This is a genomic window from Rhizobium sp. rho-13.1, assembly GCF_007000305.1.
Classification (GTDB): domain Bacteria; phylum Pseudomonadota; class Alphaproteobacteria; order Rhizobiales; family Rhizobiaceae; genus Rhizobium; species Rhizobium rhododendri.
This window is the reverse complement of record NZ_SCFL01000006.1, coordinates 1-57,272: the sequence shown is the minus strand read 5'-3', so window position 1 is coordinate 57,272 and position 57,272 is coordinate 1. Positions and strand designations below refer to the sequence as shown.

Genomic DNA, 57,272 nt, shown 5'->3' with positions numbered 1-57,272 from the left:
CGCTCGATTGCGCGGACGACCGCATCCGATGCGAGGCCCAGCACGGCATAGATGACGAGGCCGAGCACGATGATGTCGGTCTGCCCGTAGTCGCGTGCCCGGCTCATCATGTAGCCGATGCCGTTCGTGGTATTGATCTGCTCGAGGACGATCAGAGTCGTCCAGCATGTAGTCACGGCAAGACGAAGCCCGGTGAAGAAGCTCGGCAACGCGCCTGGCAGGGCGACCCTGCGAACGAAAGTCTTTCGGTCGAGCCGTACCGTGCGCGCCAGCTCGACGAAGCGGAGATCGATCCCGCGCAGCCCCGCATGCGTGTTGAGATAGACCGGTATCATGACGCTGAGGCTGATGATGGCAATCTTCATCGTTTCGCCGATACCGAGCCAAAGAATTGCCAAGGGAATGAGTGCAAGCGTGGGGATGGCGCGCTTGATCTGCACAATGCCGTCGATAGACGCCTCTCCGGCGCGGGTCAGTCCGGAAAGAAGAGCGAGAACGACGCCAGCGGCGACACCAATGGCAAGGCCGGAATATGCCCGTAATGCCGATGCATAGAATGCTTTCCAGAGAGTGCCGTTGAGAGCAAGGTCCCAGCCAGACGCCAATGCGGTCGAGGGAGCTGCGAGGAGGCGCTGAGGAAGGATTCCTGTCCGTGAGGCGAGCTCCCATACCAGCAACAGGACCAGTGGCGCGACCAGAAGACCGCCCGGTCCAAGGACACGTGGCGTCAGCGCCGATCGCTTGGCGGCGTTCTTCGACGGCGACCCGCGCTGGATGCGAAGTGGACCTATTGCCGGTACTGAACCCATTCCAGATCTCCTAGTTGGACTTCTCGCCCTGAGCGATGACCTCGTCGAAACGAATGTCGAACTCCGCCTTGGCGTCGAGCCTTTTTGGCAGGTCGCCTGCATCATAGATGACGTTGATCAGGCTCTGCTGATAAGGAATGAGGCTTGTCAGCGAGGGAAGGGTGGCCTTGCCCTGGCTGGCGACGATGGCGTCGCCCTGCGTCTTCGTCAGGTGCTGGCCCTTGACGTAGTAGGCATCGACCCACTCGGCCGGATGGGTGTTCTGCCATTGAGTGGCGAGGACGAAATGCGCCACGAAATCGCGGATCGCGGCCGCCTTGGCCGGATTCTTCAAGGAGTCGCCGCCCGCGTAGAGATATGAGACGCCACGGGGCAAGCGGTCGTGCTGGGAGTGGGGAATGGCGCTGGCCTGCTGGTCTTTGTAATCTGAGAGGTAGCGGGAATAATGCGGTTCGTTGAGCGAAGCCACATCCACCTGTCCCGTCCGGATCGCATCAGGGAAGTCGGCCACACGGAGCGGGATAAGCTCGACGTCGTCGCGGGTCAGTCCAGCGGCCTTGAGCGCGTTAAGGACGAATGCCTGACGACCGCTTCCTTCGGCATAGGCAATCTTCTTGCCCTTGAGCTGCTCGAGGGTGTCGATCTTCAGACCGGGCCGCACCGCAAACTCGTAGTCAGTCTCGGCGATCTTGACGGCTGCGACGATGGGGACTTCCTGACCCGCGGCCTGCGCCTGGATCGGCGGCACGTTGCCGACCGTCGCAACGTCGAGCGCATCCGCCCGGAAAGCTTCAAGAATAGCCGGGCCGCCGAGGAAGTTCGCGTACGTGGCCTTTGAGGAGAGCCTGTCCTGTTCACCCGAAGCCGTCATCAGCGTCTGGAGCTGCTCGTTCTGGTCGCCGATCACAATGACGGTTCCATTGGGCACTTCGGTAGGTAGCGCATCTGCAAAGACCTGTCCGGCGGCGATCAAAGCAAGCGAGGAGGCAGCCACGGTGAGGTTCAGTTTCTGAAAAGTTGATGCCATGGTCGTCTCCTACCGATCGTCGGTTCAAACGATAGCCGCAAGTCGCGGGAGTACGAGGAAGCCCATGCCATTAAATGCTAAGCATGTAGAATATTATGCCAGCCTTAGGATCGAGGTTGGCTGTTCCGGACGTTCGCCATCCAAACGACTTACGTTCGGTCGCAAGTTGGCAAACGTAATGGCGCTTAAGGCACGGCTTGGTCCTGTTCGCTTGAGGGTCATGCGGGCAACCAACCACCATTCTAAGTGTTCCACCAGATCGCATTGGTCACGATGGCGCGACCGGAAGGTATTGCGTTCTTCCGATCCGCACGAATATCTGTGGTACGCTGCTCGTTAACGCCAATGGGAGGGCGTCGAATGCAAGCGACGGAAACTCTGTTCGAAATCCGCCGGCTGGGCTACCGCCACTTGCCGTCCTATCGAGACATCCGACAGGAAGCTGTTATGGAATGTCCGGAGGAGTTCGGGATCGCCGCGGAACAAGAATTCGCTCGATCCGACCAATGGTATCTCAATCGTCTGTCTACCAGCTTGGTTCTCGGAGGTTTCGATCACGGCGGCTGGCTCTCGGGAGCGGTGGCATTAGATTTGCGCCAAACCACAGCCGGCAACGAAGTCGCCGTCCTCTCGGGCATGTACCTGAGGACTCACGCTCGCCGATCTGGACGATCCAGACAGCTTCTTCAGGCTGCGATCTTTCATGCATTTGAGCGATCTCCAACCATCGTGCTGGCGGTCACGTTCTCGAACCGGCGAGCTAGGCTGCTCTACGTAGCCGCAGGGTTTCGCGAATGGAAAGCGGGTCCTCCAGAGGCAGGCGGCGACATCTCTGCCGGTGAGGTCCTGATGCGGTTAGATCAGGAAGATCACTCTTCCACGAACGGGTTTTGCCCATAGAACCATAAGGTCATTATCGAAATAATTCACAGCGTCAAAAGTAATTGACAGCTTCTCTTGCGTTGAAAACACCGCCGTCATGATCATGCTGATGTCGACTGGCCGTTCAGTTAGAACTGCAAGCGTCAGATGGGGCGGATACCCTAATTCCTGCATGGAGGCGGAAGGCTCGAAGATGCTCGCTTCCTCCCATAGGTTCCTGATTCAACCGCTGTAGCGTTGCAGCATTTCACACTGATCCCATAGGGCATTCGTTGCGTCCGGTGTGGGTTGTTGTCCGACCGTATAGCAAACGGATGCCCTGGGTCGAGTGGCCGCTTCGGGCCGACAGTAGTCGTTTTGCTCCTCATCGCTGCGCAGATCACTATATCGCTCCGTCGGTATCGTGCATCTGATCTGTATTGCGGTGCATAAGCTTTAATGGTCCGTCCGCCGACAATGTGGAAGTCTCCGAGACTTGCCTAACGTCTCTCCACTTCGAGGATCATTGGCATTGCCCACGAGGCATTGGGAAATGGCCAGCGCAGCAGGGTTACTTTGTCTTCATGCCACTGCGATTCCCACTTTGCATAGAACTTTCGCGCGAAGCCATTCAGTCTAACGCTCTGACAGGCGATAGGCCCCCCGTCGAAGTTCAGCGCGACCTTCAGGTCGAGCTGCGAAGACTTCAGGAATTTGGCAAGGGTCGCGAGCGGGAAAAAGGCTTCCTTTGTGGTGCCGACTATAATCCTGCCAGCGCCGTCCTTCCCAACGAAGGTTCGGTTCGCGAGCCATTTGCTTGTTGTCGGTACATGCGTCTGCCCGTCAGTTCCAATCAACAGGGGATACGAGACCATTGCGTTGGTCGACCCGGAAATGGCGGTCTGCCAAGGCTGGTCGGCAAGTTCCTTAATATCCGCCGTGCCGTCGCTCGCCACGAATGCTCCGGCCTTGGCATCGTATGTCGTTGGCCCCATCGCGACGCCTTCACTGATGATCGGAGTGTCTGGAAGCGCGTGGAGGTCGAAGTAGCTCCCGTTGACGATGAGCACGGCATTCGGCAGTGCTTTTTCCCATTCGTCTATGCCCTTGTCGCCAGCTGGAGCATTGCGGGCGATGAACTTGAACCGGGTGGGATCGATCCGGTTGAGAAGAACGCGGTCGGCTTCCTTCCCGTCTGCAATCACGGGCATCTCGGCGACCTCGTACCCAGGTTCTACCTCCCGCCACTCGTAAGCGCCAGCGATACCGATTGGGGGATTGTCCTGAAGAGCCAAACGCATCGACGGAGAAAGCCGAGGATCGTCTTTTTCGATGGTGATCCAGTAGGTTCCGCCTCGTCTCAGGATGGTATTGAACCCGTAGGCTCCGTTTCGATCCCAGATGTATCCGATACCTACGCCAAGAAAAACGATGGCAGACGCGGCAATGGCGAGTGGCAGTTTGTACTTCAAAGGGTATTCCTCAGCGGAGACTGGATATGGCGTCTGCAGTACACTGGTGGCCGATTTATGTTTAGAAAGCGGCAGTCGCAATAGTGCGTCATTTGCTCCTTCTCCGCGAATCGGATTCATCATCGAACGTGAAACTTTCAGCATCTGGAAAAGAACGGAAACCCCATTTTCAGGATCGAATATTTCAAGCGTATCGGGGTTCGCTACCGGCTCCAGCTATCTCTGGCGACATTGCTGGGATGGCTCGTGATAATGGGGGTCGCTGGGCATTTAAGCGCGGGCAGCGAACGTTCGGTGGTCAAATTTGTCGGCCAAGGCATCGCGTGGCCAATGGTCTTCGCAGTGGTTTTCCTGGCGATAGTAATCTCCACGTTCCGGTGGTGGGACCTGGGTTTTTCTGCATTCTCGGTGAGAACGGCGCTCAAGCTGAGTTGGCTACCCATGGTCTACATGGCCGCACTTGGGGTCCTAATGGCAATAGTCGGATTGCCGCCGCTGCGAAGCGCGATTTTCATAGGCATCAACACGGTTTTTGTCGGTATGTCTGAGGAAGTGATGTTCCGGGGAATATTGTTCAGCGGGCTGCGTTCGAAGCTCAGGCTATGGCCATCCCTCTGGGTGTGTTGTGGACTTTTCGGGTTCGTTCACGTCCTGAATGCTTTAGCGACTGCGCAATGGACAGTCGCAACCCTTCAGGCAGTGGCGGCGTTTCAGACTGGCTTCATGTTGATGGCGCTTCGTTTGAGAACTGGTTCGCTTTATCCGGTCATACTTCTGCATGCCGTGTGGGATTGTTTGCTGCTGCTGGTTGCGTGCCATACCGGTGGCGGGAGCCCAAATCAGCCACTGCCAGCATACGCCTTTGTAGCTCCGCTTTTCCTGCTACCCAATTTTTTATATGCATTGTATTTGTTGCGGCCAAAGGGACTGGCCAAAAATTAATCGGTCAGTTGCACTCTCCACTCCGATATAGATGATGCCCTGAGGAATGCTGTCACGCCGGATAGCGCCAACAGCGGTCTTCCCCAATTCGCCTCTGCGATCGCTTCAAAGCCGCTCGAAGCGGAAATTGCGAATACGGCCGCCGTTCATCAGCATGCCGGTGACCCGGCCTTCTCCATCGCGGGTGAAGGTGAACCGGTCGCCGTTACCGAGAAAATGGTCCGGAGCGACGGCTGTCAGTGCTACTTCTCGGGATTTCACGGATTTAAATACCAGCCCCGCCTCCTGAACTTTCACGCTGTAGGGCATGTCGTTTTCGACCGGACGATAGGTGCCATGCTGGCTGTAATAGCCTATCAGTAGCTTCCCCTTATGCGCCACAAGGCGGGCAACGCGGCCGGCCAGTTAGGGTTCGGTGTAATAGCCGGTAAGCAGTTCCAATGCATGGACCCCTAGCCGGGATAGAGCGTGACAAGCTGTCCGTCACCAGCGGGCAGGATGATATCAAGGTCATCGACGCCGAGGCGTGGCGCGACCAGAGGTGCGGTCGCTGCGGCTCATTTCTGTTCGCGGTCGTCCGCGATGGGACATTTGCCCATATCGCCATGGGAACCCTCGTAGACGATCCGTCCATTCGGCCCACAGCCCATATCTTCGTTGGTTCGAAAGCGCCGTGGTTCACCATCACCGATGATCTGCCGCAATATGACGAGCACATTGTTGCGGAAGAAAATCCGGCTCGCGGCACGGCGCAGGCCTGTTGATCGATCAGGACAGTGGTACCGCAAAGCGGCGAGGAGTGGGTATCCAGACGAAAACCATAGCGATCTATACCGTCAACGGTGTACTTCACGTCGATGTAAAGTTCGGCAGCTTCACCCCTCAGTTTGTGGTCGCTGCTGATGATCGTGCCTTTAATGGGGAGCCAGCCAATAACTTGACGCAGCTGGCGGATTCTGTTTGCAACGCTCACAACGAAAAATAGCAACACGAAAATATAGAATACTACCGGATAGAATTCATCCCTCTCTCCTTCCGGCCGTCGACTGGGTCTTAGCAATAAATTCCTTAAAAATTGCGACGTAACCTCCCAAAAATCATCTAGGGAATATCAAGAATTGCATTTTAAGCACAGGGCTGTGCGAGCGGCCTCGATGCACGACAACAGGGGGACACTCACTCACGGGTTAAATTACGCCTGCTACAAGAAGGCGACCTTGAGAAGTTCTCCAATGAGTTCGGCAACGCCTCGGAACGTAGCGCTTCCTAGTATCAGTCCTATTAATGCACCAAGCGGGGCAAATAGGATCATTGCGACTACACCCGCTAGATGAAAACCCAGCACTCCTGCGAGCAGAAGGCCAATGCTGCTCAGAATGATCAGAGATGCTCTACGAGCTTTGCTCATCTTGTCGATAGCTGGCCATGACGTCATCCGGTCGCCCAATCTCAAGCAGTAGCAAGGCGATCATGCATACGTCCGGCCCGACCGTCAAGAAATCATGATTAGGATCGCTCCGTCCCCTTACTGCAAGCACTGTGCAAGATAAAAGTGACCACCCATGTTTGTAATGTGAAGCTCCGTATAATCGTCAGTCGCTACACTCAGGCCTGTGCCCTCAGAATATGTTCCGTACAACCGACCACTGGCATTGGGTTTCGACATTTTTCTCCGGAATTCATCGGACCAGCTTTTCGACGGCTGGGATAGTTGGTCCATCTCATCATAGATCAAAAGCCATTCGTGCCCAAAATTGCCGAAGCCCCCGCCCTCCGATGCCCAGAACCAGTGAATAAGTACAGGATGCCCAGCCAGCGCGGCGCTCTCTTCCACGTCTTGCAGGAAATTATGTTTCTCTACCTTGAATCGAAACCAGTCGCTATCAAAGCCGAAGTGAACTAAAACTATGAACGGCATCCATGCCAGGAAGGGGGCTGCGAACAACGACAACGCCCGCCTCCAATCCCATTTGATTAAAATCCAGCAAGTGCAGGCTAGCCACACTACTACGGCGAGCAAACCGGGAAAGACAACTAAAACAATCAAGATGACGTCGTCATCAATTGCTCGGCTGAGACTTATGACAACGTAGCAATACAACACGACAAGCAATGCACCAATAAAATATGATGGGTGAAAGCGATTGCTTGCCGCTTGGCGTTCAATAGGCGCTGTGTGCATTGATTGGGTACCTATCGTGCGTCCCGCCAATCGCTGGCATTAAATGGCCGGAAATGAGCATATCTCGTTTGCATGCAGGAGCGACAGAGCGCACCCTTGGCATCATCCATTGGGGGGTCGTGCCGATAGCCCGTTCTGCCCCACGGCCCAGACGAGGTTAGCTGGGGTGTCTTTGAGTTGTTTTTCATACTCGGCGGAATACTTCGCGTGCTTTTCAACATCATCAAGGTCGAGAAAAAGAGAAATGAACCTCATTGATCTTGGGTTCCCTCTGGTTTTCTAGGGTAAATGGAGAGGGGATCGCCTTTGATGCGCGTGCCTCCAAATTAGGCCTTCAGTATTGCCTTGATCGCATTATCCACCGCATAGCTTCTCTTAATCATGCAGCGCTGCGGATATGCTGGGTCCACAAGGACAACGACGGACATTCCTTTGTCTAGGCTCATCCGTTCAGTACCGTATACATTTAAGTTTTCAGCGAAATACGCTTTTCCATCAAAGACATATGAGACTTCTACTAAGGTAGTGATATCCTCGCCATTCACAATCCTTCGCGACGACACAAGAGTAGCAATAGTCTCGACCCAGCCCGTAGACAAGATTATCTCTCGGCGCCTGGCGAATACCGAGGCAACAAGCAGGCCTACGATAAACACAAACACGAGAATATTCAGGATCATCTGCTCAAAGTCCGCGCCTGTTTGTAGTTATTAATCTCTAAGCGGCGAAGTGAATATACGCAAGTTCTAGTGAAAAATGCGGTTCCTTAGGCGTTCTGATCCCCCACGCCCCGACCGAGGGCGGTGATGTCCGGTTCGGGTCGATTCAGGACATGAAGCCCAAGCCGTCAATCAGGTCGGCTCTGCCGATATGAACCAGAGCCGCCATCAACTCATCCCTCTCGTTGGGTGATGCTTGCCGAAGCTCTGCGGCTATGGCTTCCACAGTCTCAATATCATCATCCTCACTAGCGGTCGAAGGACGTCGATCCAGGTAGGAGATGGCGATTGCGAGCGCGGCTGCGATATTGTGCATATGCATCTTTCGGGAATAGACCTGGCGGTCAACAAATGCAGGAGAAATTATCATACCTTCTCGGAAGTCTTTATTTATCCGAATAAAGAAGGCATTTGTGCAGTGATCAGAGGTCCACTTCGGGCCGAGAGGAGACGTTTAGCCCCGGAGCGTGTCGTCGGCGCGGATCGCGTTAACGACCAAACGTAATCTTTGTCTGGTGTCCGCCATTTCAGCGCCAAACGCCATATGATTTGTCTCAATATCGACTAGATATTCGATGACCTCTGCGTCAGAGAACCCCTGTCGCAGAAGGTCCGCCGTTTTAAATAGGTAGTGATCATACTCGTCAGAGAACGGTTGGCATTCGGCGTCTCTCCAAGTTTGACCTGGCTGGAGTAAACCAATGGGGTCCCACAGGCTCCAGCCGATATCACGAAGTCGAGTGAGTTTCGAACTGATCGTCATAGAACCGTATCCCTCAAAAGAAGCATGAAATTCTATATTAGGCAGTAGGGCTGGTTTCAACATGTCCGCTCTGGGCCGACAGCGGTCATGGGCGGATCGCCAGTAGGAGACATTCACCGGCCACATCGACTAAAATCGACCTTCTGCACCTAGCGGATGTGCGCCTTCCAATCATGATAGAACCGGAACAGCTCCACTGCTGTTTATCGCCGTAAGTCGTCATCGTGACGGGGATCACGTCCGTCGAGAAATCCTAAGTCCCGTTTCATGTAATTGGGCATCGTGTCAAGGTCGCGCGGTCTCCAGCTCCCAAACCGGCGCCATCGCTCGAATACGGCTTCGCGGCATGACTTCCAACCCTCAATCGCCCTGATCAATAGCGCTCGCTTGAAACGACAGCTCTCCATAATACCCCTCTATGCAAGCTTTAGTCGTTTGCACTCTGGCGCTGGAAATGCTCGAATTCCAATCGAACGATTGGAACAGGGCATCAAGAGAACTTATGCATGAAGCTGTCTAAGCAATTCCCGTTGAATGCCCTGCGCGTCTTCGATGCCGTGGCGCGGATGAACAGTTTCACGAAAGCGGGTGTTGAACTGGGTATGACGCAAACAGCCGTCAGCTATCAGATCAAACTGCTTGAGGAGAATGTCGGTGAACTGTTGTTTGTGCGTCAGCCGCGAGCGATCTCACTGACCGAGGCAGGCGAACGCTTGGCCCCGAAAGTTTCCGAGGCATTCGAGTTACTTCAACAGGCCATGGTCAGTGTCCGACAGGCAGCGGCGGAGACGCTGACTATCCATTCGACAGCGACCTTTGGGCAACAGTGGTTGTCCAGGCACATCGGTGCGTTTCAGCTACTCCATCCACATATCGCTGTTCGACCTGTCACAACCTCTATCCTTGCCGATTTCAACCGAGACTCCGCAGATGTGGCGATCCGGTGGGGAACAGGTGATTGGCCAGGACTTACGTGTCATAAGATAATGGCGATGGAGTTCACCCCGATGCTTAGCCGCGACGCGGCCGCTCGCGTCGGCGGAATTCATGCACCAATCGATCTTCTGAAGCTGCCGATCATCAGCGCCGGAGATGTTTGGTGGAAACAGTGGTTTGAAGCCGCTGGCGTCCACGATCCCGGGCTCGAACGCTATCCCAAGAACGAGTTTGGAACCCAGGTTCTGGAAGCAGGTCTCGCCATGACCGGGGAAGGCGTGGCTATGCTCAATCCTGCTCATTTCGAAGATGACGTCGCGGCGGGACGACTTTACCAGCCCTTTGCGTTGACCTGCATCGACGCACCGACTATTGGCTCGCGTATCCCGAGGGGCGACGGAACATTTCAAAGATTAAGGTCTTCCGAAGGTGGTTGCTGGAAAAATTCGATGTCGCCGCAGCCTGATGGCGCAGCCCCGTTGAGTTACTTTCGTTTTCGAGGGCTGTGCTTCCAAGCCGTGCAATGGCCGCTTTGGGCCGATAGCGGTCACGTAGTAGCCGGTCTCCACAATTGCCCGAGCGCCAAATTTACTTCGTGTAGCGGGAGGCATCGCAGGGGTAACTCGTATGGAAGACGTCTGGACAACTCTTGCGTCAAAAACGTTGGTGAAAGATCGATGGATTGACCTTCGCGCCGATCAATGTCGCACGCCGAGCGGGCAGGAAATCAGCCCATACTACGTGTTGACCTATTCAGACTGGATAAACGTCGTGGCCATAACGAGCGATGAGCACGTACTGCTGACGAAGCAATATAGACATGCGGCGGGTAGGGTGTTTTGGGAAATTCCGGGTGGTGGTATTGACGCCAATGACCCTGACCCATGCGCCGCCGCCGGTCGAGAACTTGAGGAAGAAACAGGCTATCGGGCAGGAAAGATTGAACTCATAGCAACCTTTTTCCCCAATCCAGCCTCTCACACCAACCGCCTACACACGTTCCTCGCGACTGAAGTGGAACCCGTCGGAACACAACTGCTCGACGCTGGTGAAGACGGTCTAACAGTTCACCGCATGCCGGTTGGAGAATTGATCAAAAAACTCCACCACGGCTTTCTAGAGCAAGCGCTCCATACCTCGTCTGTCCTCACTGCCTTGCTGGTCTCTGGACGCATTGGAGAAATTGCGCCCTGATCAAAGACCAAGTGGAGTTGGTCGAGACTTGACCGCGAATGATCCCGGGGCCTATGGCTCCGGAAACGCGGCCAGCGAAGGAGTGGGTTTAAGGTCTAGCGGCCACGGCCGCTTCGCTGGGACATGATTTAGACGTCGCTTCGTCAGGCTGGCAACTGGAGACGAAATGTTCGGTTGATGGTCGGTCACCAACCTCGCCCAATGCGTTCTCGGAAACAAAAAAGGCCGGGGCAAAATTGCACCGACCTTCCTCATCATCGTCTACTCGTCCTGCCAGTACATCCGTGGTCAGAAGTTGAAAGCGACAGCGGCTTCACGAACGCCGAAATCATTTCAGCGCTCCTAGCGAGCCGACATTCTTCAATTAGTTAGTCATTGTGTTCTAATTAGGGGTGCTAAAGCGCACCGCCCGTTACTGGATTTACGATTGGGCGCTCGCTCTCGTCTTTGGAGCCCGCTGGCTGCACAGTCGGCGGAGCCATAGACTCTTCATCCGCAAACTTCTCGTCATTCGCTCTCGGAGAAACATCGTTGGGCCGCTTTTGCTCGGGGGAGGCGTTCTGATCATTGGTCGACATGTCGGTCTCCTTTTAAAGAGAAACAGGTCTCAGCGTCCAAAGTTCCGGTATCTCGGTAGATAAGTGAAGGTGGACCGACCCGCTGTCGTTCCTCTAACCGGCTCGGCCTTGAGCGGCAAGCCTCGGTAAGTTCATAAGGCAAGGAGATTGACAGTCGCTTTGCATGGTCTCAATCTTCTAACGGCCATAATGGCGAAGTGCTGACTTCGGTTCGACCAACTGTCCGGTCTTGCTTGCAGGACGTGGGGCGCAGATATACGTATAGGGCCGGACTGAGCGCTGCTCGGCAACGCAACGGAGTGAACCGACCATGGTCGATGCCATCAGACCGATTACCGGTTCATCAGCAACGTCGCCCACCCAGGTTGGCCGCAGTCTTTCGATAACATCGGAACCTGACAACAAGTGGGTCGCCACACGTCAGTCGATCATCGATTCAGATCAAGTCGCACTGAAGCAGGCGAACGCGGAACTTCAGGCAGATATGGCCCGATACTCAGGTGTGGCCGATGATGAAATGGAGGTTTCTCCCGATCATCATTCCCATGGTGGAAGCGATACCGAACGTGAAGGGCTTGGAGTCGCTGACAAGGATGAGAAAGAAAAGCTTTCAGGGGAAAGCGATCTGATCGGAACTGTCGATTTCGACGATGATACCCCCTTCGGGCATCGCACAGCCATCGTTTAGGTCGCTCATGGCCATTTCTTTTCAGGCGCTCACTGGCTTAGTCACCGGAAGGATGGGGACCGATAATGAACGTGATCAGAGCCGCCTCTACGACCCCATTTTGTCTTTATCCAACGAGCTTTAGAAGCTTGGGTCTCTCTCGAACACGTCGTGGTTCTGCGCTGATCGAAATCCTCCTTTCTTTGTAGCCTTCCTACGGAAACTAACCCGAAAAGCTATTGCCAGCAGAACAATCCCACATCCAACTCCTAAAAGTACAGCAGCGAATGTTGGCACGACATTACTCTTTTCAGTTGGAGATGACAGATGCTTGGACGTCAGCAAGTAATTTGTCCGACGAGGCATCACCGCGCCGCCGAAAGCTTCTATCATCCTAAGTAGACGACTGCTCTAAAACGGCGTCGTCACGTTCTCCACTGAGGTGGGTTTGAAGCGACGACTGAAAACGCGAAACGTCCCCGTAAGTTACAGAAAAATCTGCGCTAACAGTATTCCGCTCTTGTTCAGTCGGCATGGTTTCCCGCACTGGTGTAGCCAAGAGGACCTTCACACTCAGCAATCCTCTCGGGCCAATCGGAACGATTTGGAGGCTGAGATGTGCCTGATCAATCGAGTCATCCTCGAAGAAGCCACCCATCAATAACGGTCGGGCGTTGCCTTGGCCTATTGGATATGCCCCAAGGGACATCTCGAATTTACGAAGTTCGGCAAGGCTAAACCATGCAGCGCTTTTTCCGGCAAAGTCTCCGCTTTGCACGACGGCGGTTAATTCACCATGATGATCGTCGTCTGGTTTGTATCGCAATGTGATTTTCTTCAAGGCACCCCCAAAAACGGTCCATGACCTCAACGATAGGCTTTTTACCATAAATAGCGAGCCCAGTATCTATGGCCGCTTCGGGCCGGTAGCGGACTTTAAAAGATCCCATGGGCTTGTCGTGACCGGTTTGGTCGAACCATGGGCCGACGCACTTCGCCAGCCATCTATCGCGGCATGTCTCTTACCGTCGCCGCAACGCGGCTCGAATTTCGGTCCGCTGCCGGCAGGGACGACACATCAGGTGTCCGGGCCGGCAGCTAAGGCAGGCTGCTGGCCGTAAGCGCGCAGAATGGCCAGGATGAGCCCCGGGAAACGGCCGTCCACTTCCTGACAGCGCGAATGATTGCTCATTTCGATGCCACGGCGCTCGGAGCGGATCAGGCCGGCCTCGCGCAGGACTTTGAAATGCTGGGAGAGCGACGACTTCGGAATGACGCGCTCACCAAGGCAGGCGAGCGCCGTACACGTTCCGCTGGAGCCGACGCCGGCGATCTGCGCAAAGATCGCGGCCCGTTCCGGATCGGAAAGCGCGTACAGGATGGCCTCAGGCCGGATGTCGTCTATAGCGGGGTGCACGAGCGGTCTCATAAACTTTATATAGGGGCACTTGAAAAGCAGATCAACAGTTCCGAAAGTCTGAACTACGGAACAGGCCGGAGAGAGCGATGGCGTCCGTGTCGAAAGGAACGATCATGTCTAAACTTACGGGAAAAGTGGCTCTGGTGACCGGTGCGTCCAAGGGGATCGGTGCGGCAATTGCCAAGGCATTCGCTGCCGAGGGCGCACAGGTCGTCGTCAACTACGCCTCGAGCCGGGAGGGCGCTGACGCCGTTGTTAATGCCATCGCTGCTGCCGGCGGCAAGGCCATTGCGGTACAGGGTGACGTGACGAAAGCCGATCAGGCAAAGGGGCTCGTCGACGCCGCCATCGAGGCGTTCGGTCGTCTCGACGTGCTGGTCAATAACTCGGGCGTCTATGAGTTCGGCGCGATCGAGGACATCACCGAGGCGCATTATCGTCGCATGTTCGACGTGAACGTTCTCGGCGTCCTGCTGACGACGCAGGCAGCGGTCAAGCACATCGGCGAAGGCGGCAGCATCATCAACATCTCGTCTGCGGTGACGAGCCTTGCTCCGCCGACCTCCGCCGTCTATTCGGGCACCAAGGGCGCCGTCGATGTCATCACCAGCGTCCTTGCCAACGAGCTGGGTCCGCGCAAGATCCGGGTCAACGCCATCCTGCCCGGCATCGTCGAAACCGAGGGCACGCATACGGCCGGCTTCGTCGGATCCGATTTCGAGGTTACCGCCGTCGCCCAGACCCCGCTCGGCCGCACCGGCCAGCCGGACGATATCGCCGATGTCGCGGTCTTCCTCGCTTCGAACGACGCGCGCTGGCTGACGGGCGAACGACTGACCGCGAGCGGCGGCTTTCGCTGACCTTTGATCACCCGCCCGGCCGATTGCCCTGCAGCGTCCCACGACGCTTGCTCGGAATCGGCCGGGCGTTCAGTGTCGGGGCCGGCTTGGCCCGCGCCTTCCCCCTCCTTTCGGGGGAGTATCCCACATGCAGGGTGACACGCATTCATCTAACCATTTGTTCCGCATCGCATAATGAAAGCAATTTCTTTCCGAGTAGAGACACCGGCCCCTCTCCGAGATCGGCAGGCAGGTCGATTGCTGGCTGTCCCGAAACGTTAAGTCTCTCCGTCGACGGCGTGAGCTGCACTCCTTAATCTCCGAGGGTAATCCCGGCTTGCCTCAACCAAGCGTCCGAATTCTCTGATTTCTCTTGTCCATTGTCTGCGCAAACTAACGGATACAGCGCGCGTTGCGGGGGCCACTCGACCTTGCCCTGCTTCGGTCCCGCGAAATCACAGAACACGGGACTGGTGCTAACGAACTCAGCCGGAAAGTTGTGGATGACTTCCTTCACACATGACAGCCGCTGATCGCTGTGTCCGGGGCACAATAACCAAACAAAGCCAGCAAGCACGATGTCATTGCGGTACCGAAATGACCCATCACTGTCGCGGCGTCTGTCGGCGAGCTCCATCTCTGTGCCTCGTGACACATATAGACTCAAGAAAGCTGCACGAGCGTCCTCCGCCTTCTCGACGCTACCACTTCCAACGATGCCTACGATGGCGCGCATAGTCGAACTGGGGCAGGAATCCGGTGGGCTCGACGATCTTCCATTTCTAAGCCCGCTGAAATAAACCAGCCAAGGCTTCACTTCATTTATGTCTTCCAGAGCAAAGGTCTGACGTTCACAGAGCGCTTTAGCCGCATCAAAATTCTCGGAGGTCGTTAAATTTTGCCCATTTGCCTCGGTCGATATCGTTAGTATCAATAGACCTAATACCGCGCATAAGGACTTTAATTGATGAGGTAGTTTAGACATATTTTATCACCTTTCGGCGTAATAGTGGTTCCCTTGATGGAGATCTCTCGACCTGAATTGCCGTTTGAATTTGCGGCCCTGAGTCATCGTGTCGCAGCTATTCGATTGTCTCGGGCGTCCTCGCCTTGACCGCATGAACCCGCCGCCAATCGAGGCCATCAAACAAGGCTTCGAACTGGGCGTGGGTCATCGTCATCAGGCCATCCTTGATGCCGCGCCAGGTAAAGGTTGCTCTTCCAGCCTCTTGTACCTTATCCCAGAATGCAGCCACGACCAGCGCAGATCAGCAGCTAGTGCTGGTTACGCATCAGTTTCATCCTCTTTTCGGACGGCAGCTGCGCTGCGTTGGCAAGCGAAGTAACTTGCAAGGCGACCGGCTGCTGCTGCAGACCGACGATGGCGCCATATGGCCGCGTCCCCCTCAATGGACTGATCTTGTGAGCATCGATCCAGAAGTTGTCGTGAGCAACGGGCGTGCGCTCTTGCTCGTTTCGAACTTGATGGATCTAGCGACCATGGTGGAACACCTTTGCGGCAGGCTGGCAACGCGGCCGCGCGCGGAGTGTAAGGATAATTATGCCGCACATGTAAAGGGGATTATGCCGCTTGGGGATCTAAAATGAGCAATTATAGCTGTTTTATCGGCCTAAATCCGCGTTACAAGTGTGATCCAATCCTTGATATAATCGAGATATGCGGTATAAATACAATTACATTCATACTCGATCTCATATCCGGAGCCTGCAATGCTCGCGAAGTACGGCGGCAAGCGATCAAAGATGGATGAGCTCATCGACGAGGGCACCTTCAATCCAAATTCCGAGAAGGTGCGCGATCCAAAGTTTCGCGGCAGCGAGTTTTTCGATCCGCACGACGCGGTCCAGGTCAAATACGAGATGCTGCGACGCGTCTCCGTCGACAACGTCTCGGTAACAGACGCTTCCGACGAGTATGGGGTTTCCAGACCGACTTACTATCAGGCCAAGTCAAACTTCGACGCGACGGGGATCGCCGGACTGGTGCCGGCAAAGCCGGGACCCCGTGGACCCCACAAGGTCGACGACGAAGTCCTGGCATTTCTGCAGGCGAAACTGGTCCCGGGCGAACCCGTTCATGCCCGCGATCTCGCCAAGCTGGTTCGCACCGAATTCGATATCGCACTACATCCCCGGACGATCGAGCGGGTGTTAAAAAAAACGATCCGCTAGACGTTACCGTGGGACCGGCGTGTTCATTGCCCGACATCGCGGACCAGTACGAGGTACTGCGCGGCGCAGCTCTCGGTGAAGCTCTGCCGCTCAAGGCTCGTAGCGGGCTCATGCTTTTTCTGCGCCGCGGCATGTGGGGATGGGCCCGCACACTGACTACAGCGGCAAGCCCAGACCAGAGGCAGTTTTACCTATCATCGGCCACCCGACCGGCGCACGGCGAACTCAGCGCCGTCGTTCATGTCCTGGCGACCATCGCCATGAGCATCCATCAACGGAGAGCACCATGAATGTACACCTCAAAGTCCAGCCCCATCACCGTGAACGCAGCGCATACCTCTACGTCCGCCAATCTTCGATGCGGCAAGTCATCGACAATACCGAGAGCGCCATGCGGCAATATGCGCTTCGCGGGCGCGCTATCGCCCTTGGTTGGCGCGATGAGCTCGTCCATTTGCTGGAGGTACTGGGCCGGCTAACTCTCGATCTCGATACGATCGCCATTTACAAGCTCGTTGTTACGGAGGCCGACCGCTTTCCGGAGGTCGCAGACGCTTTCTACAAACGGGCGATTCTGGGTACTTCCAAGGTCGTCGAGGGGTGGCTGCAATCTCGCTGCCGGACGGGAGAAATCGCTATCGCCGACATCTCCCTGGCGGGCGGCGCTCCGTGAAGTGATGGTGTTCGAGCCTCAACGCGGTGTGATGCTCAATCAGAAAAAGCCTCCCTCGTTAGAAGAGGTACGGCAGCGGGCCGAGCTATGCGCAGGAATCTTTCTTTGCGGGTGTATGGCGAAGACGAGGGGTTCTGCCGAGAAGGAGGGCAGAGGCTGATATCAGGGAGGTTTTCCGAGAGGCCTCTGGCGCGCCGACTATATTTGCGAATTTCCTTCGACTCTACCCGTGAACATGTTGGACGGCGGTGTGGTGTACGAGTCCTGAGTACGATCACCGGCCAGCGGGTCCTCAGTGATTTTGTGTGCTCTCGTGATCTTCCGGCTCGAACGCATCGGCAATGATCTGCTCGATGTTGGCCACTTCTTTGTCCGTCAGCTTCACGAATTCCCTATTTCTTCGCTTTTTGGAGAGTTGACCGTTGTTCTGGCTGACGAACGTAATAAGCGAGCCAATCATCGAATCTGGCATTTCCAGCAGGTCCTGTATTCTTTGTTTCGCCTCGTCGTAGGAAGCCAAATATGCAATTTCTTTGGGAAGGTCTTCTTCGATTGTCCTGATGACGCACGCGTATAAGAATTCCGACAGGGATGTATAATCGCCGTAGCGATAAAGATCGGCGGTGTCGTTCAGGACGGAAACGTTCTGCTGCGCAGTCGGCACCCACTCGATATACGGTAGAAGGGGTCCGGTGAAGTTGCGTAGGTGCGCTGCGTAGTCGGCTTCGCGATCGAGCAGAACAGTTGAGACTGGGAATATCAATCCTGCGGGCGTGAAGCCGCGTTCGGCAAGTACATGGTGTATCAGATAGCGGTGTAGTCGTCCGTTCCCATCAACGAACGGATGCACTGCGACGAAGCCGAACGCCACAATAGTCGCTTGCACAACGGCGTCTACTCCGCTTTCCGCCATTCTCTGCCCAGCATCGATTATGCCTTCAATAAGAGCTTTAACGTCTTCATGTCGGGCTGGCACGAATTCTGGAAGTGGATTGTTTTCTCGGTCTCGTACACCAATAAATCCATCTTCGTCACGCAGGCCTTGTTTTATAAAGCGGTCTTCTTCGATAACGATGGTTTGCAGGCGCTCTAGTTCATCTACGGAAAGTGGGTATTTGCCAGCTTGGGAAACGGCTCTCATCCATCGTTCAAGCCGATTTCGGGGCGGGCGTTCACCTTCGATTTGATAGGAGGCCTGTGTGTCAGCAAGTAACATGAAGCTGGCCGCGCGCGCGACAACGCCTGTGCTGACTCCGCCGATCAGGTCTTTTGTCTGCACGTCCCAATGGCTGCCGACAGCATTGTCAAGTGTAGGCGTCCGTCTTACCATCGGGCAGAACTCGCGGTTGCCTAACAAGTTGTTCCTCACGCGGTGGCGGGTCGAATTGGCCGGCAGAGATGTAAAATACGCGGCCGGATCGATGGCATCGACGTAGTTGCCGCGACCGGCATCTGGAACATTTAGTTTTTCATCTGTCAGCCATTCATAGAAAAACCAGACGCGGCGGGCCATCGCCCCCGTCGGTTCGCTGAGCACCAATTCCTCGATTTCACGTTTTGGTGCCGCGGTAAGGAGACGCTTGAGTATCAGCAAGTCGACGCCTTCGTAACGTAGGGCGAACGTCAGGTGACCAGCGAGGGTATTGGCGGGCGCATAGCGGGCATCGTAGATTTTCCAGCCGTCCATCTCTCGTTTGGTATCCCTGAGGGTGACGTCTGAAATGGCTGTTGGTGTTTTCAAGGGAGCCTTTACCGAAAATTCGGTTATCAGAGCGCTCCAGCCGACAAGGGTGGCGCGTGCCGGCACCAAACGTTCCTGAAATATGCGGGGGAATGGTCTGAACGTCATGATTGGCTCCGTGTGGGAAATCAATTAAAGATATGGAAATACGATTACTATCACGTGTCAATGCGGAGAGTGGATTACGTTCATTTATTTTCGGTTATTTTGTGCGGTTTTTGTGGAGAATTGATTATGGCTATAAACATAGAAAAGTGGAAAATCCATTATTAGTGTGGAAATTTGATTATCAACAACATGATCTGCGATTTTTTGATTATTTTGAAATCGGCAGCGGCGCGAAGGAACTGACTGCAAATAGCGTCCAAGACCCTCCTGGCGGCCCCTGTGCAACATTCAGACGCGCGCCATCGATGTCGACGGCTTCCTGGACGCCGTGATCGATGCGGACAATGGCAACAGTCCTGTTCGACATCGCGGCCAAGTACGTCACCCCCATCGCCGAGGGCAATGCCAGACGCCATCCCGTGTTGGCGATGATGCACGTCTCCGTCATGGTCAACGATCATTTCGCCGCCAAGAGCAATGGAGAGGAGGACGGCGACGGCCTCATTTCAGGTATGCGGACATCGTGATCGCTTCTTCGACAAGAGGCCGGCCGAACCGGCACTGTCATAAGCCTGTAGCAGCCTGTGGACCTGGCTGCGACAGAGAGCAAGCAGTTCGGCCGCCTGAACTACACTCAAGCGATGATCCCGGATCTTCTGGATGACTTCGAGGCGATGCAATTCTTTCTGCGACATGGTGATCAAACAGGACATGACGACTCCGTTCGCTCCTGGTCTCCACCAGGCTGGACGTCGTCATCCTTGCTCCCAACATTGATGTTGACCAGTGCATCGAAAGGCGAGACTGCCGCATGTCTAACCGGCCCACCTGTCGCATTACTAAATAGCCGCTACATGTCAAAGCTGCGTAAGGTAGGTTATGGAACTAAAAAGAAGATAGGGCCACTTAACGGTGTCCTTTTGACGCGAGAGAAAGGAACGCGCAGGCGGCTAAATCGATCCTTGGCCAACAACTATCTGCAAAAGTATTACGAGAAATCTCGATCACGCGACGCTTGCGGAAATGGTCATGAACCTGTGGTGCCGCTCGAAATCCTTTTCACCGGACCGCTTACGCTGCATCGGAAGCCACCTGGAGCAAAAACGATTTCGGGAGCCGTTCCGAACAGCGATCCCAACGCAGACCTCACATATCGCGTGCCGTATCCCTGCCGCGTCGGCTCGCGAACCATGGGCCCGCCCACTTCGGTCCAGTTCAGGGAGAAATCGGAACTGTCGTCTTTTGCGAATGTCCAGACGATCTCTACATGCCCCTCAGGTCGGGAGAGCGCACCGTATTTGATGGCGTTGGTGATGAGCTCATGCAGGCACAGCGCTATCGTCGTTCCAGCGTTGCGACTGACGACGATGCCCGGCCCACTGACTTTTATGCGGCTCACGCCATCCTTGTTGTAAGGAGAGACAGTCAGGTCAACCACTGCGGAAAGCGCGACCTCCTCGCCACCGGCTTCGAAAACGGCCGTATGCACGTCGGAAAGCGCTTGAAGGCGACCGGTATAATTGCTGGCGAGGTCCTCGACGGTTGTGGCTCCGCGTCGAGTCATCTGAAAGATCGAGCCAACGCTTGCCAGGATGTTTTTTACCCTGTGATTGAGCTCCAGACGAAGCTCTCTTTCGCGCTCGATGGAATCTCGGACCTGACGTTGGCGCAGTCGTACCAGGAGGTTTGACTGGATCCCGTTCACAAGTTCCAGCGGGGCTATTGGGCGCGTGTGAAACAGGAGACGTGCTCCGGGCCAGGAATTCTGCAATTGGACACGGATTCGTGCAATCGGCGCGCTACGTTCCAGGAGGACGATGATGGGTACTTCCGACCAGTCGGGCTGCTCTGCAAGATGCTCCGCAATGCGCGCAACTGCCTCTGGATTGAGCGCCTCATGGGTAATGACAATGATGCCGGGCGAACGGGCTAGGTGCTCACCCAGCTCGTCGCCGGCCTTTGCGGGCATGACCTCGATCATCTGTTCCCGAAGAAATGCTGCAATGTAATCGGCATCCTTGCGAAAGGGAGCCAGGACGAGCACCCAGTCCAGCTCGCTGTCGGTTGGAACATCATTCATTTTGGATCTGGAAGCGGATTATAGGCAACCACGCTGACGCTACCGCTTTCGATCAGCAGTTCACGTACATTGAGATCATGCGGGCCGTGGCGCTTCTTGACCACGGTTATATTCCGGCGCAGTCGCCCCTCATGCTCCATGATCCGCAACAGCAGGACGGTATCGCCAAGAAAGCTGACATCGACATCTATGCCAACATTCTGGCCTATCAAGCCGTGTTGAGCGACAATCAACATGGTCAGGACACCGGAGCGGGCCAAATACTTCAAGAGGGACTGGATATCGCGCACCGCTTTCTCGCGGTGCGGCAGAGAATTTAGGTATCCCGTCAGGCTGTCGATCACCACCACCTTCGACTTGTTCTGTGTGACCGCATCCTGGACGATCTGGCCGAACTCTCCCGGCGAGATTTCATTGGGATTGAAATCTCGCAAGATGAGTTTGCCGTCTTTATGGAACTGCCTCAGTTCCATACCCAGGCCCTCGGAACGGCGGAAGAAGGTTTCCAGCCGCTCCTCGAACAGGAACAGCGCCACACTTTCACCGCGCTCGAGCGCTGCTGTGGCGTAGAGGGATGACATCGTCGACTTGCCGGTGCCCGACTGCCCGATGACGAGTGTCGTGGTCCCGGCCTCCTGGCCTCCCCCAAACATTTCGTCGAGCTCTGCGACACCGGATTTGATCAGTTGCGGCTTCGGATTTTCCGACGCCTTGCTGGACATAATTCGAGGGAACACGAGGACGCCCTCCCCTTCGCGGATAGCCATGTCGTGATATCCGTCGGCAATCGGTACGCCGCGCATCTTGGAGACCTCGATGCGGCGGCGCACACCGCCATATTCCTCGAGCGACTTGTCAAACCGGATCACACCATGAGCAAGCCCCTCGACCTCCTCGCCACTGCGGTCGGGGCCAGCGGTCTGGGTATCGAGCAGCAAGGCCACGACGTTCTGTTTGGCAAGGAATGACTTAAAGCCAATCAACTCGCGGCGAAAACGGGGGCTATCGCCGGTGATGAGCCTGATTTCGAGAAGGGAGTCGTAGACGAGACGGCGCGGCTTGTGTTCCTCGATCGCCGCTTCGATAGCTTTTCTCGTTTCGTCCAGACGAAGATCGGCCGTCAGGAAGATGCTCTGATCGTCCGCTTCGTTGACGGTACCGGATGTCGACAGTTCCTCGACCCGGATCCCTTCGAGCGTCCACCCGTGCGAAATGGCGATAGCTTCAAGCTCTGCGGCGGTCTGCGAGAGCGTGACGTATATGCAGCTTTCGCCGGCCTCGACACCTGCACGCAAAAATTGCAGAGCGGCTGTCGTTTTACCCGATCCCGGCGCTCCCTGCAGCATATAAAGGTTCGACGCTGGCAGGCCGCCGCGCAAAATCTCATCGAGCCCGGTAATTCCCGTACTGACAAAAGTAGGCTTTTTCTGTTTGGGCATGTTCGTCTTCCGCTGCAATGCTTGGCGCAAATTGGAAATCGGTGGCGCGCATCGTCCAGGGAAGAGCCGCTCTCTTCTTATATTCACCTTTCTGCGAACTTCAATTCCGGGGTCGCGCCCGCCAGCCACAATTTTCAACAATGCCTGTCATGGAGGCAATCGGATTGCGCCCGCAGGATCTCTGCCGAGAATTTTGGGCGCGTATTGTTGGGTCAGCCGGAAACTGACTGAAATCGCGTGTATGCGTTCATCGGGTAAAATTGACTGTCTCTGTCCGGGGCTATCGCAGAGCGAAAGCTACGCATGGTCGAGGCGAAGGCGTTGCGATGCCCTCATCTTACTCGAAGCGGACGGTCTGCTTGGCTAAGCGCTCTCTTGCAAGAGTTGAGCGACAGGCGCGTGAAGTTCCGTTGGGTGCCTGCTGCGGTCGCTTTTTGATCAGCCGTGTTCGATTGGGTGACGTCGAAAGACAGCATGTCGGTGATATCTCTTCTCGCTTCAAAACATCCTTCAACCAATCAGGTGAAGGGTAGCGAGCGCAAGCACGACGTAACGCCCGGTTTTCGCGATGGCAACAAGGATTGTGAATGTAAGAAGTGGCTCCCGAAGAACACCAGCGATAACGGTGAGGCCATCGCCGACGATTGGCATCCATGACAGTAAAAGCGACCATTTGCCGTATCGCCGATACCATTTTATCGAGCGTTCCAATCCCTTGTCGCTCAACGGGAACCAGCGATACTCTCTAAAGCGCTCTATCCACCGCCCAAGAAACCAGTTCGCCATGGCTCCGAGAGTGTTGCCAACAGATGCAACGATAACCACGCCCACGACCGAAAATTTTGTCGAAAGGAGCATGCCGACCAGAACAGCTTCAGACTGCAATGGGAAGATGGTGGCAGCAATGAATGCCGTTGAGAACAGGCCCGCATAGGCGGCAATATTCAGCATTTTTCCAGCAATCTACGAGTTTGCGAGGAGCTTCACCTCCAATGATCCCGTCGGTCAGGACAGGCGCACCAAGGACCGAGGCCATGTAATGCGACAGGAGGGGGATAGTCATCTCCGAAGAACATCCACGGGAACAGAATCGAATCCGAGCGCCAAAATTCCTCGCGCAATGGCCGCCAAGCGGATAACGCTTTCTGCGAACCCGGCGTCATAGAATTCCCTTGAATTGTGATTGGCCTGGCTCTCTAAAATCGGACTTAATCCCTGTCTCAGCCAGCGAGGTCTCGTCGGGAAATCAGCCCGGCAAACGGAAGGCGATCTGCGAGCGGATGGGGACCAAGGTCGGCCTGTCGGTTGTCTCTCTTAGGAAAGGACGTCCCATGCCAAGTTGAGAAGCAACGAGACAGGCGCCAGAAGGGCTCCTTCCCGTCCACAGGTTGTCTTGAGAAAAACGGCAAGGGTGTGCGGTCTCTGCAAGAGGCGCAATCGATGACCACCACCGCCGGTCTTGCCCCAGGCCCAAATATTGGGCTGAACCGCCGAAAGCCCGTGATTGCTCAGGCATTCAAGGCCGCTCGGTTTTGCCGACGATCGGCTGCGCCGTCACAGCGCCGCCCGCCCAAAAATGTCCAGCGCCCGCTGGCCGCATCAGGCTTTCCCGAGCTTGATGCCGGTCGCATCCGCCGTAAGATAGCCGACGGCCGCGCCGAAGCGGTCCTTGTAGTTGGCGCGAACCAGCGGATCGAGGCTATCCTTCACTTTGGCGTGGAGCTTCTCCCAGTCGCCCGGGTGCTGAAAGTTGCTCATCACATAGGTCCAGCCATTGAGTTCGTCGACCGCGTGGAGGCCCGTCGATTCCGCGCCGGCCGGCATCGACATGATGCGCGACAGCTGCCTGTTGTCGACATTGTAGGCCCACAGGAAGTTGTTGACATGCATGCCGCTGTCCTCGCCGACGAACAGGGTGCGCAGGCGCTCGGAGAACTTGATGTTATCCGGATTGCCGATCTTGTCGGGATTGGCAGTGTTGCCAAGTTCGTCGGTAGCGATATCCTCGCCCGTCAGGACAAATCGGGTCTCAAACGGCACCCATTCGCTGGCGATCGCCTCTCCGCCGCTGTCCTTCTGGGCACCACCCATGGAGTGCGCGAGAATACCGCCTGCCTCGAGAGGCTTGTCGAAACCGATGCCTGACGTTTGGTACCACCCCTTGCCGCCCTTGACCATCGAGTCCTTGATGTAGGAAATCGCCGAGTAGGCAAACTTGTCCTTCGCGTTGACGGTGGTGCCTTCCATTTTTGTAAAGGCCATGCTGCCGCCCATAAGCGCTGCATAGCGGTGTGTTTCCAGGAAGGCCGCGGCCTTTTCCATGCCTGGCGCGAGCTTCACCCAATGGAAGGATCCACTCATGGCGATGCGCGCGTAGCGCAAATCTTTGGGATCCTCCTTGGCGATCTCCATGATGGCCTCAGGCTTCACCGTGTCGGCGAGTTTCTCGATCTCCGCGCTGGTGGCATGGCCGAGCTTAATCCAGGTGATCGTGTCGGCCGGTGCTGCTGTGTCGGTGGACAGGGTGCCGCCGAGCTTGGCAACGTAGAGCGTCCCGCCGGAAAGGTCCGCTTCCCTGTCGGCGACGAACATGAACAGGCCGCCATTGGTCGCATCGTCGCCCATCAACAGCGTGCGACGGTCAGGCATCACCTGCACCAGTTCGTGCGAGATGCGACCAATGCAGTAGTGCTTGGTCAGAGTGCCGCTTCCGTCGGCATTGACCCTGACTTCAGGCAGGTGACCGTAATGATAGGGATTTGCAGCCTTCTCGTCTCCAAACAGATTTTTGCTATAGGCCAGGAGCTGCTTGTTCGATAAGGCCGCGAAGGCGTCGGGCTCGTATTCCTCGCTCGACAGATGGGTGTTCCAAGGCGAGAGGCTGGCGCCGCAGGTGATCCAAAGACCATGCGCCTGAGCGGTGTCGACGTTGTGGTACTTGACCAGGCCGAGCTTGCCGGTGCCCGGATCCTGATCGAGTGTCAGGACGGCGATTGGCGAGGGCATGCGGCCATAGGTGTCGTCGCCTTTCTGGTCGCGCGACATGTACTCGAACTGGACGACGGCGAATACAGTATTGCCCTTGACGCCATCGACCTTCGCGCCGGCGATCGGTGCCAGCAGCGAAGTCCCGTCTGGACAGTCGGAGAAAAACTGGCGCTCCCTGCCCGGTACCGAAGTGTCGATGATCGGCTTGTTGTGGATATCGTAGTAGCCGCCGGCCAGGATTTCCCCGCCCTTGCCGTCCGGCACCATGTCACCCGTCATGAAGAAGGGCTGATAGGACAGCTTGAACGCCTGCGTATTTCCGTCTTCGAGCGTCACCGTCAGCTGCGAAGCAACGGTCGTGGTCGCCATGGCCGCCGGATCCGCCAAAGAGGGCGCGGCCATCGAGCTGAACGTTGCCGAGACAAAGTTTGACGGCGCGGCGGCGGCATCACGCGCCGTGCCGAGAGCGAGAAGCGAGCTGGCGGCCGAAGCGCCGAGTGGCAGCATGGGGACGCTAGCGAGGAATTTCAGGGCCTGGCGACGCGTAGAGTGGGTGGATTCCAACATTTGATACCCTCCGTTTATGCCGGGTCATGACCCGACGCGACCGCGTTCGCCATGAGCAATGGACGGACTGCGAGCCTATTGTCTGGTGGGATAGCGGGATTGCAGGACGTCTTGATGAAGTGGAGCCTAGCATTTTTTGTCCCGGTCGAAGGACGGATACCGGAAAGCGTCGATCACGGAGCGCTTCCCTCACCGTCCTTGCAATGTGGGGGCGGTGAAAGTTTTCACACCCTGTGACTTGGGAAATTCGCCGCCTTCTCCCGTCTGAATGTGGCGTGGCATATGAAACCTAACTCAAAGGTTAGGATTTTGAGCCCCGTTTTCGGACCGTCATTTCCCCTTTCAATTCTAGGCTAGAGAGGCTCTGGTTTTGGCCTATGCGGCAAGTTGAAAATCCTGTCTTCTCTGGGCCGGGCAGCCTGCCTTCTGGCGAGTGCTCGTCTCCCTCGGGTATCGGCTGGAGCAAATCGCCCTGCAGCGGGGATGGCCAATCGCCCTTGCGCCGAGCGAAAAGGGACGCGGTCGACTCCCTCCTGACCCACCTCGACGCCTCCGCCGCAACGTCACGCCATTGGCCGTAACACGACGACGGGTTGGCCCGTTCGATTGACGAGCCGTGATCAGCCTCGGCGACTGGAGTCGCAATGGGCCACGCGGCAGCGCGGCTTGAAACCGTCCCAGACTAGGCCGGGCGCAGTACCTTGGGGCCGCTGCCGTGAGGCAGGCCGACATCATATTGGCGCGGTGACGTCGAGATGGCTCGGGAAGCCACGGCAGCGCCCCTCTCTAAGCAATTGGGAAAAGCGTTTTGGGCGCTCAGGGCAGCCAGGAAGGCGGCATTGAAAATATCGCCTGCGCCGACCGTATCCACCGCATCGACATGCGGCGCCGCAGTGCGGTGAAGGGCTCCCCGCGCATCGACGCCAATCGCCCCCGACGGCCCGCATTTCACGACAAGAAGCGAACCGGCGGGCATATGCGTCTTCAACTGGGCGGCAGCGCCTTCAACGCTCTCAAGACCTGATAGACCCAGTGCCTCAGCCTCGTTGAACAGGGCGCAGCCAGCCCGGGCCAGCCAGGCCATCGTTCGTGCCCTGTTCGCCGCGGTCCAGCCCCCGTCAGGCCAACCGGGATCAATCGATGTCGTGATACCGTGTAGGTCTGCCCAATCGAACAGTCGGTCGTAGTCGCGGGCCAGGGTCTCGGTCTGGAAAGCTGCGGACAGCAGCAGATGTCCTCCCTTCAGCCGTCGTGCATCGAGCGCCACCAATGCATCGTCGATACAGAACCGGCCAAGATGGCCGCGCGTGCTGAAAAAGGTCCGCTCGCCATCTGGATGCGTCACACCGACTGTGATCGCCGTCCTGTCGGGCGCCCGCACCCATGTCTCCGCGTAGGAACCGAACGCGCTTCGCAGCCATTCCCCGAACATGTCCTCACCCGTGCTGGAGGCAATCGCAAAGTCCACCCCCATACCCATCCAGGCGAGCGCTGTATTGCCAGCCGAACCTCCGACCCGCAGCTCGTCATGATCGACGATGACCTCCGTGCCGGGACGGGGCCAGGGGCTTGCGGGCCCCAGTATCAGATCGACATTCACATTGCCGATGACGGCCAGAGGGGTCCCGATATTCATCGCGCCGCCGCTTTTATCATGGCTTCAAACAGGGCCAGGTCAAATTTGGATTCTGCGGGCGGCGTCCGGTTCTCTCCACCTTGCGTTGCCGCCGCATGGAAGGCGCGCAGCTCGGCGTCGAACGGATCCTGGTAGAAGGGACCGAGTCTCGTGAGGACGTTGCCCTTCTCCGTGGACGCCTGGATATCAAGCGTCATCGGCAGATTGCGGATATAGGGGGTCGGATATTCGAATGCGAGACGTCCGGTTCGCGTGTTGATTTCGAAGCCCGCCTCGAAACGCACGACATCGCCAATCATGCATTCGTAGAGCGCGGTAAAGTGACCGTAGTCAAACAACGCGGTGATCTGTGTGCCGCCCTGCTTGATCTCTGTCGCGATAACCCGTTGGGGCACGCCGAGAAGGTCACGCATGGCCGACAGGGAATGGGATGACAGGCCCGTCAGCACGGAATAGGCAGTGACATGATCGGACGGCGCATCGGCGCCGCAGACATCGGCAACCATCGCCTGGCGCAGCGCACGGCTTTCCGCGACAAGAGCCGCGGCGATGTCGTTCTGCGGCGTGATGACCCGGTCGGTCTGCCGAAAGAACCACGGCCCCTCGCAGATGACGTCGCGCACGCGCACATAGGTGATGTCGTCGAGCTTCGGTAGGCGTGCTTTTGCCTCAAGGAAGGCAGGGGCGTATCGCCGCATGTAGCCGACCATCGCCACACGGCCGCAGGCCCGTGCCGTGGCATCGAGCTCGTCGAGGTCGCTCTGCGTCAGGCAACACGGCTTTTCGACCAGGACATGCTTGCCTGCTTCCAAGGCCGCGCGGGCATGGCGGCCGTGATACTGGTCGGGGCTCATCACCAGCACGGCGTCGATATCGCCTGAGGCGATCAACGCGCCGGGCGTGGAAAATAGCCGGGCGATGTTCCAGCGCGCGCCAATCGCTTCGGCGACAGACGGGGACGGGTCATAGGCGCCAGCCAGAGCGAACTGGTCTCCCAGTCGCTGCAAAATCGGCAGGTGGATGAGTTGAGCCACTTCCCCAAGGCCGATCAAACCAAGTCTGAGCACGTTTTTTTACCTTTTCACTCGGGGCGCCGCATCGGCGCAGACCTTAGACTCGCACCGTAGTGATGCGGGGCCCGTACTGCGGCGAGCCTGTTACATAATAAATATGCATTGAGGATTTTATCAATCCGAAAAATCCTGAATTCTGGACAATTTAAGGGGATCGCGGCTGGGGAATGCTCCCGTTATCCTATAAAAGTCCTAAAGTTAAAGAAAAAGCATGGTCTCCCTTTCCCAACTTGCTGTTCTGGAATAGAAGATGTGTCGAGGATTTAAATGTCGATGGAGATGGAAACGATGAAGGTTGCGACGGCTCCGGACGCTTGGGGCGTATGGTATGCGGATGACCCGAAACAGACGCCGTGGACGCGTTACCTTGACGAGGTGCGCGATTCCGGCTTCACCTGGACGGAAACCGGGCCCTGGGGCTACCTGCCGACCGATCCCGCGCGTCTCACCGACGAACTGGCTGCCAGAGGACTTTCCGTATGCGGGTCGGCTCTGGTGCATTTTCTTGCGCCAAGGGATGCGATGGACACTTTGCGACCGCGCCTTGAGCAAACTTGCGGCCTGCTCAAGGCGATGGGGTCGGAGTGGGTCGTGCTGATGGACGATTCGGACCTTCCTCCGGCGGGCGGGCAGCGCGCGCTTTCGGCGGATGCCTGGAAGGGAATGGTGACGACTGTCAGGGAAGCCGCTCGCTACGTGGCCGAGGAACACGGCCTGCATCTCCTGTTTCACCCGCATGTCGGCTCCGGCGTCGAGACGGAAGAAGAGGTCATCCGCCTGGTCGAGGAAACGCCGGCCGAACTTGTCGGCCTTTGCTTCGATTTCGGCCATCACGCCTATACCGGCGCCGATGCCTTCGCCTTCATGAAGCGCTATGCCGAGCGGATCCCCTACTATCACTTCAAGAATGTCGATCCTGCGCTACTCAACAAGATCCGCGACGAGAATATCGATTTTATCAAGGGCTTCCAATCCGGCGTGATGTGCGAACTCGACAAGGGCATCGTGGATTTTCGCGAGGTGCGGGATTTCCTTGCGGCTCGGAATTTCGACGGCTATGTCGTCTACGAGCAGGATATGTATCCGTGTCCGCCCGAAAAGCCTTTTCCGATTGCGCTTCATAACCGTAAGGTGCTCAAAAGCCTCGGGCTCTGAAGCGGTATCGCATGGCGATCGCGCGGCAGGAAAACGGGCAGCAGGCGGAAGCGATTTGGAGCAGGAAGACAACAGGCCGATCAAGGATGAGGATGTCCGGATCGCGGGCAGCCGCATCGAGGATGCGCGGATTTTCAATCGGCGCCTCGTGTTCGAGACGATCTTCCAGCGCGCTCCAATCAGCCGTGTCGAGATTGCCGGCATTGTCGGGCTGAAACCGCAGACGATTTCATCAATCACCCGCGAACTCCTGGAACAGGGGCTTATTTCGGAAGCCGGGCGCTCGTCCGGCCTTCGCGGCCAGCCGCAGATCTACCTCGAACCCCATGCCGACGCTGGCTTTTCCGTCGGCATCCACATCGACCGCAACCATTGCCAGCTGATGATCTGCGACTTGAAACGCAGAGCGCGCGCGCGCCTGGAAATCTCGTGCAACACCCGCGATCCGGAAGAAACGGTTGCCCGCATGGCCGAGGGCATCGCGCAGGCGCTGGACGACAACGCTATTCCGCGCGGCAAGGTCTGGGGCATCGGCCTCGTGCTGCCGACATTCGGCTCCGATGTCTACGACTTTGATTTCTCCATGCAGCATTGGGAAGCCTGGCGCGACGTGCCCTTCGTCGAGAACCTGCAGAGCCTCTGCGGCTTGCAGGTGCTGGTGGAAAACGATGCGACCGCGGCAGCGATCGGCGAGCGCATCCACCGGTCAGGCGCACAGGATGCCACTTTCGTCTATTTCTACATCGGCCACGGGACAGGTGCCGGCCTCATCATCGACGGCTATCCGTTCAAGGGCGTCGGTGGCAATGCCGGCGAGCTTGGGCTGCTGCCGATCGCCGGTCTTGATGGATCGCCCGTCTGGCCTGAGACCGGCGCCAAGGATATCCTGTCGCTGACGGGTCTTGCCCATGCCTGCGGCATGACGGAGGAGACTGTCGACAACGATGAGCTCAACCGCCTGTGTGCCCTCAGGGATCATCGCTTGATGAACTGGCTGGCCAGTGCGGCTGCCGTGGTGCGCGATGCGACAGCGATCATCGAGGTCATGTTCGACCCGGGCTTCATCGCGGTGGGCGGGGCGCTGCCGCGCGCGATCGTCGAGATGCTGGTCGATCGCGCCTACCCGCTCCGGCCGACGCCGGCAGCCCGGCGCGACCGCGCGTTTCCGCGCCTGATGCCGGCGATCCTGATCCATGATGCGGCCGTTACCGGTGCGGCCATGCTGCCGATCTTCGTCAACACCAGCCATAATTTCCGTCACCTCTACTTCCGCCAGGTGCTGGGCGACGAACGTCCATTCGACGGGGCGTCGCCGGTCTGAAAGCCCTGCCGCGTCTCAATTGCGGGAGCGCCTTGCACCCGCAGCCGTCAGGACGGGACGGTTGAGATGACCTTGCCTTCGCGAAACAGCGCAAAGCGCGAGACGCGGATAGACAGTGTCTGTCCCTCGGCTATGTCCGCACTTTTCGGCACCTGGATCCGCACCATCGTGCCGTCGTCCGCCTGGCTCTCCACCTTGATGAAGGATCCGAGATTGACGGTCCGGGTGACGAGCACGCCGCCGTCGCCGGTCTGACCCTCGACGACGATGTCTTCGGGACGAACCGCAAGGGTTGCGGCGCCCGCTGTGACCGATGTCGGGATCTCAAGCCCCGCGATCCGGATGCGCCCCGCATCGACCGCGCAATCGAACATGTTCATGTCGCCGATGAAGCTTGCCACGAAGGCGGTCTGCGGTGTTTCGTAGATCTCGCTTGGGCTGCCGACCTGCTCGATACGCCCCGTGCTCATCACCACGATGCGGTCAGCGATGGATAGCGCCTCATCCTGGCCGTGCGTCACGAACACCGTTGTGATCTTGAGCTTACGCTGGATCTGCCTGACCTCTTCGCGCAGGCGGTCGCGCAGATGCTGGTCAAGGCTGGCAAAGGGTTCGTCCATCAACAGGATCTTCGGCTCGAGAACCAGGCAGCGCGCAATCGCCACGCGCTGCTGCTGGCCACCGGAAAGCTGGCGCGGCATCCGGTCGGCATGGTTCTGGAGACCCACCAGATCAAGCGCTTCCTTGACCTTCGCGGCAATGACCGGCTTGCTCATCTTACGCAGCTTCAGGCCGAAGGCGACATTCTCGAACACCGTCATGTGGCTCCACAGAGCGTGGCTTTGGAAGACCATGGCCGTCGGCCTATGTTCCGGCGGGGTCGACACGACGTCTGAATTGTCGATCAGCACCCTGCCGCCCGAGGGGCTCTCGAAGCCGCCAATGATGCGCAACAGCGTGGACTTGCCGGATCCGGACGGCCCGAGCAGGCACACCAGTTCGCCATCGGGAAAATCCAGGGACAGCGGCTCGATGGCGTTGATGGGGCCATACATCTTGGAGATATTGTCGAGGCGGAGCGTTGCCATGCGTATTTTCTTTCTCTTGGATTGCGCGTCAGCCGCCGAGGCCCTTGGCAAAGGCGTCGCCGCCGATGACCCGGCGCGCAAGCAGGATTGCCGCCAGCGACGGCACCCAGAGCATGACCGACAGGACCGCCCCATACTGCACGACCAGCTGGTTGTTGATCATCGACATCATCAGCAGCGGCATGGTGCGGATACGGGGTGCCCCGACGAGCCAGGCACCTTCCGTTTCATAGAAGGTCCACACGAACGTCATCAGCAGGGCGGCGGCGATGGTGGGAAGCGCCTGCGGCAGGGTGATCGACCAGAAGACCCGGAACGGCCCGGCGCCGACGTCGCGCGCCGCCTCCTCCATCTCACGGCTGACGGCCCTAAAGGCGGCCGTCGGAAGCCAGATCATCAGCAGCAGCGTGTTGAGGAGTTGGATGATGACCACCCCGCTATAGGTCCCGACCAGGTTCATCGAGAGGAACAGAACCGCGATTGATATGATCAGGGCAAAGCGGGGAAAGGCATTGGCCATCAGGAAGGACATCATGAAACCGGCCTTTCCGGGAAAGTTCATGCGCGCGAAGGCATAGGCCGCCGGCAGGCAGATCAACGCCGACAAGGCCGTCACGATCGTCGAGAGCTGCAGCGACGTCACGAAGGCGGCCCAGACTTCCGGTCGGCCCAGGACGGCGTACCAGTATTTCAGGCCCCATTTGGTCGGCAAAATGGCCGGGTAGAACCACTGCTCGGCAAAGGCCCAGAGGAAGACCGTGAGGATCGGCAGGGCGACGAACAGGACGAGGAAGGCGAGGATGATCCAGCCGAAGACGTCGACGCGGCGGTTGAAGGTCATCGGATGTCCTCCTCGCGGCGGGTCGAGACCGAGCGCACATAGGCAAGGCCGGCGATCGAGCAGATCATGAAGGTGATTGTCGCCTGCGTGCCGGCCTGGACGGGGTCGCGGACGCTGGCAAAGGTACGCAGCATAAAGGGGCCCATCATCTCCGGAGCGGTCGGACCCAGCATGAACGGCATCAGCGCCTGTCCGAAAAAGCCCAGGAAATTGAGCGCTGCGACGATCAGCAGCGAGTGCTTCATCTGCGGCAGGATGATGCTCCGCAGGATGCGCAGCTTGCGCGCGCCGATATCCCTTGCAGCCTCGATGGACGTGTCGGAGATATTGGACAGGCCGGAGACGAGGATCAGCAGCGCAAGCGGCATGCCGTCCCAGATCAGCCCGATCACCGGGCCCCAGGGCGTCAGGTAGGGCGAGTGGTAGCCCGGGATCCCGACCTTGGTGAGAAGACTCTGAAGCCAGCCATTCGGGCCCATGTAGCGGATCAGCGCATAACAGACGATGATGCCCGGCACGAACATCGGAAACAACGCCAGCCCCTGGATGAGAGACGCCAGCCAGCCGCGCGAAAACCGCATGTAGAGCGCGATTGGCAGGGTGATCGCGATCAGGAGCGCTAGGCTCACGAAGGTGGTCCAGAACGTCCGCATCAAGTTGGCAAGACTGTAGGGGTCGGAAAAAAAGAAGACGTAGCTGGAAAATGTCAGCCTGGTGCCACCGTCCGGCGACTTCCTGAGCACCGTGCTGAGTATCGTCAGCACGGCAGGATAGAAGAGAAAAACGGCGATCAGCAGGACGGGCAAGGCGATCAGGAGCAAGCCCTTAAGCTTTGCCGTCATTGTCCGGGCGGCGGCATCCATCGGCTGGGCCTCAGCGCTGGATGGTCGAGGCGACGTTGCGATACCAGGCTTCGAACAGCGCCGGCTCCCAGGTGGCCGGGAAGACCGGAATGGATCTCGGCGCGACCTTGGCGAATTTCGCCTGAAGTTCGGCGGCCATGAACTCCCATTTTATTCCGGGAAAGCCACCGAGCGCCGTGACGACTTGGTTCTGCACCTCCGGGGAAATCAGATAGTCCGCAAGCTTGAGCGCCGCGCCCTTGTTGGCAGCGACGCTTGGCACCACGATCCCCGAGAAGCCACCGGTGAAGGCCAAATCCTGGAGTTGGGCAATCGCGGTCGTCGGCGGCACCACGCCCTGGCTCATCGCCTGCAGCGCCATGTCGGACCAGGCGACCGTCATCGTGACGGCGCTGCTCGCCAGGAGCTGAATCGACGCTGTATTGCCGGACGTGTATTCGCCGCCATTGTAGAGCGAGGGTGCAATATCCTTGAGGAGTGGCCACACCTTCTCGAAAATCGGCGTCGCTGTATCAGCGGAGTAGTTTTCCGGCTGGAAAAGCTCCGGCTTCTTGCCGGTGACTTCCTGCAGCGCGCGCTCGATGAAGCAGGCGCCGGAATCGCCGAGGTCGGGACGGGCATAGGCGAACTGACCCGGATTGGCCTTGATCCAGGCCACCAGTTCCGGAAAGGTTTGTGGTGCCTTGGCAACCTTGTCGCCATTATACATCAACACGACCTGCGAGCCGCGATAGGGCAGAAGCGTCGCATCCTGAAGGACGACGGGGTCGACCTTGGCGTAATTTCGAAGATTGGCCTTGCTGAAATCGACCCAGAGACCGGCCTTGATGGAATCGGTCGGATAGAAGGGCGTCACCGCCTCCAGCATATCGACCTGTGGGTCCTTATTGGCCTGGAAGGCCGCCATTGCACGGTCGGCCAAGGTGTTCATGGCCGAGCCGCCACCGCCGGCGACAAGATTGAGCGTCACACCCGAATTGGCCGCCTCGAAGCCTGGCTTGACGACCTGGGTCCAAAAATCGATGACGTTGGTGTCGCTGTTGAAAAAGATATCCAGAACGCCCGGGGCGGCCGAGGCGATGCGGATGCCGCCGGCCATGATTCCGACACCGAAAGCTGTCGTTGCTGTCAGAAACTCACGTCTTCCAATGTTCATGCTATCCTCCATTTTTCGGGCTGTGAAATGACTTGCATGCCGATATGTTGCCCTGGTCGTTCCCGGTGGCTGCAGATCTCCGCCTGCTCTAATTAAATACTTACCATGAATTTTATCGGCGATGTCAAGGGAGAGTGTGAGCAGAATTTCCATGGAGAAGTTTTTCTATCAAGCGAGGACCAAGTTGTGTGGCCAAAAATGAAAATATCTTATATCTTTATTGATGATTAAATATTGGGGGAGTTCCAGATGCGGGCTTATCGCGATCGCCAACGTAGCCTTGAACAGCTGTCGCGCCACATGGAAGTCTGGGTAGAGGAACTGCAAGCCTTCGAGATGCGCCAGCGCCTTGCCCTTACCGGCTGGCAGTCGACAAACCCGCAGGGCCAGCAACGGCCGATAGCGACCGGAGGCGCCTGGGACGACCGGTTCGGCATCCACCGCTTCGAAATGACCGGAAGCATTTCCGTTCCCCCCGGCGACGGCGTCGAGCTGCGGCTGGATTTCGGCGGCGAGGCCCTGGTGCGTCTGCATGGCGACGATGGGCAGGTCTTGGAGAGCTTTGCCGCCAATCCTTGCCACCGTCGCTTCCAGGTGCCGCAGGAGACGTCGCTGCGCATTGTGGCCGAGGTGGCCGCGCGCAGCCTGTTCGGCGTCCCAAACCGCGAGCCGCGTTTTGCAATGGCCGAGATTGTTCTGTTTCATCCCGAAATCCGCGCCTTGCGTCGCCGCCTGATGGTACTGCGCGACACCGCCAACAGCGTGGATGATGTCGAACTCTCGCGCTCCCTGTTCGAAGCTGGCGAGATTGCCATCAGCGGCCTGCGGCTTCCCACGGCCACGACCGCCGTTGCGCCGCGCGTCGCCGGCCGCCCCTGGGCACGCGATATCTGGGAGCGCAGCTTCGAGCCGTCGGACCGGCCCGAAGCACTCGGCAAGGAGGCCTTGGCGTCCGTTTGTCGTGCCTGCGAACTTCTGGATGGGATGCTCGATGATCTGCGCAAGGCCTATCCCAAGCAGGGCGACGTGCTGGTCACCGGGCACGCCCACATCGACTACGCCTGGCTCTGGCCGCAGCCGGAGACCGTGCGCAAGATCGTGCGGACGTTCAACAGCGTCAACTCACTGCTGCAGCGCCATCCGGACTTTCACTTTCTGCAATCGTCTTCGCTCTATTACAGCCATGTCGAGGATGAAGATCCAGCGCTGTTTGCAGACATCCGCAAGCGCGTGACGGAAGGCCGCTGGGAGATCATCGGCGGGATGCTGGTGGAATGCGACACCAACATGCCCTCGGCAGAAGCCTTCACGCGCCAGTTTCTTCTGGGCCAGCGCTATTTCCAGGCCAAGTTCGGCATCACCTGCTCGACGGCCTGGCTGCCGGACACTTTTGGGTTCACGGCCGCCATGCCGCAGATCATGCGCCATGCCGGCATCGATACGTTGGTCACCATCAAGGTCAGCTGGAACGAGACGAACCGTCTGCCGGAGAACCTGTTCCAGTGGCAGGGTAACGACGGCTCGCGGGTGCTTGTCCATACGTTCGACGCCTATGACAATGACGGTTACAACATGCTGATGACGCCGATGGCGCTGTGGGAGGTGTGGAAGAAGCATGGGGCCAAGGATCTCGTCGGAACCGTCATTGCCAGCTACGGCTGGGGTGATGGTGGTGGCGGCCCCGACCCGGACCAAATCGAGATCATGCCACTGCTGAACGCCATGCCGGCAATCCCGCATGTGCGCCAAGGACGCATCCAGCCGCATCTGGACGAGATACGTGTGGCGCTATCGGATGCAGCCCTGCCGGTCTGGGCCGGCGAGCTGTACCTCGAATATCACCGCGCGACCCTGACCACCCAGGGTCGCACCAAGCAGCTCAACCGCCGGGCCGAGCATGCGCTGGTTGCCGCCGAGGCCATGGCCGTCATCGATGCCCTCGACGGCGGCGTCACCGCCATGCCGGACCTTGCGCTCGATTGGACGCTCATGCTGCGCAACCAGTTTCATGATATCCTGCCCGGCTCCTCCATCCGCGAGGTCTACGAGCAGACGGAACCGGAGCTAGAAGGGGTCGTCGCCCGTGCCGACCGTCTGTGGCGACAACGCCTGGAAGCACTAGCATCGCGCAGGCGCGGCGCGCGGCGCGGGCTGCTTGTTGCCAATCTCTCCGGTTCGGCCAAACGGCAGTGGCAGCTCGAAAGCAGCGCGCCCCTCCCCGCCGGACTGGCGCCGCAGCACAGTCAAGCCGGCTACGTTGTAACGTTCGACCGACCGCTCCAGGCGCTTTCCCTCGGCTTCGTGTCGGCGACGGGACCGATCAGCAGCCTCGTCGTTGACGACAGTCGGATGGAGAATGCCTTCGTTCGCGTCATCCTCGACGCGCAGGGTCGGATTTCGAGCCTCCTTGACAAGCGCTGCGGCCGGCAACTGATCGATGGCGCCGCGAACCGGCTGATGCTCTATCGCAACGACCTTCCCCGCAATTTCGACGCCTGGGATATCGAACCCGGCTTCGAGCTCGGCGAGGAAGAGCTGTTGTCTCTGGAAAGCCGTGAAGTGACGGAATCCGGCCCGCACCGTGCAGAGATCACGTTGGTCCGGCGCTTCAGCGCCAGCACGATCACCCAACGCCTGCGGCTGTGGGCCAACAGTCCGCGTCTGGAGATCGTCACCGATCTCGACTGGCACGACCGACGCACCTATCTGCGGGCGGCCTTTCCCCTGAACGTGCTCGCCGAAGAGGCGGTGTTCGACCAGGCGATCGGCGTGACGCGTCGGTCGACCCACGATAATACCACCTGGCAGAAGGCACAGTTCGAAGCCTGCGGCCATCGCTTCGTCTCGCTGTCGGAAACGGACTGGGGCGCGGCCCTCTTGTCGGCCGACAAATACGGCTTTTCAGCCAAGGGCAACGTCCTGACGATCAGCCTCGTGCGCGGGCCGATGTTCCCGGACATGCTCGCCGATGAGGGGCACCAGCGCTTCACCTATGCGCTGCTGCCACATGACGGACGCTGGTGGAGCGCCGATGTGCAGGCGGAGGCTGATCTCGTCTGCGATCCGTTGCGCTTCACCGTGGCAACCGCAGATGCCGATTATGATCTGTCGCCTGTGACCATCTCTGACCAAGACGTGCGCATCCACGCGCTGAAGCCCGCCGAGGACGGTGATGGCTATGTGCTGCGTTTTTCCGAGGCGGTTGGCAGGCGCGGTTCCTATGCGATCTGCGTGCCGGATGGCCGCACATGCAGAGCTACAAACGCATTGGAAGCCGAACTTGAGGATATGCCATCCACTCTGAAACCCTTCGGCCTCGTGAGCGTCCGCTTCTGAAGCGACACCTTGTCGCCCGTCCCTGCGCGCGAATGGATCTATACAGGTGGCGCCATTGACACGGCCTTCGCGTATCCCGGCGATGCGGCAAGTTTATGATATGGACGACAAATCTGGCGAGGCCGGATCTCGCCGATCGGCGCGGGGGCCGCGCCGTCTTGCTGGCCCCGCACACCCGGGAAGCCGCCGGACTGGCTCCCTGGGTGCGCCGACTGCTCGCCCTTCGCCGTCGGTTTCCCTTCCGGTATCCCGCCTGCTCGTGCTTGCATCAATTCGCAGCCGGCAAGAACGTCTGCGTCTTGCCGGTCAGGCGATAGGCGGCCAGACCCAACCATTCGTGAGCGGCGGTGTCGCTAACATCCAGTCCTTCGGCGATAGTACTAAACGGCAGTTTGAACTCTGCAGTTCGTGTGCGGTAATCAACGGGATAGGGAACGGTGGTGAATCCAACCGCTCTGAAGGACGCCACCGCACGCGGCATATTATAGGCTGAGGTGACGAGCAGCCAATTGTCGGACGGCTGTGGTTTGGCCACCGCCATGCTTTGAACGGCATTTTCATAAGTTGTCTGGGAACGGCGCTCAGTTTCAATGCGCTCTGAGGCTATCCCAAGGTCCACAAGCACGCGCTGGGCAATCTCCGCCTCGGTTTGAATTTCTCCGAGCACGAGGTGGCCACCGCCACCAGACAGGATAATGCGAGCCTGGGGATAGCGGCGTGCAAGCGCGGCAGTCTGAAAGATCCGCTCGGCATTGTTGTTGAGTGTAAGGCTGTTTCTACTCGCTGTAATATGGGCTTCTTCAGCCCCACCGAGCATCACGATACCTGTCACGTAATCGGGAAGGTCGGGGGCGGTGAACCGGTCCTCCAGCGTTGTGAGGACAGCGGGGCCGACCGGAGACCAGCCCGCTATGCAAAGCAGTACGGATGACGTGCCGAGCAACCAAAAGGCGGTGCATTTCCATCGTAGGAGTAACGCTGCGATCCCTAAAAGCCCGAGTAAAGCTATCAAATTCGATGGTAGGAATACTGACGCAACCAGTTGGTAAAATATGAGGAACATTCTACATCTGCTTTCAAGGGATAGCGTTGCGCCGGGGAGGTGTCTGGAAGCGACCTGTCATGTAGTTGCCGTTCATCCCTTAGAGGTTTTGTCAGACTACGCATCATTTAGTTCTGAATGACGCACGAAATCAGACGACTGTAACTTTTACTTTTCCAAGATTGGCCGAACTTTGATTTGGTTAGGTCGTAATTCGACCAACGACAACTCGCCTTTCTGTAGTGACGTGGCCCAGGGCCGGCACACCCAGAGTGCGGACACGATAAAGCAGATAGGTCGACTTACGGAATAGCCTGCTGCGGCTGCGGCCTGTCGAGCCCGGGACGGACCCAATCCTTCCTGGCACCGGCCTCAGCCTTCCTGGTACATCGAGGGGCAACCACGCAACCAGTATGTAAAAGAGCCGCGTGAATGACTGGCTCGCCCGCCCCTGCCCGGTCAATCTCAACACTATCGCGAAAAAGTCCGAAAGCGCGCAGACAGAAGTCTACAGCCGTCTCAACGACGCATAGGCGACGTTGCGATTGGCCCCTGACCAGACCGCCCCGTCGAATTTGCTCATATCGTTCGCCGCGTTCGATATTTTCCACATCTCCGACTCCGGCCTTAATAGGAGCGACCAATTCATAAAGGTCTCCATGTACCCATCCACGCCGACTTCGTCGGAGAAATTAGCAAACAAGAAAACCCCACCCGGCTTCAACATCCCTAAGCAATGGCGGGTCAGCTTAACGGCTACACTGAAGGATAGATAATCGTAGAGACCTGCGGCATAGATCAGGTCGAACTGACCGAGTTTCTTTCGTCCGGTGAGAATTTCAAGTACCGACCCACCCATGGCCTGGACGCAGCTTCCCCCATACTCCGCGTGCATGGAAGCAACACTCAGCGGATCCTGGTCCAGAGCGACCCATCGCTTGATCGTTCCACCATTTAGCGCGTTCGATTTTTCTGCTTCCCGCAAATGACCAGCGGCGATGGTAAGGACTTCGGCAACGGATCCACGACTTGCGGTGATCTCATCCACCTGACGGGTCAGGATGTCGCGACGCTCACGAACCGCGACTGATGAGGATGCATTGCTCGTGAATTCGTAGAGAGACCGTCCCCTTGCCGATGCTTGCTCTAGCGATCCACTTACGCTCGGGTGGCGGTAGATGAAGTCTAGAAGGTGTGCGTCGCCTGAATATCCTCTAGGCTTGTCGAATGACCAGCGCGTGAAGGGGTCTTCCAGGAAGACCGCAGCGACAGGATGGCTTCGTGCAACATCAACGAGTTCAGGCCAAGCGCCGGGGAAAAACTTTCTGCGCGTGAGGTGAAGCTGTTTGCTGAGCCGCTCGATGACGAGAGACGGCTCAACGCCGCTCTCAAACTGTTGCCGCGCAATCTCCAATGCCAGGGCCAGCTCGGCTTTTCCAACGGCTATCTTTTGGTGAAGCGGTTGATGCTGATGCTCAAACTCGCGAGCGATCAGTTCGGGGGTGATAAGACTTTGTCCATCAAGTTGCGTGGAGGTGCGGTTCAAAGCGGGACTCCCGTTAACAGAGTCGTAACTCTAATGGGAGGTAGGGCAACTTGCGAGTGGAAAAACTGCTCATATACCGAGAATTGAAAGACGGGTCGCCCATATCGATGGGGACGACGTCATACCCTCAAATCAATAACCGTGGTATCTTCATGATTTATCAGAATAAATCCGGATATTTAGGGAATGTGACGCAGCTTAAATCCGGGCACGCAGGTCTTGACGTGGCGGTTCATTTCGGGGCAAACGAAACTTCGGCGCCAATCTCCGACGCTGATTTTGTCGTGGAAAAGCCAAAACCGGCGACCCAAGAATTCAAGGCCCTCTATCGCCAAAAGCAGGCAGAAGCCCGCCGTGCCGTATCGAGGAAAGGGCTGTGGCTGGCCGTTCTCGTCTACCTCCTGTTTTCACTGACAGACCTGCTTTTGATCGCAGACGTTGCGCCTTATACGATCATAGCAAGATTTGTGGTTGGGGCTTCCGCGTTAGCCGTGATCGAACTTCAGTACCGCTTCGGCCAAAAGGCTGACAGTCTCGATATAACGTGCGCCGCCGCCCTGGTGTTAGGATATGTGGGCTGGCTGTTGCCGGCGATGGCATCCGGAGAGATATCAAATCTCTCCTATTACATGGTCTTCGGCGCAATATTCATGATGGGCATTAATCTTTTCTTTGACTTCAGAGTTTCCCTCGCACTAAGTGCTTCAGCTGCCGTTTTGGGTTCTTTTTTAGTTTCCCTTTGTTTCTTTCCGAGCGACATCTATCATACGCTTTCGTTCGTCATATTTTATGTTTGCTGCTTCATATTTACCTCTTATGTGAACTGGAAGCTGAATGCCGAACGCTATCAGGTTTTCCTGAACTCACTCGAGGCGGCCGCCCAGCATCACGAGGCGAGCGAGCGCGGCAAAGCTTTGCTCAGGCTATCGATTGCCGATCCCCTGACAGGTCTATCCAACCGGCGCGCCATTGATCGCACGCTTCGCGAGTTCTGGGAGAAGTGGCGATCCAGCCAACAAAGCTTCACCGCAATCCTGATCGACGTCGATCATTTCAAAAGATTCAACGATTTGTATGGCCACCAGGATGGCGATGACTGTCTTGTTCGCGTTGCAGAAGTGCTCCGGGCAACCGTTGAAAAGTTCGGCGGCTCATTGGGTCGCTACGGGGGCGAGGAATTCATAGTGCTGACGCATACAACATCTGCCGAAGAGTGCTTTGCTTTTGCAGAAAACATTCGCAAAGCCGTAGAGGAGATGACGCCTTCACCCCAAATGCGTCCGCAGGGGGCACCGGTTGTTACCGTGAGCGTGGGCGCTGCACTGACCGGTCCGCACTCCGCAACAAAGGTCGAAAAGCTCATTCATGAAGCAGACCGAGCCCTTTATGCGGCCAAGGCTGGCGGACGCAATTGCACAAGGCTATATGATGCATTGGATCCCGCATGCCGCGATGACGAGGAGGACCTCGTCGCACTGCTGAGAGTGGCTCTTCGGCAGGAGTTGGTATCGCTCGTATATCAACCGATCCACGATGTCGCCTCTGGCTCAACGAACACTGTGGAAGCCCTGATGCGCTTGAAGACGGCTGATGGCGTTTCTATCCCTCCCATCGCATTCATCCCTGTCGCTGAGCATACGGGTTTCATCCACGAACTAGGGCGCTGGCTCGTTCGCACCGTTTGCATCGAGCTGCTAGCAAACAATCGAATTCAGACCGTTTCAGTCAACATCTCCCCGGTCCAGCTGAAGTCGGAAGGCTTTGCTGCGTCTGTCGCGGCCATTCTTTTGGAAACTGGGGTTCAAGGCAGCAGGTTGGCGTTCGAAATCACGGAAGGGTTGGACATTGACGTCGATGCACAGGTGTTGATGTGTGTCGAAGAGTTGCGCGGGCTGGGTATTTCAATCTGGCTCGACGACTTTGGTACCGGCTTTGCTGGGTTGTCCTGGCTTCGCGTGATTGATTTCGACACGGTGAAGATCGATAAATCCTTCTTGAACGACGCGACGTCGCCAAGGGGTAAGGCCATGTTGCGCGACATGGTAAGCCTTCTGCGCAACCACGTGGACGACGTTCTTGTCGAGGGTGTCGAGACCGAGGAGCATATGACGCTAATGCGCGAGCTCTGGATTGATCAAGTTCAAGGCTATCACGTCGGTCGTCCGGTTCCGGCCCATATGATTAAGTCTGGCGACGACGGTGCCGCAATCGCGTCGCCACATTAGACCCGACCGGGTGTTATGGTGGTGCGCGATCAATGCAAGGCCTGTTCACATTTTCTAAGCTGACAGATTCGTCTCGGTGATGGACGGGAAGACATTTTACGTCTTTTCAGCCAGTAAAATTCGCCATGGTCGGATGGCCTTCTAATTTCGCTTTAGCCGCGAAACGGTGTACTTATGAAGACAAGCGGAACAGCACTTCGTCTGGAAGCCAGCACTCTCTGTTAGGGCGGGCGACGGCAGAGAAGATGAGCTTAGACTAAGGAACGGGTGGCTATAGTGAGGCTCGGGCTCCTACCGGACGGGTGGGAAAAACGCGTTGGACGGGCGACTGCCACAGGCACAATTTGAAGATCGCAACGCCGATCGCCAATATCCGTCTGTCAAAAAAGCCCGGCTCAGAGGCCGGGCTTTTAATGTCAGATAAATCAGATCAGAATGTGCGCTGGAAGCGCAGAACGCCACCGAACGTGTCGGCGTCGCGAACTGCGTTGTCGTATTTAATGTACGTCAGTTCAGGTTGAACCTTAAAGCCCTTGGCGATAAAGTAGTTTACGTTGGTGGTTGCTTCGAAGGTCTTACTGTCGGAATAGGCAAGCTGGGTATTCCAGTCGAGCTTGTCGTTGAACTTGACAGTCGTGCCGCCCCAGACAGTCCAGTCGCCCGTGCTTGCGCCGCTGGCGTCGCCGTTGGCGTAACGGTTGATCTTGTCGCCATCCGTGTTCCAGGCGCCCATAAGGAATGCCGAGAACGTCCCAAAATCGAGATCGAGGCGAGCCTTGATGGCGCCTTCTTCGACAACGGAGTCGTAGCCGCCGACGACCTTCAGGCCGACCATCCCGGTCTTGTAGCCGAGGCCAGCAACGAAGTCAGGAGTGTAATGGTCTGACTCATCACGGCCCGTGTTCGGGTCGGTTGCACCAGCGCCAGACTGGCTGTCCTCTACCGATAGAACGCCCGTCAATCCATTACCGCCGTCGTAAACGTAGGAGAGCTGGTTGAGCTCGTAAGGTCCGTCGCCGATCACGTCGTCGTTGATAACGTTTCCGGCGTAACCGATCCACTGCATGTATTGCGAGTCGGTTTTACCAACAATGAAACCACCAAGGCTAATGCTTGCGAACAAAACCTTCGAGTCGTTGTTACCTTCCGTCGAGTCGAAGCGGTAGATCATGTTGGTCTTCAGCGGACCGTATTCGGTGTCCGTTGCTGTGTCGACGTTGAGTTCAGCGCGGGTATGCCACTCGGTTCCGGTCTTCTGGCGAACGCCAAAGGCGTAGGGATCGTGCCACAGCGCTTCGGTACGAACCATGCCACCGACCTTGAGGCAGGTTTCCGTGCCTGGGATGTAGAAGTAGCCAGCGCCGTAGGCGTCGCAGATGCGGACATATTCAAGCGGCTCAGGCTCAGCAGCGACGATAGCGTCTGCAGCGTGAGCACCGGATACTGCTGCCAGGGCAGCAGCGGAGCCGAGAAGTAGGCTCTTGATATTCATGATTGACCTCCAGTTCAATGTTGCGAATGGATCCGGCACAGCCTGCATTGGGGCTCGCTCCCCATGTTCGCGAAGTCGAACAAACACACTTGCGCCTTCATTAGTAAGCATGGCTTTGTAATCGCTCGACCGCAAACGACTTCTTTCGCCAAAGCTGATTTAGGAAGTCCTTCGGCAAGTGATGTTGCAGAAAGGGCACAAAGTCCAGCTAGATTTACTGTGAAGATCTCAGTGGATGTCGGGGAGGCTCAAAGATAGTGAACGCGGCGCGCATGTCTCAATGATCGCCGACAGCACCAAGCTGGCGTTGGGTCCGCCTTCCCTACTTTGCCGGCGATCACTCGTTTCCGCTGCACAATTCCGGTTGAGTGACCGACGCTGACGGAGGTGCTCCCGGTCCAGAGCCTCCATCTTTTAGACAACGTCGCTTGATAGGCCTGCCCGCTTGCCGCTGTCGACCTCGGACCTCGTCGTCAACTGATAATGCGTATGTGCCGAGCAGCCTATCCTCGCTTCGATCAAAGGCAGTTGCCCAGCGCGAGGGATGCTGCGCTTCATGTGACCCGCTTCGTCACTATTTGTACGGCACCGCACCACTTCAGGAAAGAATTTCGTCGTCATGCTTGTCATAGACCCCACGTCCCGCGAGTTGGGGCCTCCGGCAAACCCAGGGCGGCTGAAAGAGGTGGACCGTCAGCGGCCTTCAAATCGCTTTAGCATCGCCCTCAGCTGCGCGTTTTGCTGTTTCAGGTGTTCCGCCAGCAACTGCTTCAGGCGTCGGTTTTCGGCATCGAGCAACGGCAACTCGTCAATGTGGGTGTCCACACTCGCAGCCTTCACCGTAGCGGCAGGCGCTGAGTTGCGACCCCGGGCGTTCTCCAACTGACTTCTCCGACCATGCTTCAGTGTCCCTGCCATTTTCGGTTTGAACTTGTCTTCTGCCGGATGGAACGCGGTGTTTTCCAGGCAAGCCTGTTCTTGCTGATGCCGTCGGATATCGTCGGGCCCGGTCGACGGCAGCAGACTGAGTTGGTTTTCACCGGCCTCATGGATATCGGTAGCATCCTCCGGTTCGAATGGTTGATCAACACGGGAGATGGGCGCCTGCGAAACGGCGTTCTGCATGAACGGGAGCTTTGCTTCCGCTTCCCGCACAAGTGCTCCAAAATCGGTCTCGCCCCAGATGGATTTCGGCCGAGTCTTCAACCGCCGGCGCGCCGATTTGATTTCGACGACGAAACTGCGTTGCTGTGGTTTCATTGCTGAATTCTCTGGTGATCGTCTTGCAGGCTCAGGAGCGGTCGAAGCGCACGAGCATTGCTCTCAGCTGGGCATTCTGCACCCGGAGCTTTTGTCCAAGCTGGTCTCTCAAATGCTTGATGTCCCTGTCGAGATCTATGACGTCGTTGGAAAGGACGTTCGTTGGCGACGATAGGCCTGCAACGGGCGTCTCCGCGGCGCCAACGGCGGTCTCAGGTGTTAGATCGCCGCGGACTTGCCTTAACCCCTTGCCCCTCGTCTTGGGTGCCTTGAGCGACTGAACATCTACCTCACCTGCAGGTAACGGGTCTCGCGGATCGGAGATGGACTGCCCTTGATCCCCAGTCGCCTTGGCCGTCGCTGCATGTATCTCGTCCAATGGCAAGGCGGGTGCTGCTGGATCGGTTTTACCGTCGGTCGCAGCCGCCGTTGGCACTTGAACGTCGGCGACAGGTGAATCCATATCCCCAGGCCCGGCGGCGCCTTCCGGAGAAGAGAGGAGAATAGTCTGAGCGGGCTGTAGTTCTACCTCGACATTGCCGGCACGTCCGCCATCTTTCGTATCAGACGTCTTTTGCCGGGACATCAATCGCGCGAGGTATTGCCAAGGTGCTTTCATTGTAAGTCTTTCCGGGCGGCAGACAACGCGGTGGTTCTGACAGCCCCAATCCGGCTCGCAGGGCGAGCCGGAACATCTTTAACACGAGCTTCGAAAATGGTGGCGTTGGTCGATTGCGCACCGCCGGCAGGTATCTGCCCAGATCAGACGCCGAGGCGTTTGCGTAAATCAGCATTTTCCGCACGCAGCTTTTCGGCCAGGGTCTGGCGAAGCCGCTTGTTTTCTTCCTCAAGCTGAATGAGATCAACCATCTCGTCGCTCGTAGTGGCGGCGGCGTGTGGCGTTGGCAGAGTGATAGGCTTAGCTTTTGCGGCCGCTTTGCCGGCCGTCTTCCTCGCGGTGCCAAGGGCAGGCTTTTCGCCATCCGCTGGAACGGGTTCAGCACGCGGGGTGCGCTTTTGACGAACCTTCGGTGAGCTTGCAGCAGCAGCCTCGATTTCGGCCTTGGACCGTCGTGGAGCACGCTGCTTTTTGGTCACAGCCGCCTCTTGCGGCGCCTCCAATTCTGCAACTTCACTTGGGATGCCTGTTTCGCTTTCGTCTGCCATTGCTCTCTCCATGACGGTATGGATTCTTTTCGACTGCTAGACAGCGGATGTCAACAGAACCGAACTAAATCATCGGTTGACGCGCAACTTTTGCATACAGTCCGACTTCCCAATTGGAGTTATAGGCCGCAGATTCCCGTACGAAGCACTCGCCAGCGACATCTTGAATATGGCGGCGAGATCGACGTCCACTGGTGGTGCCCGCGAGCATGGCGCGTAGCTGCGACCCCACGATTGGCAAAGTGCCGGGGGAACTTTCGACTCACTGGGGCTTAAAGCGAGCGTCGAGCGGAGAGGCGAAGCACCTCACGCTATGGGTGGCCCGCTCGCAGGCAGTTCAACAAACATCTCCGGCGATCTGGCGACTTGGCCAAGGGCGGGACGCATCGTCGGTGCCACGATCATTCATGCTCCAAGCCAACATACGGTCAGGCGGGGAAAGAACTCATCAAAGCGGGCGAGACCCCTGAAGAGTAGAATGACAAGCCCGCTAAGCTCGCGCAAAAGGAGCGCAGCGCGCCCGACGATCAGATCGGAACGCCGAAACTGGGCTCGCGGGGCGCTCCATGCCTATTCACAAATCACGGGACGACTATCGAGAAAATGGGATGCCCGCTGTTTATGGTGGAGGCAAGTTACGCAGAGACTCGCTCGCAGCTGGCGAAAGATACAGGTCTGGGCCAGAAGGATCGCTTAACGCGTTCGATGAAGTGATTTCCCGAATTGTCACTCACCGAACCGATGTCGGAATCACGGCATGATGGCAGGGCTGAAACGGGCAACCCGGCGTATCTCTGGACGTTGGCGTATCACAGGGCCATGATAACCGACAGCTCGCGCGACTGAAGTAAGATGTGCAACGATTTCTAAAAAGATATTTTTCGGATTGCTGCGTAGCTTTGGACTTTTGGTTGTAGTGATTAGTCTGGTTAAATTTGAAAAGGAAGCCGGGACTTGCGGAGCATGCTCACGTGGTGGATGGATCACGTCTTTCAAAAGGACGGGCCGTTGATAGCCCCACAAGCGGGTGGCTCAACAATTGAGGCGACGCAAAAGTAAATTTTTTGCCGTGCTTTGCTTCGAGGTAATTTTCGGTGACTGATAGTTATGGCCTCACCACCCACCGGAGCTACGCACTGGAGGCTCGCTAGCGATACAAAGCTTTGCAGCCCTAAGCTAAGCTAGGAAACGTTTGCAAAATCGAACAACGAGCTCAGACTAAACGCCTCTTCCTTCGCTGACCCAGGCCCATTTCCGTTGCTAGTTGCGAGCGGGCCCGGGAGTATGCCGGAGCGACCATGGGGTAGTCGGCAGGCAACGCCCATTTTACACGATATGCTTCTGGAGAAAGTGCGTGGTTCGTAATGATGTGTCGTTTGAGAGACTTGAAAGCTTCACCACATTCCAGGCACGTAATCCGGTCATCTTGCAACGACTTCCTCACGGAGATTGCGGGCTTTCGCTTTTCGGCGACGGGAAGAACGGCGCTTCCAGACTTTGTTTTAAGTGCAGATTTGATCGAGATGATCAGATTGGCGATATCGTTGACGGGGACGACATGGTTGCTCAGATAGGCTGCCGTAATCGCCGCCGCTAACTGAACCAACTTATCGGCGTCTTCAATACGATTTTCGTTGCTCATTCAATCTCCGTGCACTTAAGGGGAGCGTTCACTATCGGGGACGGCGTCCGCTGAAACCGGGCTTTCTCATGATCTATTCGAAGTGCCGCGGGTGACATTGAGTAGCCCTGGAGCAGCCGTTTTCCGGGACCAAGATCGAATCGCCGATGGCGCTTTTGACAAAAAGATTTTGGCAGTTACGTCACCGGCACTCAGCTGTTTTGTCTGGCGCTGGTTAACCAACCGTAAATTTCCACAGGTGGCCGCATCGAAATAATCGCCGCCGGACCTGTCTCGGCATGCGACTTGCTTGTTTATCGCTGTCTTAATGGCGGAGCTCGTATCTGGCATGCTGCGACACACATCAAATCAGTTTCCAACCGTCAGGCTCGTCCTGAAGGGTCATAAAAAATACAAAAGCATCAGAACGGTGCATGAGGCAGCCGAAATGTTGTTGGGAGAATGGCCAACTGACGACGGCGACTGTTACTTTGAGGCGATCATGACTTGCCATGACGCGCTTTACAAAGCGACGCCGCCAGCGCTTGTTCGCGCAGCTTTGATCCGTGCCGCTGACGAGGAAAATATTGGGCATATTTCTTTAGTCAGTGCAGCCATATAACGTCTCGCCATGCGTAAGGAAAGTATCCTGAATAGACAGAGGGAAACGAAGACTGCCTGGTTGCAGGTCCGGTTGCGCAAATTGACGGTCGGCCTCTTCATCGTTCGTCTGATAGAGCTTAGATTGGGCACCGTCGAATTTGCCGACCAGGCGTATCCGTTCCCTTGGCGCACGACAGCTGCAAGTGCCACGGTTGGATATGCAGATCGTCTTCCAAGTCCTGGTGCACTGCCTGTCTTCCGGTGCGCGCCCCTGAAAACCGGCTGAAACGCAAGCTGCGAAACATCCAACCAGCACTAGCGGTGGTATTGATCCGAGGTCAATAAGCGGCGCTTCGAGACAGGGGCATCGGGCCTTACCAGCGCGTCGGCCTGACCGAAGATCATCTCGATCGCTATTCGCACGAATTCTCCGGCGGTCAGCGGCAGCGCTTTTTTGTTGCCCAGGCCCAGGAAGTGTCGCCATGGCGGATAATCGGCGATAGAGCCGCATCGGCGCTGGATGTGTCATTCCAAGCACAGGTCGTCAATCCGAGGATCGAGTTGTAGGACGAACTCGGGTTTTACTACCTTTTCATTTCGCGCGATATGGCGGTGGTCGAGCGGTTCAGCCAACGACTTGCTGTCATGAACGTAAGGTCGATGGGTGCGATTGGATCCTGTTCTCAATCTTCGGCAACCCGCAGCACGATTATACTCATCTCTTCTATCGGCCGCACCAAATTTCGAGACATGGCAACGGTACAAACAGTGAATCGGAGTTGGCGGGCTTAGCCACCCCTGCTAGCCGTGGAATATTAAGTCCCTTCATCCAGTCACCGAATGATTACATGAGAGCACCAAATCTCGTCAGTTGACTTAATTGAACATCGGCATTTCTATGAGGATATTCAGTGGCTTGGGGATGGTTTCTGGCGACTTTGTCGAACAGGTCTTCCTTGGAAGAGGCCTTGGAAAACGAGGCGCGGCCGTCTCGGATCCAAGCGAGCGCGGTCAGACGGGCGTTGCGATCGTCATAACCGTTGTTTTCGGTCGCGATCGGCTGGTTGTGGATAGCCTCACGTGCTCGATTGCAAGTTTCGGTAAGACGCCTGGTACGTCTTTGTAACAACGGTAAAAATGCGACTTGCCACTCAATGGAATTTTAGGAAGGTCTTGGGAACAATGATCCAACGTTATGGAATTTAACAATCCCTATACCGGCCCCGGCGCCATCAAGGGGTTACTACAGCACCGAACGCATAACCTTTGGGATATTCTGGCAACGCGTCTCGTCAAACAGACCTGTTCCTACGGGCAGGCTACTTATGGCACCCTGGACGCACCGGATTTCCTTCAGCAACATGCCGGTTGACAGCATCCCCACGAAATCATCGTCACCGCAATGTTACGGCTTATTGCCGACCATATCATCTCCGATCATCGCTGGTGTGAAAGCCTGAAGCGATCCGAAATAATCCAGATGGTTTGTCACGCGAACCAATGGTCTAGCCCAGTTGATGACGATGGATTTGCTGCTAATGCCAAGTGTCAGCGTCTCGCTGACGGTGTTGAGCTTTCCGGACGTGCCCCGAAAATTTACCGCCCGCCACTCATGGGCTCACGCTGCTTCTGCATGTAGCCAAGCACCGCGGCGATTGGCAAGGTGAGACACTGCCGATAAACTGGTCGGGACGACATAACCTCCGACAAGCCAATTTACCAGAGCCTCCTGGAACGCGAACATCCAATAGCCACTTGTAACAAGTGCTATCCCAGCGCTCCGGGATGAATGCGGTGTTCTACGCCGCATGAGAGCAACCATTTCTCGCGAGAATGGGCAGGTCAGCTTGGGCGATTCTCAAGAGGTTTCGACTGTTCTTCAGACGGTTCGTCTTCCGCGATCTTGCGCAGCAGGAACAGCAATGCCACCCGTTCGGCCGGATTGAGGCGCGCCATCGTCTTCTCGCTGATCAGGCTCGCCTGTGGATACATGGTCTGCAGGAGCGCCTCGCCCTTGGGCAGGATGCCGATGATAACTTTGCGGCCATCTGCCTCATCCCTTGAAAGTTCGATCAGCCCCCTCGCCTTCAGTCGGTCTACGATGCCGCGGATTGTCGCTTGGTCAACGGAGGTGGCCTTCACAAGCTCAACCTGCGAACGTGGTCCCAGATCGTGCAGTGCGCACAGGGTGACGAATTGCACCGACGTGAGGTCAGGATCAATCGCACCTTCCTGGAAGATCGAAAGGTGCCGTTGGTATGCCTTTCGCAAGAGATGCCCGACCTGCTCTGTCACTTTATAGTCGGCGCGCGATGGCGTGGCATCTTTCAATTGATCGTTGCTTTTCTTTCTCATTTTACCGCCAGGCCTCTGTTTGGCGGCAGGTTTACACGATCCGCCCCGAACCGAACATCCCCGAGCCGGGCCGATTCACCATACGGCCGGCTTGGCCCGCCCTTCACACGACAGAGCGGGCCATTGTTATACTATTTGCGGATATACTGCATTTCCCTCACGGCGATATCGCCATTGAGAACCATAGGCTCGTCGTCGAGAAACAGCGAGCAACCGCGCATCGGGATATCCAGATGGCAGGCTGTGTCGTTTGGACCGCCGAGCTCGTTATTGGGGCCTGTGGAGAACATGACGTTGCCGTAGAACGAACGGGCTTCCATGCCCATGCCACCTGGGAATTCCCCAGGCACCATGCGATGCCACTTGGCGTTCTGGTTGAGGCCCCAGCCGACGTGGCTCATGCCCATCCCACGCGGATCGTCGAAGCCTTGCATGTAGGACTTGACCAGATCGGCATCGAGGCCGCCCCTGATATCGGTAATCCAGCCGTTCTCGATCGTATAGGTGATGGGGTCGCGCACGTAAATGTTCTGCGGCAACAGGATGTCGCCCGGAGCGACGACGATGGTGCCGTCGACGCCGTCATCGTCGCCACCGGTGAAGACGAACCCGGACGGCCAGTGGTCCCAGCGGCCGGGCTCGTCGGTGCATGCATATTCGGTGATGGCGGGATAGGTGTTGAGCTTGTAAGTGACATCGGTGCCGTGCGGCGAGGTAATGCGCATGACCTTCGCCTTGGAAAGCAGCTCGCCCGCAAATTCGACGCGCTCGCGCAACTCCTTTGTCGGCAGCATGCGGGCCAGAACCTCGGGCGGCTCCACCGCCGTGAGGATGCGGGTTCCGGCCGCCTGAATTGCCATCTGCTCGGGACTGAAGAGCAGGAAGATGCAGTCGATTAGCATGTCGGCAGCCTTGAGCGCCTCCACTGCGTCCGGCATCGAGGCAAGACCTGTCTGGCCGACTGCCCATGCACCCGCTGGTGGCACCGGCGGCAAGCGCATGTGATACATCTTGGCGCCGAGGCGCATGCCAGCGCCCATGAAGGCATCGGCATAATCGAGGCGTTCGTTGCCCTGTGTCAGGACGATGAGTTTTTCGCCCTCCTTGACACCTGACATCTTTAACTGATGCAGGCAGATTTCCGTGAAGCTGAATTGATCCATGCTCGTTCCCCTTGTTGGTTGAAGGCTCAGGTTATGCGGACGGTTAAGAACAGCCGGGTTTGACCTTGGCGATTTCCGCTATCGCCTCCTCCCTCGAAACGACGTCGCCATATTTGTTGTCGATGTCGAAGAGGTTGGCATTGTGCGGATCCTGGTGGCGGTCGCCGACGCAATTGCGCACGACAATGGCCCGGAACCCGTGTTGCACCGCATCTACGGCGCTCGCGCGGATGCATCCGCTCGTCGAGCAGCCGGCCATGATGACGGTATCGATGCCCTGGGCGTGCAGGTGGGAGGCAAGGCTGGTGCCGAAGAAGGCGCTGGCATATTGCTTGACGATAACGAGCTCACCCGCTGCCGGCTCGACGCCCTCGCAGAATTCGGCAAGCACATTGCCTTCGACCATTGCCTTCATGACCGGCGACTTCTTGACCCACATGCCGCCATCGGCACAATTTTCGGCAAGGTAGAGGATGCGCGTGTGGATGACGGGAATGCCGGCGGCGCGGGCAGAGGCGATGAGCTCGGGCGTCTGCGCCACGGCATCGACCACGCCGGGCGCATAGAGCGGCGCTCCTTCGATCGTGTAGGCCTTCAGGAAATCGATGACGAGGAGCGCCGGTCGCTGGCCGAAGCCGATGCGGTTACCCCAGACACCCTGATAGTTGGCTTCGGCAGTTTCCATCGTCGTCCTCCTAGTAGGCGCCGGACAGTAGCGCGCCGCCACCCGGCACGACAGCTTCCAGACCCAGTGATTTCAGCATGCAATAGGTCGTGGAAACGGCGGCTGTCAGCACCGGCTTGCCGGTCATGGCTTCCACTTTGGCAATCACGGGCAGCGATGGCATCTGGACGCAGGCGGACAGAACGATGACGTCGACATCCGTGAGATCGAGCGTCTGGACGATGGCTGGAAGATTTTCCGGGTCGTGACGCGCGACATCGAGATTGTCGGGGATCTCCAGCGCACGCCAGTCCATGACTTCGAAGCCTTCTTCCCGGATGTAGTCCACCACGAGCTCGGTGAGCGGCTTCATGTAGGGCGCGACGACGGCGATCTTTTTCGCCTTCATCACCTTCAGGCCCTCGATCAGGGCGCCGGCACTAGTAACGACGGGAATGTCGGTGCCGTTCTCCTGCGTGCGGCCGGTCAGGCGCCTTTCCGACTGGCGGTGATAGCCGAGGCCCATCGCCATGATGGCAACGAGGCAGGCATAGCCGAGCACATCGACGCGAGCATCCGATAGTTCGACGGCGCAGCGATCGGATTCCGCATCCATGGCCGCCAGTTCTTCCTTGACGACTTTCTTCATCCGCATGCGGCTGGAGTGGAATGTGAACCGCTCGGGCCGGATCGATTGGCGCGCGGTCAGCATGGCCGGAATTTCTGTTTCCATCGTGGTATTGGAACTCGGTACGATCTGGCCGATACGGTAATATTTCTGCACGGATGAAGTCCTCTGCGGCATGGAAGGCGAAAGACGGGCAAGTGGTGAAGCTGGTGGCTCCACCATCGCATTTAACGGGAGAGAAAGTCGCCGAGGGCGACGAAGAAGCCGTCGAAATCATCCCACGGGATCATGTGACCTGCATCAGGCACCCGGGTGATCTCGATGGCGCCGTTCAGGCCGGATATCTCCTGCTCGTCCACGGTTTCGATCACGCCGCCGCGTCCCGCCACCATCAGCATGGTGTGCTGCTTGAGCTTGCCGAAGTCGCCGAATATCTCGTCCTTGTGGAAGTCTTCGAATGCGGTGACGATGGCAGGCAGATAGCAAGTGTGCAGCCATTCGGCGCGCAGCTGCCGCTGCTCGAGCGTCCATGTTGGGCAGAATGCCTTCATGCCCTCTGCATCGATGCCCTTTTCGGCAAGCGTGATGGAATCGACATACCAGGCAAGCTTGCTCGGATAGGGCCGGCGGCCGGGACCGGAAACCGGGGGATCGACAAGCACCAGGCGGGAGAAGGCCCCCGGCACCGACGCGGCGGAGCGCATGGCGATACGGGCGCCCATGGAGTGGCCGACAACCGACGGCCTATCGAGGCCGAGGGCTTGCGAAAGCCCGACGACGTCCTCAGCCATCGCGTCCAGGCCGTATTCCAGGTCCGGGCCGGTGGAGGAGAGGCCGCGGCCGCGAACGTCGATGACATAGACATCGTTCGTTTCGGCGAGGCGCTCGGCGACGAAACCCCAGGTGATGGCCGGGCTAGTGATGCCCGGGATCAGGATGACGACGGGGCCCTTGCCGCCGTAGCGGAGATAATGCTGGCGGATGCCGTTGGCATAGACGTTCGCGCCGTAGAGGGGGCCGTTGCTCATGCTGCTTTCTCGCTTTTCAACGGTTCTGCGTAAAGATCATAGCCGTAAACCCATGACGGATCTTCCTGGTTGAGCAGGAAAGTATTGGCATTGGACACGGTCTGCACGCGCGTCGCGCGGTCGCGGCGGTTGGCTTCGTAGAGCGCGAAGGCGGTGCCGAAGTTGTTGATGCCGGTCTCCAGCAGACAGCGCGTTAGCATGGCGGCATCCTCGATCGCCATTGCCGCGCCCTGGGCCATGTGCGGCTTCATCGGATGGCAGGCATCGCCAAGAAGCACCAGGCGGCCGGTGCTCCACAACGGCAGCGGATTGCGGTTGAAGAGCGGCCACTTAGTCACCTCATCCGTGCTTTCGATCAGCGCCTGGATGATCGGGTGGTAACCCTCGAACTCGGAGAACATCTCCTCGCGGCTGCTTGGTACGAATGCGGATTCGAATTCCCAGGCGGCATGCGGCACACCGGTGACATAGTAATATTCATCGCGCCGGGCCGTCGTGTAATAGACCATCATGTGGCGATCTGGTCCCCACCACTTGACGCAGTCTTCGAAGGTGAGGTCGTATTTCTTGAGCTTGTCGGAAGAAATCAGCGCGCGGTGCCCGACCCAGCCGCTGTAGTTCGGCTTCTCCGCGCCCAGCAGCGTTTCACGAACACGAGAGTTGATGCCGTCAGCGCCGATGACGATGTCGGCCCTGACCGATGTGCCGTCTTCGAACTCGATCAGGACGTCCGTGCCGTTGTCGTCGATGTGTGTCAGCTTCTTGCCGAAATGCAGGGTTCCCGGTCGCAGCACATCGCACTGGATTGCCTGGAGATCGCCGCGGTGGACGGTGCAATAGGTCGCGCCATATCCCTCAAGCGGAATGCGGGAGCGATAATCACCGCTGATGCCGTTGCGGCTGAACCAGTGGCTGGGCGTGCTGCTGATACTGACGACCTTTTCCGCAACGCCGAGGCGTTCGAAAATCTTGATGACATTCGGCCCCATGTGGATGCCGGCGCCGAGGCGCGAGAAGCTTGGGGCCTGCTCGTAGACATTAACGTCGAAGCCCGCCTGCTGGAGCAACGCTCCTGCCACGGCGCCGCCGAGACCGGCCCCGATAATCGCGATCTTTTCCTTACCGTTGGACATGGCCGACCCTTCTAGCTGTCATGTTGACGCATAATCTTGCAATTCGAGACGTGACGAAATTTTTAGCGCATACGCTATAAATAGCAAGTCTGGCTTTTGCATTTTGCAAAAAATCCGGCTAGCTTTTCCCAAAAATATGGCTATCGTCATGCTTGCCGGCACGTGCATACGCACGGAGAAACGGTCATATAAAGTGCATACGCTTTATAAATGAGCAAGGAACAGCAAATGCGTGACGTGATTTTCGATCACGTCATTATGTTTTGCGGACCTCGATGCGAGGTCTGCAGCATAATGGTGTGCATGAGTGCCGGCGGACCGTTTTCGGCCTGCGCCCGTGCTTTGGAGTCCGGCTCTTGAAGGAGGTTGCCTCATTCACCCTCCACGTCAACGGCGCCGTCATCGCCGTCGAAGCGGGTGGCGCAACGCCACTTCTCTATATTCTCCGAAACGATCTCTGCCTCAACGGCCCCAAATATGGTTGCGGGCTCGGTGAGTGCGGCGCCTGCGCGGTGCTGGTGGATGGCAGGCCCGTTCGCTCATGCACCGTGCCGCTGAAGGCGTTGGGCAACAGGCAGGTGACGACGCTGGAGGGCCTGGCAAAGTCTGGCTGTCTGCATGTAGTACAGCGCGCCTTCATCGAGGAGGCCGCCGCACAGTGCGGATACTGCCTGAACG

At 57.5% G+C, this 57,272-nt stretch carries 53 protein-coding genes and 3 pseudogenes (1 of these 56 running past the window's edge); 19 read left to right on the top strand and 37 right to left on the bottom strand.

All coding sequences use genetic code 11. From position 1 onward, the window contains the following. Together EQW76_RS16535 and EQW76_RS16530 are read right to left on the bottom strand one after the other, a co-directional pair. Positions 1-809 carry the 5' portion of an ABC transporter permease gene (locus EQW76_RS16535; RefSeq protein WP_142831859.1) on the bottom strand. The gene continues 37 nt to the left of window position 1, outside the view, so the window shows 809 of its 846 coding nt (coding positions 1-809); the start codon lies at positions 807-809; its stop codon lies beyond the left edge, outside the window. Positions 810-819: 10 nt separating this feature from the next. Further along, a complete protein-coding gene (locus EQW76_RS16530) occupies positions 820-1,836 on the bottom strand; it encodes an ABC transporter substrate-binding protein (protein ID WP_142831857.1) in 1,017 nt (338 codons plus the stop codon). Positions 1,837-2,196: 360 nt separating this feature from the next. On the opposite strand from EQW76_RS16530, the gene EQW76_RS16525 reads away from it, so the two are divergent. Next, positions 2,197-2,736 carry a GNAT family N-acetyltransferase gene (locus EQW76_RS16525; RefSeq protein ID WP_161991007.1) on the top strand — a complete coding sequence of 180 codons (540 nt, stop codon included), beginning with the start codon at positions 2,197-2,199 and terminating at the stop codon, positions 2,734-2,736. Between the two features lie 461 nt (positions 2,737-3,197). On the opposite strand, the gene EQW76_RS16520 is transcribed toward EQW76_RS16525, so the two are convergent. Continuing rightward, a complete protein-coding gene (locus EQW76_RS16520; RefSeq protein ID WP_244615522.1) occupies positions 3,198-4,313 on the bottom strand; it encodes a phosphodiester glycosidase family protein in 1,116 nt (371 codons plus the stop codon). 150 nt (positions 4,314-4,463) lie between these two features. Here EQW76_RS16520 and EQW76_RS16515 point away from each other — a divergent pair, with 150 nt between their 5' ends. Continuing rightward, positions 4,464-5,111 carry a CPBP family intramembrane glutamic endopeptidase gene (locus EQW76_RS16515; protein ID WP_161991006.1) on the top strand — a complete coding sequence of 216 codons (648 nt, stop codon included), beginning with the start codon at positions 4,464-4,466 and terminating at the stop codon, positions 5,109-5,111. A 105-nt stretch (positions 5,112-5,216) separates the two neighbouring features. Here EQW76_RS16515 and EQW76_RS16510 read toward each other — a convergent pair whose 3' ends face one another. Then, positions 5,217-5,420, bottom strand: coding sequence for a hypothetical protein (locus EQW76_RS16510; RefSeq protein ID WP_142831851.1), 204 nt, complete (start codon positions 5,418-5,420; stop codon positions 5,217-5,219). Positions 5,421-5,551: 131 nt separating this feature from the next. Here EQW76_RS16510 and EQW76_RS16505 point away from each other — a divergent pair, with 131 nt between their 5' ends. Further along, a complete protein-coding gene (locus EQW76_RS16505; protein WP_143122980.1) occupies positions 5,552-5,875 on the top strand; it encodes a GFA family protein in 324 nt (107 codons plus the stop codon). Beyond that, on the top strand, positions 5,872-6,096 hold the full coding sequence (locus EQW76_RS16500; protein WP_142831845.1) for a hypothetical protein: 225 nt from the start codon (positions 5,872-5,874) through the stop codon (positions 6,094-6,096). Before EQW76_RS16505 ends, EQW76_RS16500 begins: the two co-directional genes overlap by 4 nt. Before the next feature lie 540 nt (positions 6,097-6,636). Here the strand turns inward: EQW76_RS16500 and EQW76_RS16490 are convergent. The 4 genes from EQW76_RS16490 to EQW76_RS16475 all read right to left on the bottom strand — a co-directional run bounded on the left by EQW76_RS16490 (position 6,637) and on the right by EQW76_RS16475 (position 8,775). Further along, the gene (locus EQW76_RS16490; RefSeq protein ID WP_142831841.1) at positions 6,637-7,293 is read right to left on the bottom strand and encodes a hypothetical protein; all 657 of its coding nucleotides are present in this window, start codon (positions 7,291-7,293) and stop codon (positions 6,637-6,639) included. A 326-nt stretch (positions 7,294-7,619) separates the two neighbouring features. Further along, positions 7,620-7,973 (bottom strand): DUF3592 domain-containing protein, encoded by a 354-nt coding sequence (locus tag EQW76_RS16485; protein ID WP_142831839.1) that lies wholly within the window; start codon positions 7,971-7,973, stop codon positions 7,620-7,622. A gap of 145 nt (positions 7,974-8,118) precedes the next feature. After that, positions 8,119-8,382, bottom strand: coding sequence for a hypothetical protein (locus EQW76_RS16480; protein ID WP_142831838.1), 264 nt, complete (start codon positions 8,380-8,382; stop codon positions 8,119-8,121). 84 nt (positions 8,383-8,466) lie between these two features. Further along, positions 8,467-8,775 carry a hypothetical protein gene (locus EQW76_RS16475; RefSeq protein WP_142831837.1) on the bottom strand — a complete coding sequence of 103 codons (309 nt, stop codon included), beginning with the start codon at positions 8,773-8,775 and terminating at the stop codon, positions 8,467-8,469. A 506-nt stretch (positions 8,776-9,281) separates the two neighbouring features. On the opposite strand from EQW76_RS16475, the pseudogene EQW76_RS16470 reads away from it, so the two are divergent. Beyond that, a pseudogene (locus tag EQW76_RS16470) lies at positions 9,282-10,177 on the top strand (LysR substrate-binding domain-containing protein). Positions 10,178-10,338: 161 nt separating this feature from the next. Beyond that, a complete protein-coding gene (locus EQW76_RS16465; protein ID WP_142831836.1) occupies positions 10,339-10,905 on the top strand; it encodes an NUDIX hydrolase in 567 nt (188 codons plus the stop codon). Between the two features lie 395 nt (positions 10,906-11,300). On the opposite strand, the gene EQW76_RS16460 is transcribed toward EQW76_RS16465, so the two are convergent. Continuing rightward, a complete protein-coding gene (locus EQW76_RS16460) occupies positions 11,301-11,483 on the bottom strand; it encodes a hypothetical protein (RefSeq protein WP_142831835.1) in 183 nt (60 codons plus the stop codon). A gap of 310 nt (positions 11,484-11,793) precedes the next feature. Here EQW76_RS16460 and EQW76_RS16455 point away from each other — a divergent pair, with 310 nt between their 5' ends. Then, positions 11,794-12,171 (top strand): hypothetical protein, encoded by a 378-nt coding sequence (locus EQW76_RS16455; RefSeq protein ID WP_142831834.1) that lies wholly within the window; start codon positions 11,794-11,796, stop codon positions 12,169-12,171. Between the two features lie 373 nt (positions 12,172-12,544). On the opposite strand, the gene EQW76_RS16450 is transcribed toward EQW76_RS16455, so the two are convergent. Both EQW76_RS16450 and EQW76_RS16445 read right to left on the bottom strand, forming a co-directional pair. Further along, a complete protein-coding gene (locus tag EQW76_RS16450; protein WP_142831833.1) occupies positions 12,545-12,991 on the bottom strand; it encodes a hypothetical protein in 447 nt (148 codons plus the stop codon). 237 nt (positions 12,992-13,228) lie between these two features. Further along, a complete protein-coding gene (locus EQW76_RS16445; protein WP_142831832.1) occupies positions 13,229-13,579 on the bottom strand; it encodes a helix-turn-helix domain-containing protein in 351 nt (116 codons plus the stop codon). Positions 13,580-13,683: 104 nt separating this feature from the next. On the opposite strand from EQW76_RS16445, the gene EQW76_RS16440 reads away from it, so the two are divergent. Continuing rightward, positions 13,684-14,430 carry a glucose 1-dehydrogenase gene (locus EQW76_RS16440; protein WP_142831831.1) on the top strand — a complete coding sequence of 249 codons (747 nt, stop codon included), beginning with the start codon at positions 13,684-13,686 and terminating at the stop codon, positions 14,428-14,430. A gap of 292 nt (positions 14,431-14,722) precedes the next feature. On the opposite strand, the gene EQW76_RS16435 is transcribed toward EQW76_RS16440, so the two are convergent. Continuing rightward, positions 14,723-15,394 carry a hypothetical protein gene (locus tag EQW76_RS16435; RefSeq protein WP_142831830.1) on the bottom strand — a complete coding sequence of 224 codons (672 nt, stop codon included), beginning with the start codon at positions 15,392-15,394 and terminating at the stop codon, positions 14,723-14,725. 746 nt (positions 15,395-16,140) lie between these two features. On the opposite strand from EQW76_RS16435, the gene EQW76_RS16425 reads away from it, so the two are divergent. Both EQW76_RS16425 and EQW76_RS16420 read left to right on the top strand, forming a co-directional pair. Beyond that, positions 16,141-16,602: a helix-turn-helix domain-containing protein gene (locus EQW76_RS16425; protein ID WP_142831828.1), complete on the top strand. Its 462-nt coding sequence runs from the start codon at positions 16,141-16,143 to the stop codon at positions 16,600-16,602. A 286-nt stretch (positions 16,603-16,888) separates the two neighbouring features. After that, positions 16,889-17,275 (top strand): TetR/AcrR family transcriptional regulator C-terminal domain-containing protein, encoded by a 387-nt coding sequence (locus tag EQW76_RS16420; RefSeq protein WP_142831827.1) that lies wholly within the window; start codon positions 16,889-16,891, stop codon positions 17,273-17,275. Between the two features lie 292 nt (positions 17,276-17,567). Here EQW76_RS16420 and EQW76_RS16415 read toward each other — a convergent pair whose 3' ends face one another. Then, the gene (locus tag EQW76_RS16415; RefSeq protein ID WP_142831826.1) at positions 17,568-19,124 is read right to left on the bottom strand and encodes a Fic family protein; all 1,557 of its coding nucleotides are present in this window, start codon (positions 19,122-19,124) and stop codon (positions 17,568-17,570) included. A 32-nt stretch (positions 19,125-19,156) separates the two neighbouring features. Here EQW76_RS16415 and EQW76_RS16410 point away from each other — a divergent pair, with 32 nt between their 5' ends. Both EQW76_RS16410 and EQW76_RS16405 read left to right on the top strand, forming a co-directional pair. Continuing rightward, a complete protein-coding gene (locus EQW76_RS16410; protein WP_142831825.1) occupies positions 19,157-19,456 on the top strand; it encodes a hypothetical protein in 300 nt (99 codons plus the stop codon). 12 nt (positions 19,457-19,468) lie between these two features. After that, the gene (locus tag EQW76_RS16405) at positions 19,469-19,651 is read left to right on the top strand and encodes a hypothetical protein (RefSeq protein WP_142831824.1); all 183 of its coding nucleotides are present in this window, start codon (positions 19,469-19,471) and stop codon (positions 19,649-19,651) included. Here EQW76_RS16405 and EQW76_RS16400 read toward each other — a convergent pair. The 7 genes and pseudogenes from EQW76_RS16400 to EQW76_RS16370 all read right to left on the bottom strand — a co-directional run. Further along, positions 19,646-19,837 (bottom strand): annotated as a pseudogene (locus EQW76_RS16400) (helix-turn-helix domain-containing protein); the annotation flags it as partial. The gene EQW76_RS16405 and the pseudogene EQW76_RS16400 sit on opposite strands and share 6 nt — an antisense overlap. A gap of 314 nt (positions 19,838-20,151) precedes the next feature. After that, positions 20,152-21,204, bottom strand: a complete 1,053-nt coding sequence (locus tag EQW76_RS16395; RefSeq protein WP_142831823.1) for a sensor histidine kinase — start codon at positions 21,202-21,204, stop codon at positions 20,152-20,154. Beyond that, positions 21,201-22,643, bottom strand: a complete 1,443-nt coding sequence (locus EQW76_RS16390; RefSeq protein ID WP_142831868.1) for an ATPase domain-containing protein — start codon at positions 22,641-22,643, stop codon at positions 21,201-21,203. The genes EQW76_RS16395 and EQW76_RS16390 overlap by 4 nt, the downstream gene beginning before the upstream one ends. Before the next feature lie 510 nt (positions 22,644-23,153). Next, entirely contained in the window at positions 23,154-23,594 is a 441-nt protein-coding gene (locus tag EQW76_RS16385; RefSeq protein WP_142831822.1) for a YqaA family protein, read from the bottom strand. Between the two features lie 648 nt (positions 23,595-24,242). Then, positions 24,243-26,198 (bottom strand): alkaline phosphatase PhoX, encoded by a 1,956-nt coding sequence (locus EQW76_RS16380; RefSeq protein ID WP_142831821.1) that lies wholly within the window; start codon positions 26,196-26,198, stop codon positions 24,243-24,245. 682 nt (positions 26,199-26,880) lie between these two features. Beyond that, a complete protein-coding gene (locus tag EQW76_RS16375; RefSeq protein ID WP_142831820.1) occupies positions 26,881-27,834 on the bottom strand; it encodes a carbohydrate kinase family protein in 954 nt (317 codons plus the stop codon). Beyond that, positions 27,831-28,901, bottom strand: a complete 1,071-nt coding sequence (locus tag EQW76_RS16370) for a Gfo/Idh/MocA family oxidoreductase (protein ID WP_142831819.1) — start codon at positions 28,899-28,901, stop codon at positions 27,831-27,833. The genes EQW76_RS16375 and EQW76_RS16370 overlap by 4 nt, the downstream gene beginning before the upstream one ends. Before the next feature lie 294 nt (positions 28,902-29,195). Here EQW76_RS16370 and EQW76_RS16365 point away from each other — a divergent pair, with 294 nt between their 5' ends. Then, complete coding sequence (locus tag EQW76_RS16365) at positions 29,196-30,062, top strand: sugar phosphate isomerase/epimerase (protein ID WP_244615521.1); 867 nt, start codon at positions 29,196-29,198, stop codon at positions 30,060-30,062. A gap of 55 nt (positions 30,063-30,117) precedes the next feature. After that, the gene (locus tag EQW76_RS16360) at positions 30,118-31,383 is read left to right on the top strand and encodes an ROK family transcriptional regulator (RefSeq protein ID WP_224129354.1); all 1,266 of its coding nucleotides are present in this window, start codon (positions 30,118-30,120) and stop codon (positions 31,381-31,383) included. Between the two features lie 47 nt (positions 31,384-31,430). Here EQW76_RS16360 and EQW76_RS16355 read toward each other — a convergent pair whose 3' ends face one another. The 4 genes from EQW76_RS16355 to EQW76_RS16340 are packed head-to-tail and all read right to left on the bottom strand — an operon-like array spanning position 31,431 to position 35,331. Further along, positions 31,431-32,471, bottom strand: coding sequence for an ABC transporter ATP-binding protein (locus EQW76_RS16355; RefSeq protein WP_142831817.1), 1,041 nt, complete (start codon positions 32,469-32,471; stop codon positions 31,431-31,433). A gap of 28 nt (positions 32,472-32,499) precedes the next feature. Next, on the bottom strand, positions 32,500-33,312 hold the full coding sequence (locus EQW76_RS16350; RefSeq protein ID WP_142831816.1) for an ABC transporter permease subunit: 813 nt from the start codon (positions 33,310-33,312) through the stop codon (positions 32,500-32,502). Continuing rightward, positions 33,309-34,175 carry an ABC transporter permease subunit gene (locus EQW76_RS16345; RefSeq protein ID WP_244615520.1) on the bottom strand — a complete coding sequence of 289 codons (867 nt, stop codon included), beginning with the start codon at positions 34,173-34,175 and terminating at the stop codon, positions 33,309-33,311. Before EQW76_RS16345 ends, EQW76_RS16350 begins: the two co-directional genes overlap by 4 nt. A 10-nt stretch (positions 34,176-34,185) precedes the next feature. Next, positions 34,186-35,331, bottom strand: coding sequence for an extracellular solute-binding protein (locus EQW76_RS16340; RefSeq protein ID WP_142831815.1), 1,146 nt, complete (start codon positions 35,329-35,331; stop codon positions 34,186-34,188). A 249-nt stretch (positions 35,332-35,580) separates the two neighbouring features. Between EQW76_RS16340 and EQW76_RS16335 the strand changes: the two genes are divergently transcribed. Continuing rightward, positions 35,581-38,667, top strand: a complete 3,087-nt coding sequence (locus EQW76_RS16335) for a glycoside hydrolase family 38 C-terminal domain-containing protein (protein ID WP_142831814.1) — start codon at positions 35,581-35,583, stop codon at positions 38,665-38,667. A gap of 268 nt (positions 38,668-38,935) precedes the next feature. Here the strand turns inward: EQW76_RS16335 and EQW76_RS16330 are convergent, their stop codons facing one another. Then, positions 38,936-39,730 carry a YdcF family protein gene (locus EQW76_RS16330; RefSeq protein ID WP_142831813.1) on the bottom strand — a complete coding sequence of 265 codons (795 nt, stop codon included), beginning with the start codon at positions 39,728-39,730 and terminating at the stop codon, positions 38,936-38,938. 487 nt (positions 39,731-40,217) lie between these two features. After that, positions 40,218-41,255, bottom strand: a complete 1,038-nt coding sequence (locus tag EQW76_RS16325; protein WP_142831812.1) for a class I SAM-dependent methyltransferase — start codon at positions 41,253-41,255, stop codon at positions 40,218-40,220. Positions 41,256-41,311: 56 nt separating this feature from the next. Here EQW76_RS16325 and EQW76_RS16320 point away from each other — a divergent pair, with 56 nt between their 5' ends. Beyond that, positions 41,312-43,480: an EAL domain-containing protein gene (locus EQW76_RS16320; protein ID WP_244616972.1), complete on the top strand. Its 2,169-nt coding sequence runs from the start codon at positions 41,312-41,314 to the stop codon at positions 43,478-43,480. A gap of 430 nt (positions 43,481-43,910) precedes the next feature. On the opposite strand, the gene EQW76_RS16315 is transcribed toward EQW76_RS16320, so the two are convergent. The 5 genes from EQW76_RS16315 to EQW76_RS16295 form a co-directional block, all read right to left on the bottom strand. Beyond that, positions 43,911-44,972, bottom strand: a complete 1,062-nt coding sequence (locus EQW76_RS16315) for a porin (protein WP_142831811.1) — start codon at positions 44,970-44,972, stop codon at positions 43,911-43,913. Positions 44,973-45,665: 693 nt separating this feature from the next. Beyond that, entirely contained in the window at positions 45,666-46,232 is a 567-nt protein-coding gene (locus tag EQW76_RS16310) for a hypothetical protein (RefSeq protein WP_142831810.1), read from the bottom strand. A 31-nt stretch (positions 46,233-46,263) separates the two neighbouring features. Further along, positions 46,264-46,851, bottom strand: coding sequence for a hypothetical protein (locus tag EQW76_RS16305; RefSeq protein ID WP_143122979.1), 588 nt, complete (start codon positions 46,849-46,851; stop codon positions 46,264-46,266). Between the two features lie 143 nt (positions 46,852-46,994). Continuing rightward, positions 46,995-47,399, bottom strand: coding sequence for a SyrB-like regulator (locus tag EQW76_RS16300; RefSeq protein ID WP_142831808.1), 405 nt, complete (start codon positions 47,397-47,399; stop codon positions 46,995-46,997). 1,213 nt (positions 47,400-48,612) lie between these two features. Beyond that, positions 48,613-49,041, bottom strand: a complete 429-nt coding sequence (locus EQW76_RS16295; protein WP_142831807.1) for a MucR family transcriptional regulator — start codon at positions 49,039-49,041, stop codon at positions 48,613-48,615. 307 nt (positions 49,042-49,348) lie between these two features. Between EQW76_RS16295 and EQW76_RS16290 the strand changes: the two genes are divergently transcribed. Together EQW76_RS16290 and EQW76_RS29730 are read left to right on the top strand one after the other, a co-directional pair. Next, a complete protein-coding gene (locus EQW76_RS16290; protein ID WP_307877631.1) occupies positions 49,349-49,642 on the top strand; it encodes a DUF982 domain-containing protein in 294 nt (97 codons plus the stop codon). A 1,160-nt stretch (positions 49,643-50,802) separates the two neighbouring features. Then, positions 50,803-50,992, top strand: a pseudogene (locus EQW76_RS29730) (hypothetical protein); the annotation flags it as partial. Between the two features lie 473 nt (positions 50,993-51,465). Here EQW76_RS29730 and EQW76_RS16285 read toward each other — a convergent pair. From EQW76_RS16285 to EQW76_RS16260, 6 genes are all read right to left on the bottom strand, one after another. Further along, positions 51,466-51,978, bottom strand: coding sequence for a MarR family transcriptional regulator (locus tag EQW76_RS16285; protein ID WP_142831806.1), 513 nt, complete (start codon positions 51,976-51,978; stop codon positions 51,466-51,468). A 131-nt stretch (positions 51,979-52,109) separates the two neighbouring features. Beyond that, positions 52,110-53,141 (bottom strand): leucyl aminopeptidase, encoded by a 1,032-nt coding sequence (locus EQW76_RS16280; RefSeq protein ID WP_142831805.1) that lies wholly within the window; start codon positions 53,139-53,141, stop codon positions 52,110-52,112. Between the two features lie 43 nt (positions 53,142-53,184). Beyond that, positions 53,185-53,826, bottom strand: coding sequence for an N-carbamoylsarcosine amidohydrolase (locus EQW76_RS16275; RefSeq protein WP_142831804.1), 642 nt, complete (start codon positions 53,824-53,826; stop codon positions 53,185-53,187). Between the two features lie 10 nt (positions 53,827-53,836). Then, on the bottom strand, positions 53,837-54,589 hold the full coding sequence (locus EQW76_RS16270) for an Asp/Glu racemase (RefSeq protein ID WP_142831803.1): 753 nt from the start codon (positions 54,587-54,589) through the stop codon (positions 53,837-53,839). A gap of 71 nt (positions 54,590-54,660) precedes the next feature. Continuing rightward, positions 54,661-55,461: an alpha/beta hydrolase gene (locus tag EQW76_RS16265; protein WP_142831802.1), complete on the bottom strand. Its 801-nt coding sequence runs from the start codon at positions 55,459-55,461 to the stop codon at positions 54,661-54,663. After that, positions 55,458-56,594: an FAD-dependent monooxygenase gene (locus EQW76_RS16260; protein WP_142831801.1), complete on the bottom strand. Its 1,137-nt coding sequence runs from the start codon at positions 56,592-56,594 to the stop codon at positions 55,458-55,460. The genes EQW76_RS16265 and EQW76_RS16260 overlap by 4 nt, the downstream gene beginning before the upstream one ends. Positions 56,595-56,950: 356 nt before the next feature. Here EQW76_RS16260 and EQW76_RS16255 point away from each other — a divergent pair. Further along, positions 56,951-57,272, top strand: a 322-nt coding sequence (locus EQW76_RS16255) for a 2Fe-2S iron-sulfur cluster-binding protein (RefSeq protein WP_143122978.1), incomplete at its 3' end; no start/stop codon positions are given.

Coding starts and splice junctions, on each gene's coding strand:
- EQW76_RS16465 (WP_142831836.1), top strand. CDS start 10,339: ATGGAAGACGTCTGGACAACTCTTGCGTCAAAAACGTTGGTGAAAGAT.
- EQW76_RS16520 (WP_244615522.1), bottom strand. CDS start 4,313: ATGCTGAAAGTTTCACGTTCGATGATGAATCCGATTCGCGGAGAAGGA.
- EQW76_RS16290 (WP_307877631.1), top strand. CDS start 49,349: ATGGCGGAGCTCGTATCTGGCATGCTGCGACACACATCAAATCAGTTT.
- EQW76_RS16310 (WP_142831810.1), bottom strand. CDS start 46,232: ATGAAACCACAGCAACGCAGTTTCGTCGTCGAAATCAAATCGGCGCGC.
- EQW76_RS16415 (WP_142831826.1), bottom strand. CDS start 19,124: ATGACGTTCAGACCATTCCCCCGCATATTTCAGGAACGTTTGGTGCCG.
- EQW76_RS16410 (WP_142831825.1), top strand. CDS start 19,157: ATGGAAATACGATTACTATCACGTGTCAATGCGGAGAGTGGATTACGT.
- EQW76_RS16345 (WP_244615520.1), bottom strand. CDS start 34,175: ATGGATGCCGCCGCCCGGACAATGACGGCAAAGCTTAAGGGCTTGCTC.
- EQW76_RS16265 (WP_142831802.1), bottom strand. CDS start 55,461: ATGAGCAACGGCCCCCTCTACGGCGCGAACGTCTATGCCAACGGCATC.
- EQW76_RS16260 (WP_142831801.1), bottom strand. CDS start 56,594: ATGTCCAACGGTAAGGAAAAGATCGCGATTATCGGGGCCGGTCTCGGC.
- EQW76_RS16460 (WP_142831835.1), bottom strand. CDS start 11,483: ATGTCGACCAATGATCAGAACGCCTCCCCCGAGCAAAAGCGGCCCAAC.
- EQW76_RS16490 (WP_142831841.1), bottom strand. CDS start 7,293: ATGCACACAGCGCCTATTGAACGCCAAGCGGCAAGCAATCGCTTTCAC.
- EQW76_RS16330 (WP_142831813.1), bottom strand. CDS start 39,730: ATGTTCCTCATATTTTACCAACTGGTTGCGTCAGTATTCCTACCATCG.
- EQW76_RS16475 (WP_142831837.1), bottom strand. CDS start 8,775: ATGACGATCAGTTCGAAACTCACTCGACTTCGTGATATCGGCTGGAGC.
- EQW76_RS16455 (WP_142831834.1), top strand. CDS start 11,794: ATGGTCGATGCCATCAGACCGATTACCGGTTCATCAGCAACGTCGCCC.
- EQW76_RS16335 (WP_142831814.1), top strand. CDS start 35,581: ATGCGGGCTTATCGCGATCGCCAACGTAGCCTTGAACAGCTGTCGCGC.
- EQW76_RS16420 (WP_142831827.1), top strand. CDS start 16,889: ATGAATGTACACCTCAAAGTCCAGCCCCATCACCGTGAACGCAGCGCA.
- EQW76_RS16380 (WP_142831821.1), bottom strand. CDS start 26,198: ATGTTGGAATCCACCCACTCTACGCGTCGCCAGGCCCTGAAATTCCTC.
- EQW76_RS16280 (WP_142831805.1), bottom strand. CDS start 53,141: ATGGATCAATTCAGCTTCACGGAAATCTGCCTGCATCAGTTAAAGATG.
- EQW76_RS16315 (WP_142831811.1), bottom strand. CDS start 44,972: ATGAATATCAAGAGCCTACTTCTCGGCTCCGCTGCTGCCCTGGCAGCA.
- EQW76_RS16275 (WP_142831804.1), bottom strand. CDS start 53,826: ATGGAAACTGCCGAAGCCAACTATCAGGGTGTCTGGGGTAACCGCATC.
- EQW76_RS16480 (WP_142831838.1), bottom strand. CDS start 8,382: ATGATAATTTCTCCTGCATTTGTTGACCGCCAGGTCTATTCCCGAAAG.
- EQW76_RS16405 (WP_142831824.1), top strand. CDS start 19,469: ATGGCAACAGTCCTGTTCGACATCGCGGCCAAGTACGTCACCCCCATC.
- EQW76_RS16350 (WP_142831816.1), bottom strand. CDS start 33,312: ATGACCTTCAACCGCCGCGTCGACGTCTTCGGCTGGATCATCCTCGCC.
- EQW76_RS16440 (WP_142831831.1), top strand. CDS start 13,684: ATGTCTAAACTTACGGGAAAAGTGGCTCTGGTGACCGGTGCGTCCAAG.
- EQW76_RS16390 (WP_142831868.1), bottom strand. CDS start 22,643: ATGCCCAAACAGAAAAAGCCTACTTTTGTCAGTACGGGAATTACCGGG.
- EQW76_RS16445 (WP_142831832.1), bottom strand. CDS start 13,579: ATGAGACCGCTCGTGCACCCCGCTATAGACGACATCCGGCCTGAGGCC.
- EQW76_RS16375 (WP_142831820.1), bottom strand. CDS start 27,834: ATGAATATCGGGACCCCTCTGGCCGTCATCGGCAATGTGAATGTCGAT.
- EQW76_RS16525 (WP_161991007.1), top strand. CDS start 2,197: ATGCAAGCGACGGAAACTCTGTTCGAAATCCGCCGGCTGGGCTACCGC.
- EQW76_RS16305 (WP_143122979.1), bottom strand. CDS start 46,851: ATGAAAGCACCTTGGCAATACCTCGCGCGATTGATGTCCCGGCAAAAG.
- EQW76_RS16510 (WP_142831851.1), bottom strand. CDS start 5,420: ATGCCCTACAGCGTGAAAGTTCAGGAGGCGGGGCTGGTATTTAAATCC.
- EQW76_RS16435 (WP_142831830.1), bottom strand. CDS start 15,394: ATGTCTAAACTACCTCATCAATTAAAGTCCTTATGCGCGGTATTAGGT.
- EQW76_RS16295 (WP_142831807.1), bottom strand. CDS start 49,041: ATGAGCAACGAAAATCGTATTGAAGACGCCGATAAGTTGGTTCAGTTA.
- EQW76_RS16425 (WP_142831828.1), top strand. CDS start 16,141: ATGCTCGCGAAGTACGGCGGCAAGCGATCAAAGATGGATGAGCTCATC.
- EQW76_RS16355 (WP_142831817.1), bottom strand. CDS start 32,471: ATGGCAACGCTCCGCCTCGACAATATCTCCAAGATGTATGGCCCCATC.
- EQW76_RS16530 (WP_142831857.1), bottom strand. CDS start 1,836: ATGGCATCAACTTTTCAGAAACTGAACCTCACCGTGGCTGCCTCCTCG.
- EQW76_RS16505 (WP_143122980.1), top strand. CDS start 5,552: ATGCATGGACCCCTAGCCGGGATAGAGCGTGACAAGCTGTCCGTCACC.
- EQW76_RS16340 (WP_142831815.1), bottom strand. CDS start 35,331: ATGAACATTGGAAGACGTGAGTTTCTGACAGCAACGACAGCTTTCGGT.
- EQW76_RS16300 (WP_142831808.1), bottom strand. CDS start 47,399: ATGGCAGACGAAAGCGAAACAGGCATCCCAAGTGAAGTTGCAGAATTG.
- EQW76_RS16385 (WP_142831822.1), bottom strand. CDS start 23,594: ATGCTGAATATTGCCGCCTATGCGGGCCTGTTCTCAACGGCATTCATT.
- EQW76_RS16395 (WP_142831823.1), bottom strand. CDS start 21,204: ATGAATGATGTTCCAACCGACAGCGAGCTGGACTGGGTGCTCGTCCTG.
- EQW76_RS16285 (WP_142831806.1), bottom strand. CDS start 51,978: ATGAGAAAGAAAAGCAACGATCAATTGAAAGATGCCACGCCATCGCGC.
- EQW76_RS16365 (WP_244615521.1), top strand. CDS start 29,196: ATGAAGGTTGCGACGGCTCCGGACGCTTGGGGCGTATGGTATGCGGAT.
- EQW76_RS16485 (WP_142831839.1), bottom strand. CDS start 7,973: ATGATCCTGAATATTCTCGTGTTTGTGTTTATCGTAGGCCTGCTTGTT.